The organism is Streptomyces sp. NPDC031379 (assembly GCF_055569615.1).
The window spans coordinates 215,423-270,815 of record NZ_JBVIIT010000001.1 but is presented as its reverse complement, the minus strand read 5'-3'; the positions used below and the strand labels follow the sequence as shown (position 1 = coordinate 270,815).

At 73.1% G+C, this 55,393-nt stretch carries 52 protein-coding genes and 1 pseudogene (2 of these 53 cut by a window edge); 19 read left to right on the top strand and 34 right to left on the bottom strand.

What is annotated here, in order from left to right; genetic code table 11:
• Positions 1-627, top strand: the 3' portion of a protein-coding gene (locus ACZ5CW_RS01325) for a pyridoxine/pyridoxamine 5'-phosphate oxidase (protein WP_468597284.1). Its footprint begins 42 nt before the window's first position; only the last 627 of its 669 coding nucleotides appear in the window; the start codon falls outside the window, past its left edge; the stop codon is at positions 625-627.
• Between the two features lie 94 nt (positions 628-721).
• Here the strand turns inward: ACZ5CW_RS01325 and ACZ5CW_RS01320 are convergent, their stop codons facing one another.
• Positions 722-1,117: a Zn-ribbon domain-containing OB-fold protein gene (locus ACZ5CW_RS01320; RefSeq protein WP_468597744.1), complete on the bottom strand. Its 396-nt coding sequence runs from the start codon at positions 1,115-1,117 to the stop codon at positions 722-724.
• Positions 1,117-1,566 carry a DoxX family membrane protein gene (locus tag ACZ5CW_RS01315; protein ID WP_468597282.1) on the bottom strand — a complete coding sequence of 150 codons (450 nt, stop codon included), beginning with the start codon at positions 1,564-1,566 and terminating at the stop codon, positions 1,117-1,119. Before ACZ5CW_RS01315 ends, ACZ5CW_RS01320 begins: the two co-directional genes overlap by 1 nt.
• 126 nt (positions 1,567-1,692) lie before the next feature.
• Here ACZ5CW_RS01315 and ACZ5CW_RS01310 point away from each other — a divergent pair.
• The 4 genes and pseudogenes from ACZ5CW_RS01310 to ACZ5CW_RS01295 form a co-directional block, all read left to right on the top strand.
• Positions 1,693-1,962: pseudogene (locus tag ACZ5CW_RS01310) on the top strand (subtype B tannase); the annotation flags it as partial.
• Between the two features lie 124 nt (positions 1,963-2,086).
• The gene (locus ACZ5CW_RS01305) at positions 2,087-3,265 is read left to right on the top strand and encodes a flavin-containing monooxygenase (protein WP_468597280.1); all 1,179 of its coding nucleotides are present in this window, start codon (positions 2,087-2,089) and stop codon (positions 3,263-3,265) included.
• A 107-nt stretch (positions 3,266-3,372) separates the two neighbouring features.
• On the top strand, positions 3,373-5,610 hold the full coding sequence (locus tag ACZ5CW_RS01300; RefSeq protein ID WP_468597278.1) for an acetate--CoA ligase family protein: 2,238 nt from the start codon (positions 3,373-3,375) through the stop codon (positions 5,608-5,610).
• On the top strand, positions 5,601-6,395 hold the full coding sequence (locus tag ACZ5CW_RS01295) for an enoyl-CoA hydratase/isomerase family protein (protein ID WP_468597276.1): 795 nt from the start codon (positions 5,601-5,603) through the stop codon (positions 6,393-6,395). Before ACZ5CW_RS01300 ends, ACZ5CW_RS01295 begins: the two co-directional genes overlap by 10 nt.
• A gap of 3 nt (positions 6,396-6,398) precedes the next feature.
• Here ACZ5CW_RS01295 and ACZ5CW_RS01290 read toward each other — a convergent pair whose 3' ends face one another.
• Positions 6,399-6,599 (bottom strand): hypothetical protein, encoded by a 201-nt coding sequence (locus ACZ5CW_RS01290; RefSeq protein WP_468597274.1) that lies wholly within the window; start codon positions 6,597-6,599, stop codon positions 6,399-6,401.
• A gap of 339 nt (positions 6,600-6,938) precedes the next feature.
• On the opposite strand from ACZ5CW_RS01290, the gene ACZ5CW_RS01285 reads away from it, so the two are divergent.
• Positions 6,939-7,343 carry a hypothetical protein gene (locus ACZ5CW_RS01285; RefSeq protein ID WP_468597273.1) on the top strand — a complete coding sequence of 135 codons (405 nt, stop codon included), beginning with the start codon at positions 6,939-6,941 and terminating at the stop codon, positions 7,341-7,343.
• A 69-nt stretch (positions 7,344-7,412) separates the two neighbouring features.
• Positions 7,413-8,009: a flavin reductase family protein gene (locus ACZ5CW_RS01280; protein WP_468597271.1), complete on the top strand. Its 597-nt coding sequence runs from the start codon at positions 7,413-7,415 to the stop codon at positions 8,007-8,009.
• A 34-nt stretch (positions 8,010-8,043) separates the two neighbouring features.
• Here ACZ5CW_RS01280 and ACZ5CW_RS01275 read toward each other — a convergent pair whose 3' ends face one another.
• On the bottom strand, positions 8,044-9,348 hold the full coding sequence (locus ACZ5CW_RS01275; protein WP_468597269.1) for an MFS transporter: 1,305 nt from the start codon (positions 9,346-9,348) through the stop codon (positions 8,044-8,046).
• 71 nt (positions 9,349-9,419) lie between these two features.
• Here ACZ5CW_RS01275 and ACZ5CW_RS01270 point away from each other — a divergent pair, with 71 nt between their 5' ends.
• Positions 9,420-10,418, top strand: coding sequence for a GlxA family transcriptional regulator (locus ACZ5CW_RS01270; RefSeq protein WP_468597267.1), 999 nt, complete (start codon positions 9,420-9,422; stop codon positions 10,416-10,418).
• On the opposite strand, the gene ACZ5CW_RS01265 is transcribed toward ACZ5CW_RS01270, so the two are convergent.
• The 3 genes from ACZ5CW_RS01265 to ACZ5CW_RS01255 form a co-directional block, all read right to left on the bottom strand.
• Positions 10,415-11,464 (bottom strand): Zn-dependent alcohol dehydrogenase, encoded by a 1,050-nt coding sequence (locus tag ACZ5CW_RS01265; protein WP_468597266.1) that lies wholly within the window; start codon positions 11,462-11,464, stop codon positions 10,415-10,417. The genes ACZ5CW_RS01270 and ACZ5CW_RS01265 overlap by 4 nt on opposite strands.
• On the bottom strand, positions 11,464-12,615 hold the full coding sequence (locus ACZ5CW_RS01260) for an acyl-CoA dehydrogenase family protein (RefSeq protein ID WP_468597264.1): 1,152 nt from the start codon (positions 12,613-12,615) through the stop codon (positions 11,464-11,466). Before ACZ5CW_RS01260 ends, ACZ5CW_RS01265 begins: the two co-directional genes overlap by 1 nt.
• Before the next feature lie 115 nt (positions 12,616-12,730).
• Positions 12,731-13,642, bottom strand: coding sequence for an SDR family NAD(P)-dependent oxidoreductase (locus tag ACZ5CW_RS01255; RefSeq protein ID WP_468597263.1), 912 nt, complete (start codon positions 13,640-13,642; stop codon positions 12,731-12,733).
• Between the two features lie 86 nt (positions 13,643-13,728).
• Between ACZ5CW_RS01255 and ACZ5CW_RS01250 the strand changes: the two genes are divergently transcribed.
• The gene (locus ACZ5CW_RS01250) at positions 13,729-14,655 is read left to right on the top strand and encodes a cyclase family protein (protein WP_468597262.1); all 927 of its coding nucleotides are present in this window, start codon (positions 13,729-13,731) and stop codon (positions 14,653-14,655) included.
• 290 nt (positions 14,656-14,945) lie between these two features.
• Here the strand turns inward: ACZ5CW_RS01250 and ACZ5CW_RS01245 are convergent, their stop codons facing one another.
• From ACZ5CW_RS01245 to ACZ5CW_RS01230, 4 genes are all read right to left on the bottom strand, one after another.
• Positions 14,946-15,419, bottom strand: coding sequence for an ATP-binding protein (locus ACZ5CW_RS01245; RefSeq protein ID WP_468597743.1), 474 nt, complete (start codon positions 15,417-15,419; stop codon positions 14,946-14,948).
• Between the two features lie 553 nt (positions 15,420-15,972).
• The gene (locus ACZ5CW_RS01240; RefSeq protein WP_468597260.1) at positions 15,973-16,860 is read right to left on the bottom strand and encodes an acyl-CoA dehydrogenase family protein; all 888 of its coding nucleotides are present in this window, start codon (positions 16,858-16,860) and stop codon (positions 15,973-15,975) included.
• 2 nt (positions 16,861-16,862) lie between these two features.
• Positions 16,863-17,996 carry an acyl-CoA dehydrogenase family protein gene (locus ACZ5CW_RS01235; protein ID WP_468597258.1) on the bottom strand — a complete coding sequence of 378 codons (1,134 nt, stop codon included), beginning with the start codon at positions 17,994-17,996 and terminating at the stop codon, positions 16,863-16,865.
• A complete protein-coding gene (locus tag ACZ5CW_RS01230; protein ID WP_468597257.1) occupies positions 17,996-19,201 on the bottom strand; it encodes an amidohydrolase family protein in 1,206 nt (401 codons plus the stop codon). Before ACZ5CW_RS01230 ends, ACZ5CW_RS01235 begins: the two co-directional genes overlap by 1 nt.
• A gap of 86 nt (positions 19,202-19,287) precedes the next feature.
• Between ACZ5CW_RS01230 and ACZ5CW_RS01225 the strand changes: the two genes are divergently transcribed.
• A complete protein-coding gene (locus ACZ5CW_RS01225; RefSeq protein WP_468597255.1) occupies positions 19,288-20,796 on the top strand; it encodes a class I adenylate-forming enzyme family protein in 1,509 nt (502 codons plus the stop codon).
• Here ACZ5CW_RS01225 and ACZ5CW_RS01220 read toward each other — a convergent pair.
• Together ACZ5CW_RS01220 and ACZ5CW_RS01215 are read right to left on the bottom strand one after the other, a co-directional pair.
• Positions 20,775-21,287: an EF-hand domain-containing protein gene (locus ACZ5CW_RS01220; protein ID WP_468597253.1), complete on the bottom strand. Its 513-nt coding sequence runs from the start codon at positions 21,285-21,287 to the stop codon at positions 20,775-20,777. The genes ACZ5CW_RS01225 and ACZ5CW_RS01220 overlap by 22 nt on opposite strands.
• A 153-nt stretch (positions 21,288-21,440) precedes the next feature.
• The gene (locus tag ACZ5CW_RS01215; RefSeq protein ID WP_468597251.1) at positions 21,441-21,821 is read right to left on the bottom strand and encodes an STAS domain-containing protein; all 381 of its coding nucleotides are present in this window, start codon (positions 21,819-21,821) and stop codon (positions 21,441-21,443) included.
• A gap of 334 nt (positions 21,822-22,155) precedes the next feature.
• Between ACZ5CW_RS01215 and ACZ5CW_RS01210 the strand changes: the two genes are divergently transcribed.
• Positions 22,156-22,728, top strand: coding sequence for an RNA polymerase sigma factor (locus ACZ5CW_RS01210; RefSeq protein ID WP_468597250.1), 573 nt, complete (start codon positions 22,156-22,158; stop codon positions 22,726-22,728).
• A 62-nt stretch (positions 22,729-22,790) separates the two neighbouring features.
• Entirely contained in the window at positions 22,791-23,993 is a 1,203-nt protein-coding gene (locus tag ACZ5CW_RS01205; RefSeq protein ID WP_468597741.1) for a zf-HC2 domain-containing protein, read from the top strand.
• Between the two features lie 11 nt (positions 23,994-24,004).
• Here the strand turns inward: ACZ5CW_RS01205 and purU are convergent, their stop codons facing one another.
• Both purU and ACZ5CW_RS01195 read right to left on the bottom strand, forming a co-directional pair.
• Positions 24,005-24,883, bottom strand: a complete 879-nt coding sequence (purU, locus tag ACZ5CW_RS01200) for a formyltetrahydrofolate deformylase (RefSeq protein ID WP_468597249.1) — start codon at positions 24,881-24,883, stop codon at positions 24,005-24,007.
• Between the two features lie 46 nt (positions 24,884-24,929).
• Complete coding sequence (locus tag ACZ5CW_RS01195; protein WP_468597247.1) at positions 24,930-25,430, bottom strand: SCO4402 family protein; 501 nt, start codon at positions 25,428-25,430, stop codon at positions 24,930-24,932.
• Between the two features lie 117 nt (positions 25,431-25,547).
• On the opposite strand from ACZ5CW_RS01195, the gene ACZ5CW_RS01190 reads away from it, so the two are divergent.
• A complete protein-coding gene (locus ACZ5CW_RS01190; RefSeq protein ID WP_468597245.1) occupies positions 25,548-26,873 on the top strand; it encodes an ABC transporter substrate-binding protein in 1,326 nt (441 codons plus the stop codon).
• 48 nt (positions 26,874-26,921) lie between these two features.
• On the opposite strand, the gene ACZ5CW_RS01185 is transcribed toward ACZ5CW_RS01190, so the two are convergent.
• Positions 26,922-28,598, bottom strand: a complete 1,677-nt coding sequence (locus tag ACZ5CW_RS01185; RefSeq protein WP_468597243.1) for a hypothetical protein — start codon at positions 28,596-28,598, stop codon at positions 26,922-26,924.
• 215 nt (positions 28,599-28,813) lie between these two features.
• Positions 28,814-30,199: a transcriptional regulator gene (locus ACZ5CW_RS01180; RefSeq protein WP_468597242.1), complete on the bottom strand. Its 1,386-nt coding sequence runs from the start codon at positions 30,197-30,199 to the stop codon at positions 28,814-28,816.
• Positions 30,200-30,457: 258 nt separating this feature from the next.
• On the opposite strand from ACZ5CW_RS01180, the gene ACZ5CW_RS01175 reads away from it, so the two are divergent.
• The 3 genes from ACZ5CW_RS01175 to ACZ5CW_RS01165 all read left to right on the top strand — a co-directional run bounded on the left by ACZ5CW_RS01175 (position 30,458) and on the right by ACZ5CW_RS01165 (position 33,566).
• On the top strand, positions 30,458-31,123 hold the full coding sequence (locus ACZ5CW_RS01175; RefSeq protein WP_468597240.1) for a bifunctional DNA primase/polymerase: 666 nt from the start codon (positions 30,458-30,460) through the stop codon (positions 31,121-31,123).
• 80 nt (positions 31,124-31,203) lie between these two features.
• Positions 31,204-31,980, top strand: coding sequence for an ABC transporter ATP-binding protein (locus tag ACZ5CW_RS01170; RefSeq protein WP_468597238.1), 777 nt, complete (start codon positions 31,204-31,206; stop codon positions 31,978-31,980).
• On the top strand, positions 31,977-33,566 hold the full coding sequence (locus ACZ5CW_RS01165) for a transporter (protein ID WP_468597237.1): 1,590 nt from the start codon (positions 31,977-31,979) through the stop codon (positions 33,564-33,566). The genes ACZ5CW_RS01170 and ACZ5CW_RS01165 overlap by 4 nt, the downstream gene beginning before the upstream one ends.
• 22 nt (positions 33,567-33,588) lie before the next feature.
• Here ACZ5CW_RS01165 and ACZ5CW_RS01160 read toward each other — a convergent pair whose 3' ends face one another.
• A complete protein-coding gene (locus ACZ5CW_RS01160) occupies positions 33,589-34,479 on the bottom strand; it encodes an alpha/beta fold hydrolase (RefSeq protein WP_468597235.1) in 891 nt (296 codons plus the stop codon).
• A 288-nt stretch (positions 34,480-34,767) separates the two neighbouring features.
• Positions 34,768-35,460: a metal-dependent transcriptional regulator gene (locus ACZ5CW_RS01155; RefSeq protein WP_067007250.1), complete on the bottom strand. Its 693-nt coding sequence runs from the start codon at positions 35,458-35,460 to the stop codon at positions 34,768-34,770.
• A gap of 266 nt (positions 35,461-35,726) precedes the next feature.
• Here ACZ5CW_RS01155 and ACZ5CW_RS01150 point away from each other — a divergent pair, with 266 nt between their 5' ends.
• The gene (locus ACZ5CW_RS01150) at positions 35,727-36,482 is read left to right on the top strand and encodes an SIS domain-containing protein (RefSeq protein WP_468597233.1); all 756 of its coding nucleotides are present in this window, start codon (positions 35,727-35,729) and stop codon (positions 36,480-36,482) included.
• Positions 36,483-36,542: 60 nt separating this feature from the next.
• On the opposite strand, the gene ACZ5CW_RS01145 is transcribed toward ACZ5CW_RS01150, so the two are convergent.
• The 5 genes from ACZ5CW_RS01145 to ACZ5CW_RS01125 all read right to left on the bottom strand — a co-directional run bounded on the left by ACZ5CW_RS01145 (position 36,543) and on the right by ACZ5CW_RS01125 (position 41,446).
• Complete coding sequence (locus tag ACZ5CW_RS01145) at positions 36,543-37,937, bottom strand: PAS domain-containing protein (RefSeq protein WP_468597739.1); 1,395 nt, start codon at positions 37,935-37,937, stop codon at positions 36,543-36,545.
• Positions 37,938-38,049: 112 nt separating this feature from the next.
• Positions 38,050-38,511 carry a GNAT family N-acetyltransferase gene (locus ACZ5CW_RS01140; protein ID WP_468597231.1) on the bottom strand — a complete coding sequence of 154 codons (462 nt, stop codon included), beginning with the start codon at positions 38,509-38,511 and terminating at the stop codon, positions 38,050-38,052.
• Between the two features lie 309 nt (positions 38,512-38,820).
• The gene (locus ACZ5CW_RS01135) at positions 38,821-39,651 is read right to left on the bottom strand and encodes an ABC transporter permease (RefSeq protein WP_468597229.1); all 831 of its coding nucleotides are present in this window, start codon (positions 39,649-39,651) and stop codon (positions 38,821-38,823) included.
• Positions 39,648-40,634 (bottom strand): ABC transporter ATP-binding protein, encoded by a 987-nt coding sequence (locus ACZ5CW_RS01130; protein ID WP_468597227.1) that lies wholly within the window; start codon positions 40,632-40,634, stop codon positions 39,648-39,650. The genes ACZ5CW_RS01135 and ACZ5CW_RS01130 overlap by 4 nt, the downstream gene beginning before the upstream one ends.
• A gap of 2 nt (positions 40,635-40,636) precedes the next feature.
• Positions 40,637-41,446 carry an ABC transporter permease gene (locus ACZ5CW_RS01125; RefSeq protein ID WP_468597225.1) on the bottom strand — a complete coding sequence of 270 codons (810 nt, stop codon included), beginning with the start codon at positions 41,444-41,446 and terminating at the stop codon, positions 40,637-40,639.
• Between the two features lie 146 nt (positions 41,447-41,592).
• Here ACZ5CW_RS01125 and ACZ5CW_RS01120 point away from each other — a divergent pair, with 146 nt between their 5' ends.
• Positions 41,593-42,465 carry a winged helix-turn-helix transcriptional regulator gene (locus ACZ5CW_RS01120; protein ID WP_468597224.1) on the top strand — a complete coding sequence of 291 codons (873 nt, stop codon included), beginning with the start codon at positions 41,593-41,595 and terminating at the stop codon, positions 42,463-42,465.
• 370 nt (positions 42,466-42,835) lie between these two features.
• Here the strand turns inward: ACZ5CW_RS01120 and pdxH are convergent, their stop codons facing one another.
• Entirely contained in the window at positions 42,836-43,522 is a 687-nt protein-coding gene (gene pdxH / locus ACZ5CW_RS01115) for a pyridoxamine 5'-phosphate oxidase (RefSeq protein WP_468597223.1), read from the bottom strand.
• 165 nt (positions 43,523-43,687) lie between these two features.
• Between pdxH and ACZ5CW_RS01110 the strand changes: the two genes are divergently transcribed.
• Entirely contained in the window at positions 43,688-44,788 is a 1,101-nt protein-coding gene (locus ACZ5CW_RS01110) for a citrate synthase 2 (protein ID WP_468597222.1), read from the top strand.
• Positions 44,789-44,866: 78 nt separating this feature from the next.
• Here ACZ5CW_RS01110 and ACZ5CW_RS01105 read toward each other — a convergent pair whose 3' ends face one another.
• From ACZ5CW_RS01105 to ACZ5CW_RS01065, 9 genes are all read right to left on the bottom strand, one after another.
• The gene (locus tag ACZ5CW_RS01105; RefSeq protein WP_468597220.1) at positions 44,867-45,898 is read right to left on the bottom strand and encodes an isopenicillin N synthase family dioxygenase; all 1,032 of its coding nucleotides are present in this window, start codon (positions 45,896-45,898) and stop codon (positions 44,867-44,869) included.
• 256 nt (positions 45,899-46,154) lie between these two features.
• Positions 46,155-46,736, bottom strand: a complete 582-nt coding sequence (locus ACZ5CW_RS01100; RefSeq protein WP_468597219.1) for a hypothetical protein — start codon at positions 46,734-46,736, stop codon at positions 46,155-46,157.
• Between the two features lie 34 nt (positions 46,737-46,770).
• Positions 46,771-47,376: a TetR/AcrR family transcriptional regulator gene (locus ACZ5CW_RS01095; RefSeq protein ID WP_468597217.1), complete on the bottom strand. Its 606-nt coding sequence runs from the start codon at positions 47,374-47,376 to the stop codon at positions 46,771-46,773.
• Entirely contained in the window at positions 47,364-48,080 is a 717-nt protein-coding gene (locus tag ACZ5CW_RS01090) for an enoyl-CoA hydratase family protein (protein WP_468597738.1), read from the bottom strand. The genes ACZ5CW_RS01095 and ACZ5CW_RS01090 overlap by 13 nt, the downstream gene beginning before the upstream one ends.
• Positions 48,081-48,097: 17 nt before the next feature.
• A complete protein-coding gene (locus ACZ5CW_RS01085) occupies positions 48,098-49,666 on the bottom strand; it encodes a 4-coumarate--CoA ligase family protein (protein WP_468597215.1) in 1,569 nt (522 codons plus the stop codon).
• 25 nt (positions 49,667-49,691) lie between these two features.
• Entirely contained in the window at positions 49,692-50,852 is a 1,161-nt protein-coding gene (locus ACZ5CW_RS01080) for an acyl-CoA dehydrogenase family protein (protein WP_468597214.1), read from the bottom strand.
• A gap of 54 nt (positions 50,853-50,906) precedes the next feature.
• Positions 50,907-52,760, bottom strand: a complete 1,854-nt coding sequence (locus ACZ5CW_RS01075; RefSeq protein WP_468597212.1) for an acetyl/propionyl/methylcrotonyl-CoA carboxylase subunit alpha — start codon at positions 52,758-52,760, stop codon at positions 50,907-50,909.
• A gap of 8 nt (positions 52,761-52,768) precedes the next feature.
• Positions 52,769-54,367, bottom strand: a complete 1,599-nt coding sequence (locus ACZ5CW_RS01070; RefSeq protein WP_468597210.1) for an acyl-CoA carboxylase subunit beta — start codon at positions 54,365-54,367, stop codon at positions 52,769-52,771.
• Positions 54,364-55,393: the 3' portion of an acyclic terpene utilization AtuA family protein gene (locus ACZ5CW_RS01065; protein ID WP_468597208.1), read on the bottom strand. 647 nt of this gene lie beyond the right edge of the window; the window shows 1,030 of its 1,677 coding nt (coding positions 648-1,677); its start codon lies off the right edge, out of view; it ends in the stop codon at positions 54,364-54,366. The genes ACZ5CW_RS01070 and ACZ5CW_RS01065 overlap by 4 nt, the downstream gene beginning before the upstream one ends.

The window sequence follows — 55,393 nt, the reverse complement described above, 5'->3', positions numbered from 1 at the left end:
GTCTGGGCCCCCGGGACGACGGAGCTGCGCCACTTCGACCCGGACACGGCCCCGCCCACGCCGTTGGCACTGTTCACGAGCTGGTTCGCGGACGCGGTGGCGGCGGGCCAGCCGGAGCCGCACACGATGTCGCTGGCGACGGTGGACGAAGCGGGCGAGCCGGACGTACGGATCGTCATGCTGCACGGCGCCGACGCGGACGGCTGGTCCTTCGCCACGCACGCCACGAGCCGCAAGGGCCGGGCGCTGAGCGCACACCCGTACGCCGCCCTGGCCTTCTACTGGCCGGCGCTCGGGCGCCAGATCCGGGTACGGGGGCCGGTCACGTCGGCGCCCTCCGAGGAGAGCCAGGCCGATCTGCACGCGCGGTCCACGGGGGCGCTGGCGGCGGCGCTGACCGGGCGGCAGAGCGAGGAACTGCCCTCGCTGGAGGAGTTGCGGCGGGCCTCGGAGGCGGCCTGGGAGAGGGCCCGCGAGCACCCCGCCGAGCCGTCCCCGACCTGGACCCTGTACCGCCTGCACCCGGAGACGGTGGAGTTCTTCCAGGGCGACCCGCACAGGCGGCACGTGCGCCTGGAGTACCGCAGCACGGAGTTCGGCTGGAGCAGGACGCTGCTGTGGCCGTGACGGGGTCCGGCCGGGCGGCTCCGGGACGGCGCCATGGGGCCGCCCGCGCCGCCCGCTCCTCGCGGCCGCCGGCGACCCGCACCCGCCCCGCGCGTCACGCCCCCGGGCCGAACACCGCTCTCCCCTCCCGGAACCGCACCCGCAGCGGCATCCCCGCCGCCAGGTGCTCCGCCGCGCAGTCCACCACCTCCGTCATCATCCTCGGCCCCTCCGCCAGGTCGACCACGGCCGGCGTGTACGGGGTGCGGGCACCGAAAGGCGGCAGGTCGTTGCGGTGGACCGTGGACCAGGTGTACAGGGTCGCGCGACCGCTCGCCCGCTCCCAGACCACCTCCTCGCTCCAGCAGTGTGGGCAGAACTCCCGGGGGTAGTGGTGAGCCCGGCCGCAGGCCCCGCAGCGGCGGATCAGCAGGCGGCCCCGCGCCGCCGCCTCCCAGTAGGGGCGGGTGAAGGCGTCGGGTTCCGGAAGGTCGTAGCGCGGGCCGCCCATCAGAACCACCCGATCCACGCGTCCACCGACCAGGTCTGCCACGCCATCCCGAAGAAGCCGACCAGCGAGATCAGCGCCATCATCGAGTTCTGGCCCTGTTCCGCCCAGTCATGGATCATGAGGACGAAGTAGAGCGCGTTCAGGAGCAGGCCGCCGAGCAGGGCGACCGGGGTCAGGAAGCCGAGGATCAGGCCGAGACCGAGGGACAGCTCGGCGTAGGCCACGACGTACGCCATGAGCCGGGGGTGCGGCCGGACCACCGTGTCGAAGCCCGCCCGGACCGGGGTCCACCGGTGTTTCGCGGCCACGTCGGCCGCCCAGGCGATGCCGCTCCCCCGCTCGAACCAGGCCTTCTTGTCCTTGTGCCGCCAGCTCTCCAGCCACCACAGACCGAGGCCCGTGCGCAGCACCGCCAGCCACTCCGCGCCGTCCAGCCATATCGCGTCCATGGATCTGACGGTACGTCAGATTGCGGCCCTTGCCGAGCCTTCCGCCCGGGGTTCGCTGTGCGCGCACCGTGAAACCGGTGAAGCACAGGGCAGTGAAGCGCAGGACGGTCGTCATGGGCATCGGCGCCGTCGCCGGTGCCTCTGATGAACCCGATGTACCACCTGGTCGAGAAGGCCAACCCGCACCGCTCCAGGCACTGGTGGATCCGGCTCGGCACCAAGGACTGCGACACCTCGCTGACGGTGTCGGCGAACCTGGCCGCCGCCGCCCACGGCCTCGGTGACGACGTCGACCACCTCTCCTACTGGGACCAGGGCCACGGCGCCAACACGGACCCGGGCGACTTCGTCACGTGGATCGCCGAGGTCACCGGCCACCGGGGCGGGAAGCGGTAAGCCCCCGCATTCATGAGGGCCGCGTCACGAGTCGCGGTCACTTCTTCACACACGTGATCAATCCGCAACCAATTCCGGTCTTGACCGAGACCCATCAAGCGGAGGTGTGATTACGCTCCCGCTCATGGCAGCCTCCCGTCCCGCCTCCGTGCTCCTCTCGTCGACCCCCGCCGACCGCCCGGTCTACGTCATCGGCGCCGGCCCGGGCGGCCTGGCCGCCGCGTACGCGCTCCGGGCACGGGGCGTGCGGGCCGTGGTGCTGGAGAAGGCCGACCAGGTGGGCGCCTCCTGGCGCGGGCACTACGACCGGCTCCACCTGCACACCACCCGGCGCCTGTCCGCGCTGCCGGGCCTCGCGATACCCCGGAGGTTCGGGCGCTGGGTGTCCCGCGACAACGTGGTGCGGTACCTGGAGAAGTACGCCGAGCACCACGAGCTGGAGATCGTCACCGGCGTGGAGGTCCACCGGGTCGAGCGGACCGGGGACGGCGCGGGCTGGCTGCTGCACGCCTCCGGCGGGCGCGAGCTGACCGGCAGCGCGGTGGTCGTCGCCACCGGCTTCAACCACACCCCGCGCATCCCCGGCTGGCCCGGCCGGGAGGCGTACGCCGGGGAGTTCCGGCACGCCGGTGAGTACCGCAACGCCGAGCCGTACGCCGGCCGGGACGTGCTCGTCGTCGGCATCGGCAACACCGGCGCGGAGATCGCCGTGGACCTGGCGGAGGGCGGGGCCGCGCGGGTCCGGCTGGCCGTGCGTACCGTTCCGCACATCCTGCGCCGCTCGACCTTCGGCTGGGCCGCCCAGTACACGGGCGTGCTGGTACGGCGGCTGCCGGTGCGGCTGGTGGACCGGCTCGCCGGCCCGGTGGGCCGCGTCAGCACCCCGGACCTGTCCGCGCAGGGACTGCCACGCCCGGACACCGGCCTGTACAGCAGGGTGCGGCAGGGTGCCATCCCGGTCCAGGACGTCGGCCTGATCGACGCCGTGCGCACGGGCGGGGTCGAGATCGTGGCCGCCGTCGAGGCGTTCGAGGACGGCAAGGTGGTCCTCGCCGACGGCAGCCGTCTGACGCCGGACGCGGTGATCGCGGCCACCGGGTACGTCCGGGCGCTGGAGGGGCTGGTCGGGCATCTCGGGGTGCTGGACGAGCGCGGCAGGCCGGTGGTGCACGGCGGCCGCACACCGGAGAGGGCACCGGGTCTGTACTTCACCGGATTCACCAATCCCATCAGTGGGATGTTCCGGGAGATGGCGCTCGACGCCGGGCGGATCGCCAAGGCGGTGGCCAGGCGGCTGGGTTAGCCCGCTCGGCAACTTTGCCGTTCCGAACCATTCCTGACACACCGTCAGTTCAGTAACCTGACAGAGCGTCAGGTTACTGGCTGTCTCTCACAGGAGCGGGCGGAACGATGCTTGGATCAACCCACGGCACCCTCACCACCGACTCCCGCCGGGCCCGGGTCATCGCCTGCGGCGAGCAGCGGCCCGGACCCGCCGTCCACGGCCGGACCGACGACCGGGAAGGGGGGACCGGTCTCGACGTCAGCGGGCGCCCGCTGTATGCCGACGTACCCGACCTCTCCCGCTTCTTCCGGCCCGAGTCCGTCGCCGTGATCGGCGCCTCCGACACCGAGGGGCGGCCCAACACGGGGATCACCCGGCAGCTGCTGGCGTGGGCCGAGCGGGTCGGCGCGCGGGTGCACCCGGTGCATCCGGTCCGGCCGTCGGTGTTCGGCGTCCCGTGCGCCGGCTCCGTCGCCGACCTGCCCGAACAGATCGACCTGGCGGTCCTGCTGGTCGCCGACCCGCTCCCGGTGATCGGGGAACTGGCCGAGGCGAAGGTGAAGTTCGCCGTCGCCTTCGCCTCCGGCTTCGCGGAGACCGGCGAGGCGGGCGCCGAGGCACAGCGGCGGCTCGCGGACGCCGTACGCGGCTCGGGGCTGAGGCTGCTCGGCCCGAACACCAACCTCAACGCCTTCGAACGCTTCCGGGAGGACCTCTCCGGCCCCGCCATCGCCCTGATCACCCAGTCCGGGCACCAGGGCCGGCCGGTCTTCGCCCTGCAGGAGCTGGGCATCCGGCTCTCGCACTGGGCACCCACCGGCAACGAGGCCGATCTGGAGACCGCAGACTTCCTCTCCTGGTTCGCGGAGCAGCCCGAGGTCGGCGCCATCGCCTGCTACCTGGAGGGACTGAAGGACGGCCGTGCCTTCCTGCTGGCCGCCGACCGCGCCGCCCGCCGCAAGGTGCCCGTGGTCGCCGTGAAGGTGGGCCGGACCGAGGCCGGGGCCCGTACGGCCGCCTCGCACACCGGCAAGCTCACCGGCGCCGACGACGTGGTGGACGCGGCCATGCGGCAGTACGGCGTGCTCCGCGTCGACGGCCTGGACGAACTCCAGGACACCGCCGCCCTGCTGGCACGGGCCCGGCCTCCCCGCGCGGACGGGGTGGCGGTCTACTCCATCTCCGGCGGCACCGGCGCCCATGTCGCCGACCTGGCCACGGCGGCCGGGCTGCGGCTCCCCCGCCTGTCCGAGGCCAGGCAGGCCGAGCTGCACCAGTGGATACCGGAGTACCTGAACGTGGCCAACCCGGTGGACAACGGCGGCCACCCGGTCGGCGACCGGCGCGGCCGGAAGATCATTGACGCCCTCCTCGCCGACCCGGCGGTCGGCGTGCTGGTCTGCCCGGTCACCGGCCCCTTCCCGCCGCTCAGCGACAAGCTCGTGAGCGACCTGGTCGAGGCGGCCGAGGAGACCGACAAGCTGGTGTGCGTGGTGTGGGGCTCGCCGGTCGGCACCGAGCCCGCGTACCGGGACGTCCTGCTGGGCTCCTCCCGCGTGGCCACGTTCCGCACCGTCGGCAACTGCCTGACCGCCGTCCGCGCCTGGCTGGACCACCACCGCTTCGTGAGCGACTACCGCTCCCCCTTCGACGAGGCCCCGCGCACCCCCTCGCTCTCCTTCCGCAAGGCCGAGGCCCTGATGCAGCCCGGCCGGCAGCTCAGCGAGCACGCGGCCAAGCAACTGCTGCGCGCCTACGGCATCCGGGTGCCGCGCGAGCAGTTGGTGACCAGCGCGGCGGCGGCCGTCCGGGCGGCCGGGCAGGTCGGCTACCCGGTGGTGATGAAGGCCTCCGGCGCCCAGATCGCCCACAAGAGCGAACTGGGCCTGGTGAAGATCGGCCTGACCTCGGCGAGCCAGGTCCGGGACGCCTACCGCGAACTGACCGACATCGCCCGTTACGAGGGCGTCTCGCTGGACGGCGTCCTGGTGTGCCAGATGGTCGAGCAGGGCGTGGAGATGGTCGTCGGTGTGACGCACGACGAGCTGTTCGGGCCGACGGTGACCGTGGGGCTCGGCGGGGTGCTGGTGGAGGTGCTGCGGGACACGGCGGTCCGCGTCCCGCCGTTCGGCGAGGACCAGGCCCGGGACATGCTCACCGACCTGCGCGGCCGGGCCCTGCTGGACGGGGTCCGGGGCCGGCCGCCGGCCGACCGGGACGCGCTGGTGGAGGTGGTCCTGCGGGTCCAGCGCATGGCCCTGGAACTCGGCGGGCAGATCGCCGAGCTGGACATCAACCCGCTGATGGTGCTGCCCCGCGGACAGGGCGCGGTGGCACTGGACGCGCTGGTGGTGTGCAGGTGAGCGACACGGTGCGGCACGAGGTCCGCGACCACGTCTCGTACGTCACCCTCGACCGGCCCGAGGCCCTCAACGCCCTCACCCCCGCCCAGCGGGAGCGGTTGATCGAGCTGCTGGCTCAGGCGTCGGCCGATCCGGCGGTACGGGCGGTGGTGCTCACGGGGACCGGGCGCGGGTTCTGCGCGGGCGCGGACCTGCGGGGCGGCGCGGGCGGCGGGGAGCGCGTCCCGGGCGACGTCGCCCGCACCCTGCGCCTCGGCGCGCAGCGGCTGATCGCCGCCGTGCTGGACTGCGAGAAGCCGGTGCTGGCGGCCGTGAACGGCACGGCGGCCGGGCTCGGCGCGCATCTCGCGCTCGCCTGCGACCTGGTGCTGGCCGCCGAGTCCGCCCGGTTCATCGAGGTGTTCGTGCGGCGCGGCCTCGTACCGGACGGCGGCGGCGCCTATCTGCTGCCCCGGCTGGTCGGGCCGCAACGGGCCAAGGAGCTGATGTTCTTCGGGGACGCGGTCCCGGCGGCGCAGGCGCTGCGGCTGGGCCTGGTCAACCAGGTCGTCCCCGACGGGGAGCTGGGCAAGACGGCACGGGAGTGGGCGGCCCGGCTGGCCGCGGGGCCGACCCGGGCCCTCGCCCTGACCAAGCAACTGGTGAACGCCTCCCTCGACGCGGACCGGGCCGCCGCCTTCGCCGCGGAGGCGGCCGCCCAGGAGATCAACCTGACGACCGAGGACGCCCAGGAGGGCCTGCGAGCGTTCACGGAGCGCAGGAGCCCGCTGTTCCGGGGACGTTGAGGGTCAGTCCGCGGCGCGGTCGAGGGTCCGCAGGCTGCCCCCGTCCGGGTCGCCGAAGCGCACGAACAGCTCGGGATCGGCCGCGGTGCCGCTGACCGACCAGTGGGTGTCGATCCCGCAGGCACCGTCCAGGCGCAGGCGGATGCCTCGCGCCCGGTGCCGTCCGGGTCGTCGTCGGGTTCCCAGGTGCCGGAGCCCGCGCACACCACGTAGTCCTGGTGGTCCTGGTCCGTCCCGTCGCGGTCCGTGGGCTCGGTCGGCAGCCTGCGGGCCTCCGCCCGGCCGTCGGGGCGCAGCCGCAGTTCGGCTCCTCCCGCGCCCCGCCAGACCCCCAGGAGCTGGGCGCTGGTCAGCTTCGGCGGCTGGTACTGCGTGATCAGCCCGGTCACGGAGGCCACGATCCCGCCGCCGAGGGCCAGCGCGAACAGACCGGTACCGGCGAGCGCCGAGCGCCACCACAGGCCCCATGGCGACCAGGAACGCGTGCGGACGTAGGTGACGCCGAGCGCGGGCAGTACGCCCAGGGCGGTCAGGACCGACGCCGTGGTGGCGAACGGCCAGTGCCAGAGCGCCGCCGTCACCCCGGCCCAGCAGACGGCCGTGGCCACCGCCCCGGCCGGCCGCCAGGCCAGGTCCGGCCCGCCGAACCGCCGGCCCGCCGGCCGGGCGAGCCCCACCGCGGGCAGCGTCAGCACGACGGAGACGAGCATGCCCGGCAACGGCAGCAGCAGCGGCGCGAACAGCAGCAGACACAGGAGCCCGAAGGCGCCCCCGCCGCCGGAGTCGTACTGGTCCCGGGTGACGGCCCCGATCCACCACAACAGCCCGGCCGCCGGCAGCTGCGCCGCGTTCACGGCGATCGCCGCGGCCATGTCACCGGACCGCCACGGCGACCGGACCCCCCGGACCCGCCCTCGCACCTGCTCCCACCCCAGGGCCGCAGCCTAGGCGGCGGTTTCACCGGTGCTTCCCCCGGGCTTTTCATCTGACGTGCCGTCAGCTTCAATGGAAGGCGTGATGGGACACGCAGGGGCGGCGGCTGCCGCCGTCCGGTATCTGGGGCCCAGGCCCGTGGAGGCGCTGCCGCGGCCGGAGTTGCGGTGCGTGCGGGAGGACGAGCGGGCACCGGTGGACCAGGGCGAGTTCCGGCGGGTGCTGGGGGCGTTCGCGACCGGCGTCACCGTGATCACGGCACCGCCGGCCGACCCCTCCGGCGCCCCCGCCGGCTTCGCCTGCCAGTCCTTCTCCTCCCTCTCCCTCGACCCGCCCCTCGTCTGTTTCATGGTGGGCCGTACGTCCACCACCTGGCCGCGCATCGCCCGCGCCGGCGCCTTCTGCGTCAACGTCCTCGGCTCCGGCCAGGGCGAGCTGTGCCGCGCCTTCGCGGTGAGCGGCGCCGACAAGTTCGCGGGGGTCGCGCACGATCCGGCGCCGGTCTCCGGCTCCCCGCGCCTCGCCGGTGCCGCCGCCTGGATCGACTGCACCGTCCACGCCGTGCACACCGGGGGCGACCACCTGATCGTCGTGGGCCGGGTGGACGCCCTCGGCGCGGAGGGTCCGGACGAACCGCTGCTCTTCCACCGGGGGCGGTTCGCCCGGCTCCGCGCCGACTGAGGCGGTCGCCGGCTCCCCCTGCGCGGTGGGGGGTTCAGGACACGGCGGGCAGCGGGGCCACCGGGGCGCGGCGGATCACCAGGGACATCAGGGCCGCCGCCGCGCACAGGGTGCCGGAGGCGTACCAGACCATGTCGTAGGAGCCGAAGACGTCGCGGGCGAGGCCGCCGAGGTAGGCGACGAGGGCCGCGCCGATCTGGTGGGAGGCGAGCACCCAGCCGAAGACGATGGCGCTGTCCTCCCCGAACTGCTCGCGGCACAGCGCCAGGGTCGGCGGGACGGTCGCCACCCAGTCGAGGCCGTAGAAGACGATGAAGAAGAGCATCGGCGGGTGGACGGAGGGGCCCAGCAGCATCGGCAGGAACAGCAGGGAGAGGCCGCGCAGGGCGTAGTAGACGGCGAGCAGGCGGCGCGGTTCGAAGCGGTCGGTGAACCAGCCGGAGGCTATCGTGCCGACCACGTCGAAGACGCCGATGACCGCGAGCAGCGAGGCCGCCGTCGTGACCGGCATGCCGTGGTCGTGCTCGGCCGGCACGAAGTGGGTCTGGACGAGGCCGTTGGTGGAGGCACCGCAGATCGCGAAGGTGCCGGCGAGCAGCCAGAAGGTGCCGGTGCGGAGGGAGGAGGAGAGGACCGTGAGCGTGCGGCGGGCGGCGCCGGTGACCGGGGGCGGCTTGGGCACGAACTCCTTCGCGCCGTAGGGCTTCTGGCCGACGTCGGCCGGGTGGTCGCGCAGCAGCATCCAGACGAAGGGGACCACGGCGAGCGCGGCCAGGGCGACCGTGACGGAGGCGGGGCGCCAGCCGTGCCGGTCGACGATCCAGGACAGCAGCGGCAGGAAGATCAGCTGGCCGGAGGCGGAGGCGGCGGTGAGGATGCCGCTGACCAGGCCACGCCGCTCGGTGAACCAGCGGTTGGTGACGGTCGCCGCGAAGGCGAGGGCCATCGCGCCGCTGCCGAGGCCCACCAGCAGGCCCCAGCACAGCCACAGCTGCCAGGCCGCCGTCATCCACACGGTCAGGCCCGAGCCGGCCGCGATCACGGTGAGCGCGACGGCGACCACCCGGCGGATGCCGAAGCGGTCCATCAGCGCGGCCGCGAAGGGGGCGGTGAGGCCGTACAGCGCGAGGTTGATGGAGACGGCCGCGCCGATCGTGCCGCGCGACCAGCCGAACTGCTCGTTCAGCGGGTCGATGAGCAGGCTGGGCAGGGAGCGGAAGGCGGCCGCGCCGATGATCGTGACGAAGGTGACGGCGGCGACCAACCAGGCGCGGTGCACGCGGGGGTTCCGGGCGGGCGGAGCCTGGACGGAGGCTGCGGCTGGGCTTGTCTGAGTCACGTCGTCAAGCCTCCGGCCGGGCGGCCTTTCCATCGAGTGGCCCAAAGGACAGCATTCGCTAGGATCGGGCCATGGCTGTCGCTGAGGGGTTCCGTCCGCACCGGGTCGTCGTCCTCGCCCTCGACGGGCTGCTGCCCTTCGAGCTGGGCATCCCGCACCGCATCTTCGGCCGCCCGAAGGACGCGGAAGGACGGCTGCTGTACGAGGTGGTGACCTGTTCGGTACGGCCGCCCGGACCGGTCGAGACGGACGCCGACTTCGCCGTGCACGTGCCGTACGGCCCGGAGGCGCTGGCCACCGCCGACACGGTGATCGTCCCGGCGTCGTACGAACTCGGCCCGCTCTACGAGGAGGGCCGGCTGACCGGCGAACTGGCCGACGCCCTGGCCCGCATCCGCCCCGGCACCCGGCTCGCCTCCATCTGCACCGGCGTGTACGTCCTCGCCGCCGCCGGCTACCTGGACGGCCGCCCGGCGACCACGCACTGGGCCGACGCCGAGCGCTTCCAGCGGTTGTTCCCGCGGATCAGGGTGGACGCGGACGTGCTGTTCGTCGACGACGGGGACGTCCTGACCTCGGCGGGGGTGGCCGCCGGCATCGACCTGTGCCTGCACATGGTCCGCCGCGACTTCGGTACGGCGGTCGCCAACGACGTCGCCCGCCGCACGGTCGTACCGCCCCACCGCGACGGGGGCCAGGCCCAGTACATCCACCGCCCGGTCCCCGATCCGCAGCTCGCCACGACGACCGCCGCGCGGGCCTGGGCGCTGGGCCGCCTGCACGAGCCGATCCAGCTGCGGGACATGGCCGAGCAGGAGGCCATGTCGGTGCGCACCTTCACCCGCCGGTTCCGCGAGGAGGTCGGCGTCAGCCCCGGCCAGTGGCTCACCCAGCAGCGCGTGGAACGCGCCCGCCACCTCCTGGAGTCCACCGCCCTGTCCATGGACCAGGTGGCCCGGGAGGCGGGCTTCGGCACGGCCCAGTCGATGCGGCAGCATCTTCAGCAGGCGCTCGGGGTGACGCCGACGGCGTACCGCCGCACGTTCCGGGCGGCGGTGAACGGCGTCTAGAACGTGAGCACCGCCCGCGCCACGCGGCCCGCCTCCGCGTCCGCGCGGGCCTTCTCGAAGTCCTCCACGGGGTAGGTCGCCGTCACCAGCTCGTCGAGCAGCAGGCGGCGTTCGCGGTACAGCTCGGCGTACAGGGCGATGTCCCGCTGGGGGCGGGAGGAGCCGTAGCGGCAGCCGAGGACGGACTTGTCCAGGTAGAGCGAGGAGACGAGGAAGGACGCCTCGGCCGTGGCCGGGGGCACACCGAGGAGGATCGCCTGGCCGTGCCGGTCCAGGAGGTCGATGGCGGCGCGGATCAGTTCCACGCGCCCGACGCACTCGAAGGCGTGGTCGGCGCCCGTGGGCAGGAGGTCCCGCACGCCGTCCGCCGACGTCAGGAAGTCGGTCGCGCCGAACCGCCGGGCCAGCGTCTCCTTGGCCGGGTCGGCGTCCACGGCGACGATCCGCAGGGCCCCCGCGAGCCGGGCGCCCTGCAGGACGTTCAGCCCGATCCCGCCCGTGCCGATGACGACGACGCTGTCCCCCCGGTCCACCCGGGCCCGGTTCAGCACCGCCCCCACCCCGGTGAGCACCCCGCAGCCGATCAGCGCGGCGGACGCCGGCGGGATGTCCTCGGGGATCCGCACCGCCTGTACGGCCTTGACGACCGTGCGTTCCGCGAAGGCCGAGTTGGCGGCGAACTGGTACACCGCTTCCGCGCCCCGGGTGAACGGCTTGCCCGGGCGCCCGATCGCCTGCCGGCACATCGTCGGCCGGCCGCGGTCGCACTCCGCGCACGTGCCGCAGTTGGCGAGCGTGGACAGCGCCACGTGGTCGCCGGGCGCGACATGGGTGACACCGGCGCCGACCGCCTCGACCACCCCGGCGCCCTCGTGGCCCAGCACCACCGGCACCGGGAAGGGGATGGTGCCGTCCACCACGGACAGGTCGCTGTGGCACAGCCCGGCCGCCGTGATCGCCACCAGCACCTCGCCCGGGCCCGGCTCCCGCACCGCCAGGTCGTCCACCACCCGGACCTGCCTGCCGTCGAACACCACACCACGCATCACACGGCCCCCTTGGGCTCTCTGGGCAGGCCGAGCACACGCTCGGCGATGATCGTGCGCTGTATCTGGTCCGAGCCGCCGTAGACGGTGTCGGCCCGGGAGAAGAGGAACAGGTGCTGCGAGGCGTCGAGTTCGTACGGTGCCGAGGGCGTCCAGTCCGCCGGACCGACACCCGCCGCCGTCCCGCGCACCTGCATCGCCAGTTCGCCGAGGCGCTGGTGCCAGCCCGCCCACAGCAGTTTGGCCACGCTGGGCGCGCCCGCGTCCTCCGGACGCCCCAGGGTCCGCAGGGCGTTCCACCGCATGGTGCGCAGCTCGGCCCACTGGCGCACCAGCCGGTCGCGGACGACGGGATCGGCCGCCGCCCCCGTCTCCACGGCCGTCCGCACGACCCGCGCCAGCTCCTGGGCGAACCCGATCTGCTGGGCGAGCGTGGAGACCCCGCGCTCGAAGCCGAGCAGGCTCATCGCGACCCGCCAGCCGCCGCCCGCTCCTCCGACGACGTGCTCCGCGCGTGCGTGCGCCCCGTCGAAGAAGACCTCGTTGAAGTCGCTCGTGCCGGTCATCTGCCGGATGGGGCGGACCTCGATGCGCCCCGGCTGGTCCATGGGGACGAGGAGGAAGGTCAGCCCGTGGTGGCGCCGCGATCCGGGCTCGGTGCGTGCCAGCACGAAGCACCAGTCGGCCTCGCGGGCGAGCGACGTCCAGATCTTCTGGCCGGTGATCCGGTACGACCCGTCCGCGGCCCGCTCGGCCCTCGTGCTCACCCCGGCGAGGTCCGACCCGGCGCCGGGCTCGCTGTACCCCTGGCACCACAACTCGTCGCCGGCGGCGACGGGCGGCAGGAACCGGGCCTTCTGCTCCCGCGTCCCGTGGGCGAGCAGGGTGGGCGCGAGCAGGTTCTCGCCGATGTGCCCGGAGCGCGGCGGCGCCCCGGACCGCGCGTACTCCTCGGCCCAGGCGACCTGTTGGGTGAGGGAGGCACTGCGGTTGCCGTACCCGGACTCGGACCAGCCGAGCCCGATCCAGCCGTCCTTCCCGAGAGTGCGCTCCCAGGCCCGCCGGTCCCGCCCGTGACCGGCGTGCTCCATGAGCCAGGCCTTCGCGTCGGCCCGGAAGGCCTCGTCCTCGGGGTCGAATCCAAACTCCACGGGACTCTCCTCTCCCCACCGGTCGGCTCCGGTGGCCTCTGGGGCGCGGGGAACCGTGCGGCCGGCCACACCGCACCCGCACCCGCACCCGCCACACGGCACGCACCCCACCCCGCTAGGCGTTCGGCCGGTCCCCCGCGCGGGCGGCCCGTTCCATCTCCTGCACCCGCGAGAGCATCGGCATCGGATCCACTCCCACCGTCCCCGGCAGGAACTCCGCGATCCGCTCCGGCGTCCAGGAACCCTCCGCATACGCGGCCCGCAACTCCCGCGGCTGGGCCCACACCGCGAGCTTCGGCCCGGCGATCGTGTAGACCTGCCCGGTCACCCCCTGCTCCCGTGCGGCGTCCGACAGCAGGTACACGACGAGCGCGGCCACGTCCTCCGGCTCCCCGATCTCCGCCAGCTCCATGGGCACGTCGGCCGACATCCGCGTACGGGCCACGGGCGCCACCGCGTTCGCCGTGACCCCGTACTTGTTCAGCCCCAGGGCCGCGCTGCGGACCAGGGAGATGATCCCGCCCTTCGCCGCGCTGTAGTTGGCCTGCGCCACCGATCCCTGATGGTTGCCGCTGGTGAACCCGATCAGCGTCCCCGCCCGCTGCTTGCGCATCACCGCGGAGGCCGCCCGGAACACCGTGAACGTGCCCTTGAGGTGGGTCGCCACGACCGGGTCCCACTCCTCCTCGGACATGTTGAACAGCATCCGCTCGCGCAGGATCCCGGCGACGCACACCACACCGTCGAGCCGCCCGTACGAGGCCAGCGCGACGTCCACGATCCGCCGGCCACCGGCCATCGTGGACACGTCGTCGGCCACCGCGACCGCGTCCCCGCCCGCCGCCCCGATCTCCTTGACGACGGCCTCGGCGACCTCGCCGGCGGGGGACGCGCCGTCGACCGAGACGCCGTAGTCGTTGACGACGACCTTCGCCCCCTCGGCCGCCGCGGCCAGTGCGACCGCCCGCCCGATGCCGCGTCCGGCGCCGGTCACGGCGACCACCTTGCCTGCCAAGAAGTTCCCCACGCCCGGCCCCTTCCCGCGGTTTCTGACGGTCCGTTAGATTCTATGGCGCGCCGGACGCGCGGACACAAGCCCCGGGGAGGCACCGGATGGCACTGCCGGAGGAGTTCCACGAGATCGCCGAGCGCGTGAACAACTGGGGGCGCTGGGGCGCCGACGACGAGATCGGCACGCTCAACCTCATCACCGGCGAGGTGGTGCGCGCGGCGGCCGCCGAGATCCGGTCGGGCCGCCGCGTCCCGCTCGCGCTGCCGCTCCGGCAGGACGGGGTGCAGACCGGGATGATCCCCGGCCGGGTCAATCCGCTGCACGCGATGGTGCAGGTCAACCAGGAGCTGTTCGGTCCGGGCACGGTGGCCTGCAGCGACGACGTGGTGACCATGGGGCTGCAGGCGGGCACCCACTGGGACGCGCTCACGCATGTGTCGCACTCGGGGCGGCTCTACAACGGCCGGCCGGCGCACACGGTCACCGCGCACGACGGTGCCGCGTTCGGCGGGATCGACAAGGCCCGGCACATCGTCTCGCGCGGGGTGCTGCTGGACGTGGCCCGCGCGCGGGGCGTGGACCGGCTGGCGGGCGCTCACGCGGTCACGCCGGAGGACCTCCGGGCGGCGGAGGAGTTCGGCGGTGTCCGCGTCCGGCCCGGTGACATCGTGCTCGTCCGCACCGGGCAGGTGGGGGTGTACCTGGCCGGGGACAAGCACGGGTACGGCTACCCGTCGCCGGGGCTTTCGGTGCGCTGCCCGGAGTGGTTCCACGCCCGCGATGTGGCGGCGGTCGCGAACGACACGCTCACGTTTGAGATATTTCCGCCCGAGATCGAGAATCTGTGGCTGCCCGTGCACGCCCTGGACCTGGTGGAGATGGGGATGCTCCAGGGCCAGAACTGGAATCTCGAAGAGTTGTCCACAGCCTGTGGAGAAGAGCGGCGGTACGCCTTCCTGCTGTCGGCGATGCCCGAGCCGTTCGTCGGCGCGACGGGGACCCCGGTGGCGCCGGTGGCGATCCTCTGAGACCCGGCGCGTCGCCGCCGTGGAACCGGCGGCCGCTGCACCCCTGACGTAACCGGCCGGTGGCGCGCCTCCCCCCACCGCGGTGCGCACGCGCCGCCGACCGGTGCGACCCACACTCGACGAGGACCGCCGTCACCCCGGGCCCTCGCCGTCCCCTCGCGGCGAATCGACGCCCACCAGCGTGATCAGACGGACGCGGGTCGTCAACGCCGGAACGGGGATTTGTCACGTACGCCCTGTTCACGGGGCCCGCGCACGGATGCACCCCCGGCGCACCCGCGCACCGGGGGCTACACCGCCTCGAAGGCGAGGCCCCCGTACGCGGACAGTCCGCCCCCGTACGCCATCGCCGCGCTCTCCCGCGGCTTCGAACAGCGGTCCAGTTCACACCAGATGCTCTTGCCGGCACCCTCGGGGCTCCAGCCCCAGCGGTCGGCCAGGCAGTCCACGAGGGCCAGACCCCGGCCACCGGTGGCGTCGCTGCCGGCGCACCGCGGCACGGGAGCGCGGGAACTGGTGTCGGTCACCTCCACCCGCACCGTGGCCGGCGGGGCGGCCGGGGCCGGCGGACCCGGCAGGGAGAGCCGCAGCACGGCCGGTCGGCCGGTGTGCACCACGGCGTTGGTCACCAGCTCGGAGACGAGCAGGATCAGGGTCTCGGCCAACGGCTCGTCGGCCTCTATCCCGGACCCGGCGAGCCGCGAGCGGGTCCATCTCCTCGCCCGCCCCACCTCCGCGGGGTCGGGCCGGATCTCCAGCTGCACTTGAAGCACCTGCACCGCTCACACCATCCGAACCGGCGGACACATGACCCGACGCCACCCGGACGCCACGGGGCGAGCCGCGGCGATCAGCACGACGAGGGCCACGATCGTAGCCATTTTCTGCATGGCCAGAACAACGGCCAGAGCAAGGGTCACGGAACGTGATTCCCTTACGAGACAGCATGGTTGACGTACAGTCACCCCAACAAGCGCTTCGGGCATATTCCAGCGCGAAGGAGTACGCGTAAGGCATACTGTGCGACGCTCGTGCCGGGGAGTCGAACAGGCGGAGGCAGAGGCCCTGACCGCCCCGCGAACAGCGGCGCGCACCGCGCGGACCGGCACCACCCCAGGGGCGCCACCGGCACGGCTCGTGCTCGCAGCCACTCGCATCCCACACAAGGTACCGGAGCGGGCACCCGACTCCAGGCCGTGACGAGTCACACGAAGGACACAACCCGGTATCGACGCTCCGTGACACCACGAAGCCACGATCCGCGACATCTTGGGCCATGGCTTTTGCGGTGGCGCAGCCCAGGGCCCGGCCGGCCGGTCAGACCGCCAGTCGCGCGGCGAGAAGTTCCTCACTCTGCGTGCTCCCACCGCCACGCCGGGCCCGCACCCAGGCCCGTTTCAGGTGCAGGTGCACGTCCGCGTCCCAGGTGAAGCCCATGCCGCCGTGCACCTGGAGGCAGTCGCGGGCTCCCCGTACGGCGGCCTCGTCGGCGAGCAGCCGGGCGGCGGCGATGTCGGCGGGGTCGGCGGTCACGGCGGCGGCGTAGACGGCGGCGCGTGCGGTCTCGGCCCGTACCAGCAGGTCGGCGCACAGGTGTTTGACGGCCTGGAAGGCGCCGACCGGCCGACCGAACTGCTCGCGCGTCCGGGCGTGTTGCACGGCCAGCTCGCACACCCGTACGGCCGTGCCCAGCTGCTCGGCGGCGGTGAGGAGACCGGCCACGTGATCCGTGGGCCCGGCGCCGGACTCGCCGCCGCCTGCGCCGGGCACGCGGTGCAGGGGCGTGAGCGGATCCACCGACCGCAGCGGCACGGCACCGGCGGCGTTCCCGCGGACGACGTCCGCCGCGTCCAGCCACTCCACCAGCGCGCCGTCCACGCCCGCCACGACCGTCTCCCCGGCGGCCGCACCGGGCACGGAGCCGGCCGCCAGATGGGTGGCCACGAGCGGCCCCGGCAGCAGGGCCCGTCCCGCCTCCTCGAAGGCCAGCACGGCCTCGGGCAGGCCCAGTCCGACCCCGCCGTCCGCCTCCGGCAGCCGCAGGGCGAAGAACCCCGCCTCCCCGAGCGTCCGCCACAGCGCCCGGTCGATCCGGCCCGGGGCGTCCACGGCCGCCCGCAGCGCCTCCCGCCCGAAGCACCGCCCCAGCAGCTCCCGCACGCCGGTCCGCAAGTGCCCCTGTTCCTCGGTGAGTCGGAAGCGCATGCTCATCTCCCCTTCGGCAGGCCCAGAATCCGCTCGGCCACGATGTTGCGCTGGATCTGCGAGGTGCCGGCGGCGATGGTGTACGACAGGGCGGACAGCCGGTCGAGGACCCAGGGGCGGTCCAGGTCGAGGCAGTCCGGGCCGAGGACCTCGGCGGCGGTGTCGTACAGCTCCTGGCGGGCGTGCGAGTAGCGCAGTTTGAAGACCGAACCCCCTACGCCGGGCACCCCGCCGCTCGCCTCCGCCTCGCTCACGTTCCACTGGGTCAGCCGCCACAGCGCCCGGAACTCCGCGTCGAGCCGCCCGAGCCGCCGGCGCAGCACCGCGTCGTCCCAGCGGCCGTTCTCCCGTGCGGTGCGGGCCAGTTCGCCCAGCACCCGGCGGCAGGCGACGACCTCCCCGACGAAGGCCGTGCCGCGTTCGAAGGAGAGCGTCACCATGGTCACGCGCCAGCCGTCGTTCTCCGCCCCGACCCGGTTCGCGACCGGCACCCGCACCTCGTCGAGGAACACCTCGGCGAACTCGGCCGACCCGGCGAGCGTGCGCAGCGGCCGTACGGTGACGCCGTCGGCGTCCATGGGCATGGCCAGCCAGGTGATGCCCTGGTGCCTGGGCGCGTCCGGGGCGGTGCGGACCAGCAGTTCGCACCAGTCGGCGACCTCGGCGTGCGAGGTCCAGATCTTGGAGCCGGTCACCACGTAGTGGTCGCCGTCGCGCCACGCGCGCGTGCGCAGCGCGGCGAGGTCGGAGCCGGCGCCGGGTTCGCTGAACCCCTGGCACCAGACCTCCTCGCCGCGCAGGATCGGCGGCAGCCAGCGCGCCCGCTGCCCGGGGGTGCCCTCGGCGGCGATGGTCGGCCCCGCGTGCAGCAGCCCGACGAAGTTGGCCCCCACGTAGGGCGCGCCCGCCTTCTCGGTCTCCTCCAGGAAGATCAGCCGTGTGGTCGGGGAGGCGTCCCAGTGGACGTCGGCGTACCCGGCGTCGTACAGCATGCGCTGCCAGCCGAGGTCGTGGGCGCGGCGGCCGGGCCAGTCGCCGGGCGGGGGCTTGGCCGGCAGGGTGGGCAGCACCTTGGCCAGCCACTCCCGCAGCCGGGCCCGGAACTCCTCCTCCGCGGGTGTGTGGGAGAGGTCCATCACGGGGTCTGCTTGTCGAGGTCCAGGTCCAGCATGCGGATGGCGTTGCCCCGCATCAGCTTGTAGACCGTCTCCTCGTCCAGGCCCTTCACATGGTCGAGGGCGACCTCCTTGGTGTGCGGGAAGGTCGAGTCGACGTGCGGGTAGTCGGTCTCGAAGGTGGCGTTGTCCCGGCCGACGACGTCGATCGAGGCGACGCCGTGCTTGTCCCGGAAGAAGCAGCAGAAGATCTGCCGGTAGTAGTACGTCGACGGCGGCTCGGGGATCAGATCGCGCACCCCGCCCCAGGCACGGTGCTCCTCCCACACGTCGTCGGCGCGTTCGAGGGCGTAGGGGACCCAGCCCATCTGCCCCTCGGAGTAGGCGAGTTTGAGCCGCGGGAACTTCACCAGGACCCCGCTGAAGAGGTAGTCCATCATCGAGGCCATCGCGTTGTTGAAGCTGAGCGAGGCCTGCACGGCGGGCGGTGCGTCCGGGGAGGCGGCCGGCATCTGGGAGCTGCTGCCGATGTGCATGTTGACGACCGTGCCGGTCTCCTGGCAGGCGGCGAAGAAGGGGTCCCAGTACCCGGAGTGGATGGACGGCAGCCCCAGATGGGTGGGGATCTCGGAGAAGGTGACGGCCCGCACCCCGCGCGCGGCGTTGCGCCGGATCTCCGCGACGGCCAGCTCCACGTCCCACAGCGGGATCAGGCACAGCGGGATCAGCCGCCCCCCGCTGTCCCCGCACCACTCCTCCACCATCCAGTCGTTGTAGGCGCGCACGCAGGCGAGGGCGACCTCCTTGTCGTGCGCCTCGGCGAAGGTCTGCCCGCAGAAGCGCGGGAAGGTCGGGAAGCAGAGGCTGGCCTCGACATGGTTGAGGTCCATGTCCTCCAGCCGCGCCCCTGGGTCCCAGCACCCGCGCCGCATCTGCTCCCGGGTGATGCCCTCCAGGGTCATCTCGTCCCGGTCGAAGCCGACGGCGGCGATGTTCCGCTTGTACGGGAACTTCAGGTCCTCGTAGATCCACCAGTCCGTCGGCTGGCCCTGAGGGTCCATGGTGATCTGGTATTTGCCGCCGACATAGGCCAGCTCCCCGATCCCCGCGGTCAGCGGCTGGGGCCCCCGGTCCCGGTACCTGGCCGGCAGCCAGGTCTCGAAGAGGTGGGCGGGCTCGATCACGTGGTCGTCGACGCTGATGATGCGGGGCAGTTCGGTGGCCATGGGTCCCCTCCGCCGGACGGTACTTATCTGATGGTCCGTCAGATAGCATGTCACCTGACGAGTCGTCAGCCAAGGAGGGGGCATACGTGAACGGGACCCCGCACTCCCTGAGTTCCTCCCGCACCCTGTGGGAACTGGCCGACCGGCGCGCCCGGCTCACCCCCGGGCTCCCGGTGCTGCTCCAGGAGGACCGGGTGCTCACCTTCGGCGCCCTGCGCGACCGCGCCGAACGGGTCGCCGCCGGGCTGTACGGCATGGGCGTGCGCCCCGGCACGGTGGTCGCCTGGCAGCTGCCCACCCGCATCGAGACGGCCCTGCTGTCCTTCGCCCTGGCCCGCCTGGGCGCCGTGCAGTCCCCGGTCATCCCCTTCTACCGGGACCGGGAGGTCGGCTTCGCGCTCCGGGAGTCGAGGGCGGAGTTCTTCGCGGTCCCGGGCGTGTGGCGGGGTTACGACCACACGGAGATGGCCCGGCGGCTGGGTGCCAAGGGCGTCTTCGAGGCGTACGACACGCTTCCCGACGGCGACCCGTCCGTGCTGCCCGCCCCGCCCGCCGACGGCACCTCGGTCCGCTGGATCTACTGGACCTCGGGCACCACCTCCGATCCCAAGGGCGTGCTGCACACCGACCGCTCCCTGATCGCGGGCGGCTCCTGCCTCGCCCACGCCCTGCGCCTGACGCCGGCCGACGTCGGCTCCATGGCCTTCCCGTACGCCCACATAGCCGGCCCCGACTACACGGTGATGCTCCTGCTCCTCGGCTTCCCGGCGGTGATGTCCGAGCACTTCGCGCTGCCGGACGCGCTGGCGGAGTACCGGCGGCACGGGGTGACGGTGGCCGGCGGCTCCACGGCCTTCTACTCCCTGTTCCTGGCCGAGCAGCGCAAGCGGCCGGACGAGAGGCTGATCCCCTCCCTGCGGATCCTCGCGGGGGGCGGCGCCCCCAAGCCTCCCGAGCTGTACCACCGCGTGGTCGGCGAGATGGGCGTCCAGCTCACCCACGGGTACGGCATGACCGAGGTCCCGATGATCACCATGGGCGACCCGGAGGACACCGCCGACAACCTCGCCACGACCGAGGGGCGCCCGCCGGAGGGCATGGAGATCCGGATCGTCGACGGCGAGGTACGGCTGCGCGGCGAGGCCGTCTGCCAGGGCTACCTGGACCCCGCGCAGACGGCGGCGGCCTTCGACGCCGACGGCTTCCTGCGCACCGGCGACCTGGGCCATGTCACCGGCTCCGGGCACCTGGTGCTCACCGGCCGCCTGAAGGACGTGATCATCCGCAAGGGCGAGAACATCTCGGCCAAGGAGATCGAGGACCTGCTCGCCTCGCATCCGGCGATCGCGGACGCGGCGGTCGTCGGTCTGCCGGACGCGGAACGCGGGGAACTGGTCTGCGCGGTGGTGGAGCAGCCGGCGGGCGCACCCGGGCTGACCCTGCGGGACGTCGTCGCGCACCTGCGGGCCCAGGGCCTGTCCGTGCACAAACTCCCGGAGCGGCTGGAGGTGGTTCAGGCGCTGCCGCGCAACGACACCCTGCGCAAGGTGCTGAAGTACAAGCTGCGGGAGCGCTACTCGGGAACGGTGAAGTAGCGGGCGAAGGCCGGGACGATCTCCGGTTCGCCGATCCTGCCGTCCCCGTCGGTGTCGAGGGCCGCCGCGGTCGCCTCGGCCACGGACTGCGGTACGTGCAGGACCCGCAGCACGCGTGCGGCGTCGGCGACCGTGAGGTGGCCGTCCCCGTCCGTGTCCGCCACCGCCAGGGCCGCGTGCAGGAAGGGGCGGGCGATCTCGGCGAAGCGGTCGGGGTTGTCGCGCAGCCGCTTGACCGCGCCGGTGACGAACTCCTCGCGGGTGATGCGCTGGTCGCCGTCCCGGTCCGCGATGCCGGCCATGCCCTGCCAGAAGGCCTCCGCGCCCGCGTACAGCGCCTGCCCCTTGTCGGAGCGGGCGGTCACGGTGAACTCGGCGAGCAGCGCCTTGGCCGCCGCGCTGAAGTCCTCGCGTTCGATCGTGCCGTTGCCGTCCTGGTCGAAGGTGGCGAACCGGGCGGCGATCCTGCGTTCGTACTCGGTGCTGACCATGTCTGTTCGGGCCGCCTTACCTGTGCGTGGGTCGTTCTGGCAGGGAGCGTACGACGCGGACGGCCGCCGGACGGCGAAAAACCGGCGGTTGTGCCGAGACCGGGGGAATTCCGCGACACGGGCGTGTCTTTGTCGCGAAGGCGCCCGCACCCCTCAGGCCGAGAGCGGACCGGCCTCGTCCGTGGTCGCGGAGTCGAGGTCGGGGCGGACGTCGAAGAGGCGGCGGACACCGAGCGCGCCGAGCACCCGGTTGACGTGCGAGCCGTCGTCGGCGCCCCGGTCGGGCAGGATCAGCCGCAGCCGGCCCTGACAGGAGCGGATCAGCCGGCGGGCGGCGACCAGGACGCCGACCCCGCTGGAGTCGCAGAAGAACACGTCGGAGAGGTCCACGACGAGGCTGTGGTGGCCCTCGGCGACGACGTCGTGCACCCGTTGCCGCAGCACCGGCGAGGTCATCAGGTCCAGTTCCCCGGACACCCGGAGCACGGCCCACTCGCCCTGTTCGACGCCGGTCACCTTGAATGCCACGGCCATGCCCCTCCGCTCGCCGGAACCCGGAACCGCCCGGAAACGGAAGCAGTTCCTACGCTTCTTTCCGCGCGGCTGCCCAGCGGCCGTTCCCTGAAACGTGGCGCAACAAACCGCGGGCGATCGACAAGGGGCTTGTTTCGGTCACTATCGATCCTGTTCGATCAGAGATGCACGCGCCTTGCGTGAAGGTTGTGTGAAGAGGGCACTATCACCTGCGGCGCTTCGGGGGGCGCACATTGACACGAAGGGGCGTGCACTGTCGGACGTGCCGACTACATTCGTGGGGACAGCACCGACAGGCTGGACGGGCCGGACACGGGTGAGGGGAGGGGACCGCATGGCCAAGAAGGACGTACCGCCCCGCTGGGACCGCAAGATGCAGCAACGGCTGGCCCGAGGGGAGGCGGCCGCCCTCGGTGAGCTGTACGACCGGTTCGCCTCGCTCGTGCACAGCCTCGCCCACCGCGTCCTCGGTGACGAGAAGGCCGCCGACGCCGTCACCCGCGAGGTCTTCGCCCACGTCTGGGAGCACCCCGAGACCTACGACCCCAGACAGGGCCCCCTGCGCTCCTGGGTCGCCGCGGTGACCCACCGGCTCGCCGTGCAGCGGCTGCGCGACAGCGAGAGAGCCGCGCTCCCCCGAGGGGACGGCGACTCCGCGGAGGAGCTGGAGCGCAAGGTGCGCCGCGCCTCGGTCGCCGCCCGCGCCGACTACATCGTCCACTCCATGCCCGCCCCGCTGCGCGCCGCCCTGGAACTGGCCTACTTCCAGCGCCGCGACTACCGCCAGACCGCCACCGACCTCGGCGTCACCGAGGACGAGGCCCGCCGCCGGCTCCGCCTCGGACTGCAACTGCTGTCCACCGCCCACGACGCCGGGACCCCTCCGGGATACGGGGGTGCGGTGTGAGCGGGGAGGGACGGTTCGAGGAACACGACGAGCACGATCCGGTCAGGCCCCCGCGCATACCGATGCCCCGCGCCTCCGTCGAGGACAGCGGGCTTCCGCTGCCCCGCCTCGCCGACCTGGGGGATCTCCCGCCCGTGCCGCTCGACCTGTCGCACGACGTCCTGAAGTCGCTCCTCGGGGCCTGGGCGCTGGCCGCCTGCTCCGCGGCGGAGACGGCCGCCGTGGAGGAGCACCTGGGCGCCTGCGGAAGCTGCGCCGACGAGGCCCGCCGGCTGCGTGAGGCGGTCGGGCTGCTGCACCAGCCGGAGAGCCTCGATCTGGACCCGGCCCTGCGCACCCGCGTCCTGGACAGCTGCCTGGACCGCCGGCCGCCGCGCATCCCGGTACCCGGCTGGGCGGCACCGTACGACGCCGAGGCCGCGCGCCTGGACGCGCTGCTGCAGGACTTCGGGGACGCGGAGTGGCATGCGCCGGTGCGGCTGCGGTGGTTCGAGGCCGACACGGCGACGAGCCGCCGTACGACCGTCGCCGGCGTGATCGCGCACCTGCTGTCGGTGGACGGGCTGATCGCGACCGCGCTCGGCCTGGAGGACCCGCTGGCCGAGGCCGCCGACGCGGCGGAGAAGACCATGGCGGGCCCGGCCGGACGCACCGAGGCGTTCTGGCGGGCCTCCCACTTCCCGCCGACCCGCTCGGTGCGCGGGCCCTGGCGGGAGCAGAGCCACAGCCTGGTGCGGACGGCGTCGTTCACGGGCGGCCGGGCGGACGGACTCGCGGTGTCGTACGGCGACTTCGAACTGCCGCTGCACGACGCGATGCTGGACCGCGCCTTCGAGTGCTGGGTGCACGCCGAGGACATCGCGGAGGCGGTGGACTACCCCTACGAGCCGCCCGCGCCGCGTCATCTGAACCGGATGATCGACCTCGCGGCCCGCATGCTGCCGGCCGTGCTCGCCGAGCGGCGCCGGGCGGGGCTCTCCGCACCGGGGCCGACCGCGCACCTGGTCCCCGCGGGGACGCCGGGGCGCACGCTGCGGCTGGAGATCGAGGGCACGGCGGGCGGCGAGTGGCTGATCCCCCTGGACTCACCGGCGGCCGTGGGCTCCACGGACCACGAGGTGGCCCATGTCGCCCTGGACGGCGTGGAGTTCTGCAAGCTGGCAGCGGGCCATCTGTCACCGGAGGACGCGGCGGCAGGTCAGGACGGCGACCGCCAGGCGATCAGGGACGTCCTGTTCGCGGCAGCGTCACTGAGCCGCATGTAGGCCCGCGGCTCTCAGGCGAACACCACGGTCCGGCGCCCGTTGCGCAGGATCCTGCGCTCCGCGTGCCACTTCACCGCCCGCGCCAGCGCCTGGCACTCCACGTCCCGCCCGATGGCGACCAGCTGGTCCGGCGTCACGTCGTGGCCCACCCGCTCGACCTCCTGCTCGATGATCGGCCCCTCGTCGAGATCCGCGGTGACGTAGTGCGCCGTCGCGCCGATCAGCTTCACACCCCGCGCGTGCGCCTGGTGATACGGCTTCGCGCCCTTGAAGCTCGGCAGGAACGAGTGGTGGATGTTGATGATCCGGCCGCTGAGCTGCTTGCACAGGTCGTCCGAGAGGACCTGCATGTAACGGGCGAGGACGACCAGTTCGACCTTCTCCTCGCGCACGATCTCCAGCAGCCGCGCCTCACCCTCCGGCTTGGTGTCCTTCGTCACCGGAATGTGGTGGAACGGAATGTTGTAGGAGCCGACCAGCTCCTCGAAGTCGGTGTGGTTCGAGACCACGCCCACGATCTCCACGGGCAGCGCGCCGATCCGGGCCCGGAACAGCAGGTCGTTCAGGCAGTGCCCGAACTTGCTGACCATCAGCAGGATGCGCATCCTCGCGTCGGCCCGGTTGATCTGCCAGTCCATGTGGAAGGAGTCACCGATCGCGGCGAAGCTCGCCCGCAGCTTGTCCACCGTCACCGGCGCCTCGGCCGAGAAGTGGACACGCATGAAGAACAGACCCGTGTCGTGGTCGCCGAACTGCTGGCTGTCCTCGATGTTGCAGCCGGTCATGAACAGATAGCTGGACACGGCGTGCACGATGCCCTGCTTGTCCGGGCAGGAGAGCGTGAGGACGTACTGGTCGGCCGGGGCGGCGGTCGCGGACTGCTCGTTCATGCACTACAGGGTCCCATACCGGCCCCGCGCCCCGGGCCGCCGTCCGCTACGCGGACCTCGTCATGATCCGCAGCACTTCCAGACTCCGCGGCGGGACCTCCGGGTCGTCGCCGTCGCTCGCCGCGAGGCGCAGATGCGCGTCCCGCGCCGCCCGCACCGCCTCCGGCCACCCGTGGTGGTCGAGGTACGCGGAGACCGGCGCGTCCGGGCCGACCTGGTGCATGATCCGCAGCACCCGCAGCACGGCGGTGTCGACGAGCGCGGCCTCCTGCGAGTCCCGGAATATCGTTCCGACGTACTTCTCCGCCGACCAGTTGTCCAGCCAGGTGTCCTCCACCAGCCGGTACACGGCGTCGGTGACGTCACCGAACCCGTCCACGCCGGCCAGCCAGACGTCCCGCTGGAACACCGGGTCGGAGAGCATGTGCAGCGCCGAGCGCACATTGCTGCGCCAGCGCCACCACGGCATGTCGTTCAGGGGCATGCCGCCCATGGTGGAGGAGCGGCGGCCGCGACGGGAAGAGTTCTCCGAACCTTGCACGGTCATCGATCGTACGTTCTTCGCCACACGCGTCTCACCGGCCCCCGCAATTCACCCGGATGTCACCTTTCGTTGAACGAGGGTCACTCTCGGGTTAGTGATGTGAGGGAATCGTGCGTGTGCATGACCGGCAGGCGACGCATCCGCAGCACCTTCCCTCCCGCACTCTCCCGGCCCGTCAGAGGCACCGCGCTGGCCGCGGGCGCCCTGGCGCTGTGTGCGTCGTTCACCGCCGGATGCGGGGTCATCCCCGGTGCCACGGGGGGCTCCGGGGATGATCCGGTCCGGGTGATGACCTGGGCGCCGCAGGACAGCGACGCCACCAACAAGCCCGGCATGCCCGCGATGGCCCGCGCCTACGCGAAGTGGATCAACTCCCACGGCGGCCTCAACGGCCGCCGGCTCGAGGTCCTGACCTGCAACGACCACAACGACAGCGTGGGTGCCGCGAAGTGCGCCCGGCGCGCGGCGGCCGAGGGCGTGGTCGCGGTCGTCGGCTCCTACAGCCAGTTCGCCGACTCCTACCTCGCCCCGCTGGAAGGGGCCGGCATCCCCTACATCGGCGGCTACGGCGTCACCAACGACGAGTTCACCGGCTCCATGTCGTACCCGGTCAACGGCGGCCAGCCCGCCCTGCTGGCCGGTCTGGGCAAGGCCCTCGCGGACACCTGCGGCGACGTCGTCCTGGTGCGCCCCGACAGCATCGCGGGGGACGAGCTGCCCGCCATGCTCGACTCGGGGCTCGAGGCGGACGGGCACCCGGTCGCCGGCGACCAGCTGGCGGCCGAGGACGCCACCGAGTACGGCAGCCAGGCCGAGCAGGCGCTGCGCAACGCGACCAGGAACGTGACGAGGAAGGGCTGCGTGGTGCCCGCCCTCGGGGACCGCACCGACACCTTCATGGACTCCTTCCGGCGGGCCCGGGAGGACTACCCCGCGGTGCGCACCGCGACCGTGCTCGGCAGCGTCGACCAGACGGTGATCAACGCGACGGGCGGGGCGTCCAGCCCGTACGAGGGGTCGTACATCACCGGCTGGTACCCGCCGGCCTCCGACACGCGCTGGAGCGCGATGAAGAAGGTGATCAACGAGGAGGCCTTCGGCGACAACCGCATCGACCCCGCGGACGCCGGGGTGCAGACCACCTGGATCGCCTACACCGTGCTCCGGGCCGTGCTGGAGAGGATCGGCGCCGGCGAGGTGAGCGCCGACACCGTGCGCCGCACCCTCAACGACGGCCTGCGGATCTCCACCGGCGGCCTCACCCCGACCCTGCACTGGCCCTACGAGAGCAAGCTCGCCGCCGTCGGCTTCCCGCGGATGGTCAACGCGAACGTGACCCTCCAGGTGGTCCAGGACGGCAGGCTGGTCGCGGCCCGCAAGGGCATCGGCGGCAGCAACAAGATCGCCGACATGACCCGGACGCTGGAGACCGCGGACGTGCAGTGAGCCGCACGCCCGCGGCCCCGGGCCGTCCGTCCCGGGGCCGTCAGCCCGTCACAGCTGGGTGGGCTGGCGCTGGGTCAGGCCGTACGTCTTCGCGATCGCGTTCCACAGCGCCGCCGCCTTCACCTTCTGCGTGCTGGCGGTGCCGCTCTCCCGGTTGCCGGCCTGGGTCTCGCCGGTGGTGCGGGCGTGGCCCTTCTTGCAGCTCTTGCGGCCGCCCTTGACCTGGTCGGCCCAGGCCGCGTAGTGGTTGTCGGCCGCGGCGGACGCCTGCCAGGCCTTGGTCAGGGCGGCGGTGAGGTCGGCGTTGGCCGGCAGCTTGTCCACGGTCAGCTTGCCGAGCCGGGTGACCAGCTGGCCGCGCTGCTTGGCCGCGTCGCGCAGGCTGGAGGCGGCCTGGTCGAGGTTGTCGCACTGCCGGACGTCGGCCACCGCCTGGATCACCGAGGCGCGGCTGCTGCCGCTGTCGGCGAGCAGCTTGTCCAGCGCCACCGCCTGCTGCCGGGCGGGGTCGGCGGTGGGCGAGGCGGAGTCCTGGGTGGCCGGGGACGCGGCGGCGACCGTCTTGCCGTCGTCCTTCGGGTCCTCGCCGCCCCCGCTGCTGAGCAGTGCGCCGGCGCCCACGCCGAGGACCACGATGCCGATCCCGATGGCCGCGATCAGCGGCACCCGCGACCGGCCCCCGCGCCGCCCGCCGTCGTCCTGCGCCGAACCGTACGAGGGCTGCGCCGGGCTGTACGACGACGGCGGCCGGCCGTACGACGGCTGCGGCCGGCCGGCATAGGCGTCCGGCTGGTCGACGAGCGGGAGCTGCTGGGTGGCCCCGGCCGGTCCGTCGCCGCCCGCGGGACCGCTGCGGAAGAGGTTGTCGAACTCGGCCGGCGGCTGCCGGTCGGCGCCCTGTGCCTGGGCGGCGTAGGGCGGGATGTACTGCGTGGCCTCCGCGTCGGAGTGCGCGGGCGCCGCCTGCTGGGGCGCGTGACCGAGGTACCGCGTCTCCTCGCCGGCGGACTCCGGCGGCAGCGCGCCGGGCGTCACCGGCGGGATGTACTGGGTGGCACCGTCGGCGGACGCGGCCGGCACGGGCGGGATGTACTGGGTGGCACCGTCGGCGGGTGCCGCCTGCACGGGCGGTATGTACTGGGTCGCGCCCTCGTCCGCGGCGGCGGGCACCGGCGGTATGTACTGGGTGGCTCCGTCGGCCGTCGGGGGCAGCGGGGCGCCCGGGTAGCCGTCCGGCACGGCGGGCGGCAGCGGCGCGGCCGGCGCCGGGTACTGCTGCTGGTACGGGGCCGGCGCGCCGTACGCGGGCTGCGGGCCGCCGCCGTACTGCGGTTCCTGGCCGCCGGGGCCGTAGCCGGGCGCCTGACCGCCGTACTGCGCTTCCTGGCCGGCGGCGCCGTAGCCGGGCGCCTGACCGCCGTACGAGGCCGCCGGGGCGCCCTCGGGGGGCAGCGGACCGGGGTTCGCGGCGGACGCGGGCTGCTGCCCGGGGCCGCCCGGGGCGCCCCACTGCGGGGCCCCTGCCGGGGGCCAGCCCTGGCCGGGCTGGGGGTTCTGCTGCTCGGGGCCCCAGGAACCGCCCCAGGCCTGACCGCCGGCCGGGGCGGCGGGGGCGGGCGCTCCGGCCGTGCCCGGCAGCAGGGGCTCGCCTCCGTCGGAGGGCAGCACGATGCCTTCGCGCGCGGGCCGCGCCGAGGGCTCCTCGCCCTGTCCACTCTGCGTCACCGGGACTCCTACTAATGGGGGACCTTGTGAATCGTCGGCTCACGCTACCGGGTCCCCCGAGCCGGGTGCCACGCAGCTCAGGGCGCGATCTTCTTCCCTGTGACGGCAGTAACAGAACCGCCCCGCGATCCGTCGTTCCACGGCACCGGCGCACGCCCGGAAGCCGTTCCCTCACGTTCACGCGATCGCGGGGCGAAGTTCGGACAGCGGGCCGGTCAGGCGGCCTGCTGGAGATCCAGGCGTGCCCCGAACTCCCTTACCACCGCCTCGTCCCGGAAGGGCGCCAGCCGCTGCTGGAGATCCTCCAGGTACTCGGCGCCCCGGTTGGAACGGAGCGTCTCCAGCAGCTCCACCGCCTTCAGGCCGGTGCTGCAGGCCTGTTCGATCTCGCGCTGCTGCACCTGGGCCGTGGCGAGCAGCACATAGCCGATGGCGCGCCGGCGGGCCCGGGACCCGGGATGTCCGGCCAGCGACTGCTCCGCGTACCGGGCCGCCGCCTCCGCCTGTCCGAGATCGCGGTGGCAGTGTGCCAACTCGTCGGCCAGATAGGCCTCGTCGAAGTGCGCGATCCACACCGGGTCGTCCCCCGAGGAGGCGTCGGCCTCCTCCATCGCCGTCACCGCCCGGCCGCCTGCCGCCTGTGCCGCGCGCACGTCGCCCAGCAGGGCGTGCCCGCGCGCCTCGGCCGCATGGAACATCGCCTCCACACGCGGAGTCGCGTGCCCGCGCGCCCCCTCCTGCGCCGCCCGGGCCAACTGGGCGATCTCCCGCGGGTTGCCGAGCTGCGCGGCGAGGTGGCTCATGGACGCGGCCAGGACGTAACCGCCGTAACCGCGGTCCCCGGCGGCCTGCGCGAGGCGCAGCGACTGGATGTAGTACCGCTGGGCCAGGCCCGGTTGACCGGTGTCGACGGCCATGTACCCGGCCAGCTCGGTCAACCGGGCGACGGCGGAGAAGAGTTCCCGGCCGACCGCCTCCCGGTACGAGCCCGCCAGCAGCCCGGAGACGACACTGTTGAGGTAGTGCACGACGACCGGGCGCACGTGCCCGCTGCCGTACTGGTGGTCGAGGTCGGTCAGCGCCTGGGTCATGGACCGCACGGCCGCCACGTCGGACTGGCCCACCCGCGGGCCCGCCTGCCGGGCCACCTGGGCGTCCGGCGCCGAGATCAGCCAGTCGCGGCTGGGCTCGACCAGCGCGGAGGCGGCGACGGAGGAGCCGGACAGGAAGTCCCGGCGCCCCACGTCGCTGCGCCACAGCTCGCAGACCTGCTCGATGGCCCCCAGTACCGTCGGCGAGAACTGGAGACCGACCCCCGAGGCGAGGTTCTTGCCGTTGGCCATGCCGATCTCGTCGATCGTGACCGTACGGCCGAGCTTGCGCCCGAGCGCCTCGGCGATGATCGCCGGGGCCCGGCCCCGCGGCTGCTGGCCACGCAGCCAGCGGGCCACGGACGTCTTGTCGTAGCGCAGGTCGAGGCCGTGCTCGGCGCCGCACATGTTGACCCGCCGGGCCAGCCCGGCGTTCGAGCACCCCGCTTCCTGGATGAGTGCCTGCAGCCGTTCGTTCGGCTGCCTCGCCACGAGAGGCCTTGCGGCCATGTGCTACCCCCTGCGAACCCCTGGAGCGTGACCGTTTCGGAAAGATCACTGCCCAGCTGACATACCGTCAATGCGTGACATGTGCGGTTTGCCGGGGTAACGGCTGATGCCACCCCACCCCTGGTTACCCCGCCCCCGCCCGGCTTCCTCCCGCGCGCCCCCACCCGTGCACCCATGCGCCCCGACTGCGGAATCGATGCTCCTCCCCCGCGCGCGCTATGGCCGTAACTCGAGGTGAGCCCGGGAGTTGAGTGGAGCGTGGAAGAGACGATCGCGGGCGCCCAGAACACTCAGATTGCCGGTCAGATCCCGCAGCAGCGCGGGGAATCACTGCTGGAGACCGCCGTACGCTACGCCGAGGAGCGGCACTGGGACGTGTTCCCGGGCACCTGGCTGGAAGCGGTCGACGGGGCGCAGCGCTGTTCGTGCGGCGAGGCCACCTGCTCTGCGCCGGGTGCGCACCCCGCGCGCCCCGACTGGGCGAACCAGGCGACCGGCAGCGCGACCGCCGCCCGCCGGATGTGGCAGAAGCAGCCGACGGCGTCGATCCTGCTGCCGACGGGGCGGACCTTCGACGCGCTGTCCGTCCCGGAGAGCGCCGGTTTCCTGGCGCTGGCCCGGATGGAGCGGATGGAGCTGACCCTGGGGCCGGTCACGCTGACGCCCGACCGGCGCATGCAGTTCTTCGTATTGCCGGGAGCGTCCGCGAAGGTGCCGGAGCTGGTGCGCAAGCTCGGGTGGTCGCCGGCCTCGCTGGATCTGGCCGCTCTGGGCGAGGGGGCGTACGTGGCCGCTCCCCCGACCCGGTTCGGCTCTCGTGGCGCCGTGCAGTGGGCCTGCCGGCCGACCCCGGCGAATCGCTGGCTGCCGGACGCCGAGGAGCTGATCTCGCCGCTCGCCTACGCGTGCGGCCGGGACCGCTGACGTGTGCCCATGTGACGGAGCCGCATATCAGGCGTAGTTCCGCGCTCCCGGCGAAACCGCCCTCCCCGTACTGTGCCTGCATGACCGAAGCTGCAGTACTGGTGCGGGGCCTCTGGAAGCGGTTCGGGCAGCACGTGGCTGTCGGGGGGATCGATCTGGAGCTGCCCGCGGGGAAGTTCGTCGGACTGGTCGGGCCCAACGGCGCCGGGAAGACCACCACCCTCTCCATGGTCACCGGGCTGCTGCGGCCCGACGAGGGGACCGTCGAGGTCGTCGGGCACGACGTGTGGCGGGATCCGGTGGCCGTCAAGGCACGGATCGGGGTGCTGCCCGAGGGGCTGCGGCTGTTCGAGCGGCTCTCCGGGCGGGAACTGCTCGCGTACTCGGGGCGGCTGCGCGGACTGCCGGGGGCCGAGGTCGACAGACGGGCCGCACAACTGCTGGACGTGCTCGACCTGGCCGGTGCCCAGCACAAGCTCGTCGTCGACTACTCGACCGGCATGCGCAAGAAGATCGGGCTCGCCGCGGCCCTCCTCCACAACCCCGAGGTGCTCTTCCTGGACGAGCCGTTCGAGGGCGTCGATCCGGTGTCCGCGCAGACCATTCGGGGCGTGCTCGAGCGGTACACGGCCTCCGGGGCCACCGTCGTCTTCTCCTCCCACGTCATGGAGCTGGTCGAGTCGCTGTGCGACTGGGTCGCGGTGCTGGCGGCGGGCCGCATCCGCGCGACGGGGACGCTCGCCGAGGTGCGCGGCACGCACCCCACCCTGCACGGGGCGTTCCTCGAGCTGGTCGGTGCCGGCGACCGGCACACCGGCTCCGATCTCGACTGGCTGGGCGGCGGGGCGGCCCGATGACGAGCCCCGCCTCCCACCTCGTACGGCTGAAGCTGTCGCTGCTGAGGAACGGGCTGCGGCAGTCGGGCGGCCGGCGGGCCGCGTTCGCCGCCTCCGCCGTCCTCGCTCTCCTGTTCGCCCTGGCGCAGCTGCTGGGGCTGCTCCTGCTGCGCGGGCAGGCGGACGCCGACGTGGTGGGCGTCACCGGCACGGCCGTACTGGCGCTGGGCTGGGCGGTGCTGCCGCTGTTCTTCCCGGCCGGCGACGAGACCCTGGACCCGACCCGGCTGGTGCTGCTGCCGCTGCACCCCGGGCCGCTGGTACGGGCGCTGCTCGCGGCCTCCCTGGTCGGCGTCGGCCCCCTGTTCACGCTGCTGGTCCTCGCGGGCTGCGCGCTGTCCCTGGCGCACGGCCCGGCGGGGTACGTCGTCGCGGTCGTCGCCGTCGTCCTCGCCCTGCTGGTCTGCGTGGCACTGGCGCGGGCCGTCGCCACCGCCAACGTACGGCTGCTGACCAGCAGGAAGGGCCGCGATCTGGCCGTGCTGAGCGGGCTGGTGATCGCGATCGGGGGGCAACTGGTCAACCTCGGCGCGCAGTGGCTGGGATCGTCCGGGCCGGGCCGGTTGCGGCCGGTCGCCGACGTGCTGTCCTGGGTGCCGCCGGCGTCGGCGGTGGGGGCGGTGCGGGCGGCGAGCGAGGGGTCCTACGGCACCGCGCTCGCCCGACTCGCCCTCTGCGGGGCCGCGGCGGGGCTGTTGCTGGCGGTCTGGGCACGGAGCCTGACCCGGCTGATGACCGCGCCCGACGGGTCCACGCTGCAGGCTCCGGGTGCCGCGCCACGGGACCGCGCCTCCTCGGCCGGGCTCGGGCGGCTGCTGCCGGGCGGGCGCACGGGGACGGTCATGGAACGCAGCCTGCGCTATATCTGGCGCGACCCCAAGACCAAGGCCGCGTGGGTGACCTCGCTGGCCATCGGGCTGATCGTGCCGGTGTTCAACGCGGTGCAGGGCACCGGATCGGTCTACTTCGCGTGCTTCGCCGCCGGGATGCTCGGCATCCAGATGTACAACCAGTTCGGGCAGGACACCTCCGCCTTCTGGATGGTGGCCATGACCATCTCCTCGGCGCGCGACGCCCGCACCGAGCTGCGCGGCCGGGCCCTGGCCCTGCTGCTGGTCGCCCTCCCGTACGCCGTCCTCGTGACCGTGCTGACGACGGCGCTGCTGGGCGCCTGGACGCGGCTGCCGGAGGTGCTGGGGCTGTCCCTCGCGCTGCTCGGGGCGATGCTGGCGACCGGTGCGTGGACCTCGGCCCGCTTCCCGTACTCCATCCCGCAGGAGGGCCACAAGAACGTCGCCCCCGGGCAGGCGGGCCTCGCCTGGATCTCGGTCTTCGGCGGCATGGTCGCGGCGGCGCTGCTGTGCGCCCCCGTCATCGCCCTGGCCGTCTGGGCCGGTGTCAGCGCCGGCGGCGAGGAGTGGAGCCCGCTGCTGCTGCCGGCGGGGGCGGGGTACGGGGCCGGGCTGACGGTGCTGGGCCTCAGGCTGGCGGCCCCGCGGACGGCGGCCCGGCTCCCGGAGATCCTCGCGGCGGTGAGCAAGGGGTAGGCACCGGCCGGCGGACGGGCGTTCAGTCCCCGAGGACCGCGTCGAGGAACGGCTCCACGGCCCCCCGCCAGGCCTCCGGCTGGTCATAGTGCGCGAGGTGACCGGCGTCGGGCAGCTCGGCGTACGCACCCCGCGGCAGCACCCGCACCATCTCCTGCGCCTCGGCGCGGCCCAGCTCGCCGTCCAGGCCGCGCATGACCAGCGCCGGGCAGCGGACCTGGGCCAGCTCCTCCCAGTGGGCGTCGTACACCCATGTCTCGCGGGAGGCGAGCATCTGCTCCGGGTCGAACACCGGGCGCCAGCCGTCGTCGCACTCGTGCATCACCTCGGCGTAGAACGCGCCGCGGGAGGGGTTCGGCCGCTCCACCCAGGGGTCGTCCTCGCCGAACCACCTGCGGACGTCGGCGAGCGTGGCGAAGGGCACGGGCCAGGACCGGAACCAGTCGGCCCACTCGCGCTGCGAGGCCGCGCCGAGCGCGGAGGCCCGCATGTCGCAGACGACCAGGCCGCGCACCAGGTCGGGGCGCTTGGCGGCGAGCTGCCAGGCGGTCAGCGCGCCCATGGCGTGGCCGATCAGGACGGCGGGGGCGAGGCCGAGCTGCTCGATGGCGGCCTCGGCGTCCTCGACGTAGGCCTCACGGGTGTAGGCGGCCTGTGGGGGCTTGTCGCTCTGGCCGTGGCCGCGCTGGTCGAGTGCGACGGCGCGGTGGCGTTCGGCGAGCCGGCGGGCCGTCGCGGCCCAGTGGGAGGCGCGGCCCATCAGACCGTGGAGTAACAGCACACCGGGGGTGCCCGCCCCTGGGTCCGCGGGGCCCGGATCCCTGCGGTCCGGGTCCCTCTTGGGAGGGTCGGCGAACTCCCAGGCGGCCAGTCGCACGCCGCCCGCTCCCGTCACGTCGATACGCCGTGCCATGGCCCTGGCACCCCCCAGCTCCGCCTGACTCGTACCGGTGTTCTGCCGTCGTACTGCCGCCGCACACTATCGAATGCCTATTCGAAAATACGGTCCCTGCGGACAACACCCCTCATTCGAGTGACACCCCCCAAGGAATGATCGCCGCCACCGAGGGGATCTTTCTGGCGGGAGGCGGACCGCTCGGGGAAAAACGGTCCGCGGGGGTGACCCTGAGAGCTCGGGGCTCCGGGTCAGCACAGGGGAGGACAGGCCCCGGCGCCACACGGCGCCGGGGCCCTCACCCGCTCAGCGCTTGGCCACGAACACATGCGAGGCGACGTCCGCCTCCAGCTCGGCCGCCTCACCGCCGCTGCCCACCAGCACCCCACCGGCCGACTCCGTCACGCTCACCACGGAACCGGGCTGCACGCCCGCCCGCCGCAGCGTGTACATCAGCTGCGCGTCCGTCTGGATCGGCTCACCGATACGGCGGACGACGACCGTCTTCCCGTCCGCGCCCGGGTCCAGGTCGGCCAGCGAGACCATGCTCTCGTCCAGGAACGGATCGGCGCCGTCCTTCTCGCCCAGCTCCTCCAGGCCCGGGATCGGGTTGCCGTACGGCGACTCGGTCGGATGCCGCAGCAGCTCCAGCACACGCCGCTCGACGGCCTCGCTCATCACGTGCTCCCAGCGACACGCCTCCGCGTGCACCTGCTCCCACTCCAGGCCGATCACATCGACGAGGAGACACTCCGCGAGGCGGTGCTTGCGCATCACGCGCGTCGCCAGCCGACGGCCCTCGTCGGTCAGCTCCAGATGGCGGTCACTGGCCACGGAGACCAGCCCGTCGCGCTCCATCCGCGCCACCGTCTGGCTCACCGTCGGCCCGCTCTGGTCGAGCCGCTCCGCGATGCGGGCGCGCATGGGGACGACGCCTTCCTCTTCAAGCTCGAGGATGGTGCGGAGATACATCTCCGTGGTGTCGATCAGTCCGGACATACGTGCCCCTCGATTACCTCTGCCGGAAGCCCGGCCGCGTGCGCTGGCCCTGGCACCAATTCTGCCGGATCCCACTGACAAGCGGGCGGTACCGGGAAAACGGGGGCCCGGTTCGCGCGGTTCCCCCTCCCCCCGGGAACTCTCGGCCGCGGGCGATCGTGCCGCTGACCGGGGACACCGGCCCCCGGGGACCCCGGCCGTATTGACACCGCACTGGTCCAGACCTCACGGTGATCCACGACACAGACGCTGCGAAGGGGCACCGCATGAGCGACGGCACGCCTGCCGACCTGTTCTTCGACGCCGCCATCGGCCTGCTGCAACGGGTCCGCGAGGAGGAGGCCGAGGCGATCACCGCGGCCGGCACCCTGCTCGCCGACACCGTCACCGCCGGCGGCCGCCTGTTCGCCTTCGGCGCCGGGCACTCCTCCCTGGCCGCCCAGGACGTCGTCTACCGCGCGGGCGGCCTCGCCCTGATGAACCTGCTCGCCGTACCCGGCGTCGTCGGCGTCGACGTCACCCCCGCCACCCTCGGCTCCGCCCTCGAACGTGTCGACGGCCTCGCGAGCGCCGTCCTCGACACCTCACCCGTCAGCGCCGGCGACGCCCTCGTGATCATCTCCCTCTCCGGCCGCAACGCCCTGCCCGTGGAAATGGCCCTCAACGCCCGCGCCCTCGGCGTGAAGGTCATCGGCGTGACCTCGGTCGCCTACGCCGCGCAGACCAAGTCCCGGCACTCCTCCGGCACCTTCCTGAAGGACCACTGCGACCTCGTCCTCGACTCCAAGATCGCGGTCGGCGACGCGGAACTCACCCTCGACACCATCCCGGCGCCCTTCGCCCCCGCCTCCACCGTCGTCACCGCAGCCCTCATGCAGGCCGTCATGGCCACCACCGCGGCCACCCTGGCCGACCGCGGCATCGAGCCCCCGCTCCTGCGCTCCGGCAACGTCGACGGCGGCCACGAGTGGAACGGCCGCGTGATGCGGGAGTACGGCGACCGGATCTTCTACCGCCACTGACGCCACCGCGGGCCGCCGCCGTCCCCCGACCGCCCCCGGCCCGCCCCCGCTCCCCCTCCGCTACTCCCCCTCCACGACCCCCGCCAGATCCAGTGCCCCCGCGATCCGCGCCGCCACATCCTCCGCGTACATCAGGTCCGCCCGCTCGAACCGGCTGCGCCCCGCCCCGCGCAGAAACGTCACGATCCCCAGCGTCCGCCCCCGGCTGCGCAGCACCGCGCACAACGCGTGCACCGCGTCCTCGGGCCACCGCCGCTCCAGCGCCCACTCCCGCGCCCGCTCCGCCGCCACCGAACCCGCGTCCGCGCGCACCGTCCCGGCCCGCTCCGCGCACTGCAGCGCCGGATGCCCCTCCTCGTACCGCACCGGCAACCCGGCCGCCCCGGTGAGCAGACTCGGCCCCGGCGCCCCGGCAGGCGTGGCCGCGAGCCGCACCAACCGCACCGGGACCGGCGCCGCCTCGCCCTCCGTACGCGACACCCCCGCCACCCGGTCGACGAGCGCGTGATCGGCGAAACCGGCGAGGGCGAAGTCCAGATGGACGGTGACCGCCTCCAGCGGGTCCTCGCACTCCGCGGCGGCACGGGCAGCACGATGCGACTGGTTCGTACGGAACCGCAGCAGCGCCGCCTCCTGCTCACCCTGCTTGGCCTCGGTGACGTCCTGGAACAGCCAGCCCACCCCGAGCGGCACCGGCTCCTCCGCGAGCGGCGAGGCCAGCCGCACGAACCCGCTCCGCCAGCAGCGCCGCGTCTCCCCCTCCGGAGTACGCACCGACACCCACATCTCCGCGGGCGCGGGCGGCGCACCCTCGGCCAGCACATGCGTCAGCGCGGCCTCCAGCTCCTCCGCACCCCGCGCGAGCAGCTCACCGAGCGGCCGCCCCAGCACCGACGTACGACGGACACCGAGCGCGCGAGCGGCATGCGCGTTCACCACGGCGGGCCGCAGATCCGCGTCGACGAGCACGACACCCCACGAGGCGTCCTCGAACAGCGCCTCGCTCAGCGCGATGGACCGCTCCAGATCGATCTGCGCATGGACCTCGCTGAACGCGCAGTACACCCCGGCCGGCTTCCCGTCGGGCCCGCGCACGGCGGCGGACTGCGTCCGCACGAGCACCCGCCCGCCGTCCTTGGTGACCAGCGCGAACTCATGCACCTGCCGCCCCGGCGCGGTCATCGCCGACATCAGCCGGGCCTGCACCTCCTCGGCGTCGGCACTGCGCACCGCCCATCCGGCGAACCCGTGCCGCCCGACGGCCTCGGCGGCGGTCCACCCGAGAATCCGCTCGGCCTCCCGGTTCCAGTGGGTCACGACCCCCTCGGCATCGAAGGCACACAGAGCCGCGTCCATGCCGTCCAGCAGCGCGGCGAGCAGATCGGATCCACCGGGCTCACCGGGCTCGTCCGGCCCCAGCTCGTCCGTGGTCCCACTCCGCCGGGAAGCACTCACCTCGACCCCCTGGAGGCTGCGTCCGCGCACGTAGGCGCTCGATTCGCTCACTGGCCTTCATTCAACTGGAACGTGACACAGCCCACATCCTGTTCCCGCAAGATTGCAGGATTCAATGCCGGGCGCCGCCCTCCGCCTCCAGCCGCAGATCCACCCACTCGTGCGGCTCCCCGTCGAGCACATACCGGTCGACCTCGACGAACCCGCGCCGCCGGGCGAACCGCAACCCGTCCTCGTTCACCGCCAGCACACACGTCTCGATCACCCGGGCCCCCATCCCGCGCGCCTGCGCCAGCCCCTGCTCGTACAACGCCGTCCCGAACCCGCGCCCCCGGAACCCGGGCAGCACCCGCGCGATGACGGTGGCGACCCGCTCCTCCCCGGCCGGTGGCCGCACCGTGGAACACCCGACGAGTACGTCCCCGAGATAGGCGTTGTCCAGCCGGTACCGCCCCCGCCGCCCCCGAGCGTCCTCCAGAGACATCGCCGCAGGCGGCACGACCACGTTGTGCACGTGCCGCCACTGTTCGAGCGTGTCTTCGCCGTCGACGGTGGCGAACCGCAGTTCGGTCATGCGCGAGAAGGTACCGAAAAACAGTTGAGCCCCTCCCCCGGGTTTCTTAGGGTGTGGCTTACACGAGAAGGGAGGTGGTTCGGCAGATGTATGTGAACCGGACGCGTGAGGTGGCTGCGGGCTAGCGGTCCGCCACCACATCCAGTGCGGTGCCGGACCCGCACGTGACAGACGCGTGCAGCCGGCCCAATCCCAAGCAGTCACCCGACCCGCGAGTTCGCCGGTACGTCCGGCCGGCTCTTCGCCGAAGGCGAAGAACCCGAACTCGCGGGTCGTCTGCGTTCACGGCCCCTTCTCGGTCGCCTTTTCTCAGATCAGCGTCAGTCTCCCGGTGCGCTGGGATCGGGCCTCTCCCGCGCGCAGGATCACCGCCGCTGCCGCCAGGAGCAGGGCGCTCAACGCTGTCAGCCAGGTCAGGGTGGGGGCCAGTTCGGACAGGGGCTCGGCGTTCAGGAGGGCGCCGCGGATCGCTGTCAGGCTGCCGGTCAGGGGGAAGGCCGCGCCGATGACGCGGACGGCCGTCGGCAGGGCGAAGGCGGGGAGGCGGACCGCGCTGACGAACCAGAGGGGTTCGTCGAGGAGCGTGTAGAGGAACGCCGAGTCGCGGGAGAAGACCAGGAGGCTGTTGAGGAAGGCGCCCCAGGCGATCGCCGGGACGAGGAGGGCCAGGATCACGACTCCGTACATCCACCAGGCCGCCACGGACAGGGTGCCGAAGCCGAGCAGGGCCGCCGCGGTGAAGCAGGTCAGGAGCCAGGCGTTCTGGACGAGGGCGCCGGCGCCGTTGGCGAGCATCAGGGTGAGGCGGCCCGCCGGGGAGAGGAAGAGCAGTTCCAGAGTGCCGGTGGTGCGCTCGAAGGACAGGTGCCAGGCCGACTGGACCAGGGAGAAGAAGAAGGCGTAGGCCAGGGTGCCGGTGGCGAGGAAGGCCAGGAGGCGGTGGGGGTCGGCGGCGAGGGGCCAGTGGGCCGCCGCCGGGGACGCGGTGGCCACCGGGCGGAGGGTGTAGTAGGTCGTCGCCAGTTGGAGCAGGGGCCAGATCAGCATGGAGAAGACCACGAGGGGCTGGCCGAAGAGGCGGCGGTGCTGTTTCAGGGTCTCGGCGGCGAAGATCCGCAGGGCGGGGCGCAGGGTGCTCATGCCGGTACCGCCTCGGTCGGTGCCGTGCGGTCCGTGAGGGTGAGGATGGCGTCCTCCAGGCTCGCCTCGGTGATGTCGAGTGCGGTGATGGAGCCGCCTGCCTCGACGACGGCCGCGGCCAGGGGGCCGGCGATGTCGTCGGGGTGGCGGAGGGTCAGGATCTCGCCGCCGTCCTCGGTGGGGGTGCGGGTGGCGCCGAAGCGGGCCGCCACGTCGGCGACGGCCGGCGACGGGTGGGGGACCGTGATCCGGACGGTCGCGTGGCTGCCGGTGGCGGCCTTGAGGTCGGCCGGGCTGCCCGCGGCGAGGTGGCGGCCGTCGGCGATGACGTGGACGTGGGAGCAGAGTTCCTCGACCTCGGCCAGGTAGTGGGAGGTGAGGAGGACTCCGGTGCCTTCGGCGGCCAGGCGGGCGACCACGCGGCGCAGGTCGCGGGCGATGGGGGCGTCGAGGCCGAGGGTGGGTTCGTCGAGGAGCAGGTAGGCGGGGTCGTTGATGAGGCCGCGGGCGATGGCGAGGCGCTGGGTCATGCCGCGGGAGTAGCGCTCGACCGTGGTGTCGGCGGCGTGGGTGAGGCCGACGAGGGCGAGGAGGTCGTCGATGCGGGTCTTCACCTGTCGTTTGGGCACGTCGTAGAGCTGGGCGAAGTACCAGAGGTTCTCGCGGCCGGTCATGCGGGTGTAGACCATGCGTTCGCCGCCGGCGATGAGGTTGATGCGGCGGCGAACGCCACGGGCGTCGGTGACGGTGTCGAGGCCGTCGACGCGGACGGTGCCGGAGGTGGGCCGGAGCAGGGTGGCGAGGATCTTGATGGTGGTGGTCTTGCCGGCGCCGTTGAGGCCGAGGAGGCCGGTGATGCGGCCGGCGGGGATGTCGAGGTCGAGGCCGTCGACGGCGGTCTTGGTGGTGCGGGGGCCGAAGAGGCCGTGGTCGCGGACGGGGAAGTCCTTGCGCAGGTCGCGGACGTGGATGCCGGTGGTCATGGTCAGTAGGTCCTTTCCACGGCGCGGGCTTCGGCGTGCGGGAGGGCGCGCAGGCCGAGGAGGAGGAGGGCGAGGCTGAGCAGGAGGCTGAGGGTGAGGCGGGGGGCGAGGTCGGTGAGGGTGTGGCCGCCGGTGAGGGAGCCGTGCAGGACGTCCATGGCGGCGGTGGTGGGGAAGGCCTCGGCGAGCCACTGGGCGGGGGCGGGCAGGTAGGTGCGCGGGAAGGTGTAGCCGCAGAGCAGGCCGAGGACGCAGAAGACGGTGTTCTGGGAGATGTGTGCCTCGCCGGCGGCGATCATCAGGCCGCCGAGGCCGACGGAGATCGCGAAGGTGGCGGTGATCAGGGCGAGGGTGCCGGCGAGGGCGCCGAGGGGTGAGGCGACGGGGATGGTGATGCCGAGGGCGGTGATGACGACGGCGAGGGTGAGGAATTCGGCGATGCTGCTGAGCACGGCGAAGGCGGTGAAGCCGAGGAGGTAGGGCAGGCGGCCGGCGGGGGCGATGAGCAGGGCGCCGAGGGTGCCTTGGCGTTGTTCGGTGATGAGGGCTTTGGCGGACCAGAGGACGAGCCGGACGGTGAACTGGTAGGCGGTGACACCGGTCGCCAGGTAGGCGAGGTAGGGGCCTTCGTGGAAGTCGGTGCCGGTCTCGCCGGCGCCGATGGCGTGGAAGGCGAGGTGTCCGAGGGCGATGGCGAGCGCGGCGGGCAGCACGGTGCCGACGGCGTAGGTCCATGGATAGGCGCGTCTGGTCATCTGCCAGGTGCGCCAGGCGGTGGCTGTGCCGGTGCGCCAGGTGGTGGCGGTCGCCACGTGTTTCCTCCCCCGTGTGGATGAACGGCCTTCGATCGAGTGAGTTCCCATTGGAGACTCACTCGCCACCTGCGTTTCTATCGGGAACTGAGCTGGTGGCGCAAGATGGTGTACGGCAATGAGGCCGGGCAGGACGGAGGGCAGCCGTGGCGCGAGAGGTACCCGAGCGGGACGCGGCGTGTGCGGTCGCGCAGGCCGCTGCGGTGATCGGTGACTGGTGGAGCCTGCTGCTGGTGCGGGAGGCGGCGCGCGGTCACCACCGGTTCGACGCGCTCCAGGCGGAGCTGGGCATCTCCCGCAAGGTGCTCACGGAGCGGCTGGGGCACCTGGTGGACAGCGGGGTGCTGGAGAGGGTGCCGTACCAGGAGGGGCCGGTCCGCTACGAGTACCGGCTCAGCGCGGCCGGGCGGGCCCTGCTGCCGGTGCTGGTGTCGATGCAGGACTGGGCCGACCGCTGGCTGCTGGGCGACGGTTCGCTGTCGGCGTCGGCCGGGGCGGACAGCGCGGAGGCGCGCAGGGTGGCCGCCCTGCCGGGCACCCCGGTGCCGGCGCTGACCCTGCCCGCGCACACCGGCGGAGAGTTGGATCCGGTGGCCGACGGCCCGGTCGTGCTCTTCTGCTACCCGGCGACCGGCCGGCCGAGCCCGCTGCCGGAGGGCTGGTCGGACATCCCCGGGACGGTCGGCTGCACGCTGGAGAACCGGCTGTTCCGGGACGCCTACGACGAGTTCCGGGCCGCCGGGGTCGCGGTGCGCGGGGTGAGCACGCAGCGGCCGGACGAGCAGCGGGTGTTCGCGGCGGAGGAGGAGATCCCGTTCCCGCTGCTGTCGGACATGGACCTCAGGCTGTCGGCGGCGCTGCGGCTGCCGACGTTCCGGGCCGGGCAGTCGCTGCGGCTGAAGCGGGCGGTGCTGGTGGTGGACGCGGAGCGTGTCGTGCGGCACGCGCAGTTCCCGGTGACGGACATCCCGGGCGCGGTCGCGGCCGCACTGGCGCAGGCCTCCGCCCTCGGGCACTGACGGGTCCCGCCTCGACTGCCGTCCGGCGTCATCGCCACAGACCCCGTCCGGCGCCACAGACCCACCGTCCGGCAACGGGGACCGCCTCTCGGCGTCAGAGACCGTCAGCGCCAGACCACCGCTCGGCTCAGAGACCACCGTCCGGCAACAGGGACCGCCACTCGGCGTCAGAGACCGGCTGCGCCACAGACCCGTCCGCCGTCACAGACCACCGTCCGCCGCCGTAGACCATCGCTCGGCGTCTCAGACCACCGGACCACCGCTCGGCATCACGGACCCCCGACCGCCGCCACAGACCACCGCTCGGCGTCACAGACCACCGTCCGCCGTCCACAGACCACCGCTCGGCGCCGCAGGCCGCCGTCCGGTGTCAGGGGCAGAGGCGTTCCACCCTCCAGGTGCCGTCCGGCCGGGCGACGTAGCGCAGGCGGTCGTGGAGGCGGTTCTGGCGGCCCTGCCAGAACTCGATCGTCTCGGGGGCGATGCGGAAGCCGCCCCAGTGCGGCGGGACCGGGACCTGGTCGTCCTCGGGGTATCGGGCCTCGAGGTCGGCGTAGGCGGCTTCCAGTTCGGCGCGGGAGGCGATCACCGTCGACTGGGCGCTGGCCCAGGCACCCAGCTGGGAGCCGTGCGGGCGGGTGCGGAAGTAGGCGGCGCTTTCCTCACGGCCGGTGCGGCGGGCGGTTCCGGTGACGATGACCTGGCGGGCGAGCGGGTGCCAGGGGAAGAGCAGCGAGACGTGCGGGTTGTCCGCCAGTTCGCGGGCCTTGCGGGAGTCGTAGTTGGTGTAGAAGACGAAGCCGTCGGTGTCGAACTGCTTCATCAGGACCGTGCGCGAGCTGGGGCGGCCCGCGGCGTCCGCCGTGGAGACGACCATCGCGTTGGGTTCGTAGACCGTGCCGTGGAGGGCCGCGCGGGCGACGTCCTCGAACCAGCGGGCGAACTGGTCCATCGGGTGCGTGGCGAGGTCCTGTTCGGCGAGGCCCTCGGCCCGGTACTGCTTGCGCATGGCGGCCGGGTCGAGGAGGGGGTCCAGGAGGGGTTCGCGGTCGGTCACGCGGTCATCCTGCCGTATCGAACGCCACTGGCACTCAGTGTCGCGTGGTCTCCCCAACTGTGGCACCGGGGGTTATCGTGCTGGTTCCTGCGGTTTGGGTCACCACCGGCCGATCGGGGCATCACCGGGGTGACCGCCGCCGACACTTTCACGAGGAGCCGCCTGATGTCCGATTTCGTACCCGGGCTCGAAGGGGTCGTCGCGTTCGAGACGGAGATCGCCGAACCCGACAAGGAGGGCGGTGCCCTGCGCTACCGGGGCGTCGACATCGAGGACCTGGTCGGGCACGTCTCCTTCGGGAACGTGTGGGGTCTGCTGGTCGACGGCGCCTTCAACCCCGGTCTGCCGCCCGCCGAGCCGTTCCCGATCCCGGTGCACTCCGGTGACATCCGGGTGGACGTGCAGTCGGCGCTGGCCATGCTCGCCCCGGTGTGGGGTCTGAAACCGCTGCTCGACATCGACGCGGAGCAGGCCCGCGAGGACCTCGCCCGGGCCGCCGTCATGGCGCTGTCCTACGTCGCCCAGTCGGCGCGCGGGCAGGGGCTGCCGATGGTGCCGCAGCGGGAGATCGACAAGGCGAACTCGGTCGTGGAGCGGTTCATGATCCGCTGGCGGGGTGAGCCGGACCCGAAGCACGTCGCCGCCGTGGACGCGTACTGGACGTCCGCCGCCGAGCACGGCATGAACGCGTCGACGTTCACCGCGCGGGTCATCGCCTCCACCGGCGCGGATGTCGCCGCGGCGCTGTCGGGTGCGGTCGGGGCGATGTCCGGGCCGTTGCACGGGGGTGCGCCGTCCCGGGTGCTCGGGATGATCGAGGAGATCGAGCGCACGGGGGACGCGGAGGCCTACGTCAAGGGGGCCCTGGACCGGGGTGAGCGGCTGATGGGCTTCGGGCACCGGGTGTACCGGGCCGAGGACCCGCGGGCGCGGGTGCTGCGGCGTACGGCGCGGGAGCTGGGTGCTCCTCGCTTCGAGATCGCGGAGGCGTTGGAGAAGGCCGCGCTGGAGGAGCTGCACAACCGGCGGCCGGACCGGGTGCTGGCGACCAACGTGGAGTTCTGGGCCGCGATCATGCTGGACTTCGCGGAGGTGCCGGCGCACATGTTCACGTCGATGTTCACGTGTGCGCGGACCGCCGGGTGGTCGGCGCACATTCTCGAGCAGAAGCGGACGGGTCGCCTCGTGCGGCCGTCCGCTCAGTACGTCGGGCCCGGTCCCCGGCGGCCCGAGGACATCTCCGGGTACGCGGACATCGCCCGCTGAAGGGGGCGGTCCCGAGCGCGGGCGACTGCGGGCCCGGCGTGGCCGGCCGCGCAGTTCCCCGCGCCCCTCACGGGTTGATCACGCCGGCGTCAGCAAGTTGCCGTGGTGCCGTTCCGCCACCAGCGGGTGTGCCCTCAGCTTGCCCTTGAGTTCGTTGTAGCCGTACTCGGCGTACAGCGGGTTGGACGGATCCGTCGTGATGCCACGGGCCGTGGACGCGTGCGGGAACGGCAGGGGCTGGATCCGTGCGTCCAGGCGGGGGTTGTAGAAGAACGGGACCGAGAAGCGCTCCGTCGCTCCGGGCGGGCTGACCACGCGGTGGTTGGTGGCGAGGAGGTAGCCGTTCGTCGCCACCTCCAGCAGTTCGCCGAGGTTGACCACGAAGGCGCCCTGGACGGGCGGTACGTCGTGGAAGAGGCCGTCCTCGCGCTGGACCTGGAGGCCGCCGACGGTGTCCTGGAGCAGGAGGGTCAGGAAGCCGTAGTCCTTGTGCGCGCCCACGCCCTGGTCGGTGCCGTCGCCCGCGCTGCCCGGGTAGCGGACGAGCTTGAGGTGCGGGTGGGCGTGGGCGCCGAAGACCGGGTCGTAGAAGCCGGCCGGGGCGCCGATGGCGGTGAGGAGTTCGTGCAGGAGGCGGTCGGCCACCGCGCTCAGCCTATCGATCCAGGCCAGGGCCGCCGTGCGCAGTTCGGGGAGGGCGTCCGGCCACTGGTTGGGGCCCTGCAGCCACCAGTACGGGGGCTCGCCGGGGCCCGGGACGCGGGCGGGGCGCTCGGCGCCGATGTCGAGCTGGTCGCGCCAGTCGCGGGCGCCGCCGGTGCGCTCGTCGCCGGTGCGGGTGTAGCCGCGGAAGTGCGGGGAGCCCACGTTGTCGAGGGCGAGCCGGTCGGCCGCGGGAAGGGCGAAGAAGGCGCGCATGGCGGTGAGCAGCGCGTCGGTCTCGGCCTGGGTCACGCCGTGTCCGATGAGCTGGAAGAAGCCGACGTCGTGGGCGGCGCTGTGCAGCTGCGCGTGGAGCAGGGCGCGGGCCTGGGGGCCGCGGTCGGCGGCCGACAGGTCGATGATCGGGAGCTGGTCGTACGACGGGGTCGTCGCGCTGTGCGTGGTCATGGGTGCGTCCGCAGGGTGTACGGGGCAGGGGTGGCCGCCGAGGGGTAGGGCGGCCCCCGGGTGCCGGAAAAGGAAGAGAAAAAGGGAGAAACAGGGGGCTCGTCAGGCGGAGAAGCGCCGACAGCCCATGCTCGTGACGCGCACGTAGTCCACGTGGCGGCGGCGGACGAGCATCGGAAGCATGGGCCAAGGGTACTGCGCGACGCGGGAAACGCCTGTGGCCCGGTTCACTGCCCCGCAGGGGGGCGCGCGGAGGTCAGAACTTGCCCCAGACACAGGTCGTGCGGTGGCCGCCCAGCGCCTCGGCGATCAGCGCGCGGAACTCGTGGGTGAACTCGGGCCAGTTCCAGAACTCGAGGCCCAGGTGGCCGAAGGCCCAGTAGTCGGCGTCCCAGGTCCACTCCGGCAGGGGGATCCGGGCGGCGCAGGCGGGACAGCCGACGTCGGCGGCGCCTGTCGCGGACCAGCGGTCCATGGCCTGTTCGAAGGGTTTCCAGGCGGCGTCGATGGGGTCCCAGGCGTCGGTGAGCAGGCGGGTGGTGGCCGTGCAGCGCGGGCAGCGGGCCCACGCGGCCTCGCCCTGGCCGCCGTGGAAGACGGTGCGCCCGGTGTGCACGGCCAGGCCGTCGTACGGCTTTTGGTCCGCGTCCCGCGGGTCCACCGCCCGGGCCCAGTGCGGGCCGGGCGGATGACCGAGCGGCCGCCCCAGGACGCAGTCGGTGCGCTCGGCCAGCACGATGCCCTCCGCCACGAGCCGGTCGAGCACGCGCTCGGCGAGCCGCGGCGCGTCCGCCGCGCCGGCATCGAGATCGACGATCGTCTGAAAGGTGTCCCCCATGCCCGTCACCGTAGCCGCGGCCGCTGACAGCGGCTCAGCCGAGGGCGTCCTCCAGCAGCGCGGCCCACTGGGCGACGACCCGGTCGCGGCGGGCGGTGTCGTCGGTGAGGAGGTTGGCGAGGCCGAGCCCGCGGGCCATGTCCAGGAGGCCCTGGACGGTCTCGCGGACGCCGGGGCGGGACTCGTCGGCGCCGAGGAGGTCGACGGCGATGCGGTGGGTCTCGCGGCCGACCCGGGCCTCCAGTTCGGTCACCCGGCCGCGCAGCTGTTCCTCGTCGGAGGCGGCGACCCACAGGTGCAGGGCGGCCCGGAAGAGGGGACCGGTGAAGAGGCCGACGAGGGCGGCGACGACGGCGCGGCGGTCGGCGGCGCCGTCCGGGAACAGGGCCCTGAGCGCGGTGGAGCGTTCCTCGGCGACGTACTCGACGGCCGCGGTGAACAGGTCCTCGCGGGTGGGGAAGTGGTGCTGGGCCGCGCCCCGGGAGACGCCGGCGCGTTCGGCGACGACGGAGACCGTGGAGCCCGCCCAGCCGTGCTCGGCGAGGCAGGCCACGGCGGCCTCCAGGAGCCGCTGCCGGGTGGCCCGGCTGCGGTCCTGCTTGGGTACGCGGTCGCGTTCCGCCGTACTCACACCACCCATGCCGCATCCCGTCTTTCGAGAAAGGCCGTCATCCCCTCCCGGGCGTGGTCGGAGGAGAACAGCCGGGCCGAGAGGGCGGTCAGCTCCGCCGCGTCCCGGTCGAACGTCTCCAGCACCCTAGCCGTGAGCAGCGCTTTCGTCTCGGCCAGGGCCTGGGGTGAGGAGCGGCGCAGACCGTCCAGGACGGGGGCGAGGGCTTCGTCGACGTCGTCGGCGGTGGTCGTGACCAGGCCCAGGCGCACGGCCTCGCTGGGGTCGAAGCGCTCGCCGGTGAGGTAGTAGCGGGCCAGGAGGCGGGGGTCGGCGCGCGGGAGCACCGGGAGGGAGATCACCGCCGGGGCCACTCCGATGCGGACCTCGGTGAAGGCGAAGGTGGCCTCGGTGGAGGCGGCGGCGATGTCGCAGGCGGCGAGCAGGCCGAGGCCGCCCGCGCGGACGTGTCCGGTGATCCGGGCGACGACGGGTCGGGGCAGTTCGACGATCTGCCGCAGCAGGGCCACCAGGGCGTCGGGGTGGGGCGGGTCGCGCAGGTCGGCGCCGGCGCAGAAGGTGGTGCCGGTGTGGGTGAGGACGACGGCGCGTACGTCCGGGTCCTTCGCGCAATCGGTCAGGGCCCCGGCGAGTTCGCCGACGAGCGCCGCGGAGAGGGCGTTGCGGGTGCCGGGGGAGTCGAGGCTGAGGGTCTCGACGGCACGCTCGCGCATGCGTCCGATGAGTGCGCTCACGTGTGCTCCCTGAGCTGTCGGCGCAGGATCTTGCCGGAGGCGGCGCGGGGGACGGTGCCGATGAAGGTGATCCGGCGGACGCGTTTGTAAGGGGCGACGTGTTCGGCGACGTAGAGCATGATCTCGTTCTCGGTCAGGTCGCCGGCGGTGGGCCGGCGGACGACGAAGGCGTGGGGGATCTCGTTGCCGTCCTCGTTGTAGGCGCCGATGACGGCGGCGTCGTCGATGCCGGGGTGGGTGAGCAGCAGGGCCTCCAGTTCGGCCGGGGCCACCTGGAAGCCTTTGTACTTGATGAGTTCCTTCACCCGGTCGACGACGAAGAGCCAGCCGTCGGCGTCGACCCGGCCGATGTCGCCGGTGTGCAGCCAGCCGTCGGCGTCGATCAGGCCGGCGGTGGCGTCGGGGCGGCCGAGGTAGCCCTTCATCACCTGGGGGCCGCGGATCAGGATCTCGCCGGACTCGCCGGCGCCGAGGTCCTTGTCGGGGTCGTCCAGGGAGACGATCCGCATCTCGGTGCCGGCGATGAGCCTGCCGACCGTGCCGGCCGGGGCCTGGTGCAGGCGGTCCAGGGGGACGACGTGGGTGCCGGGTGACAGCTCGGTCATGCCGTAGGCCTGGCCGATCGGGGGCAGCCCGAGGCGTTCGGCGCAGGCGAGGGCGAGGTGTGCGTCCAGCGGGGCGGCGGCGCTGATGACGTACTTCAGCGAGGACAGGTCGTAGCGGGTGACGGCCGGGTGCTTGGCGAGGGCGAGGACGATCGGCGGGGCGACGTACAGGCCGGTGATGCGGTGGTTCTCGATGGCGGCGAGGAACGTCTCCAGGTCGAAACGGGGCAGCACGACCACCGTGGCGCCCGTGCGCAGGGGCGCGTTCATGAGGGCGGTCAGGCCGTAGATGTGGAAGAACGGCAGCACGGCGAGGATGCGGTCGCCGGGGCCGGCCGGGACGGCGGGCTCCAGCTGGGCGAGGTTGGTGGCGATCTGCCGGTGGGTGAGCATCACGCCCTTGGGGATGCCGGTGGTGCCGGAGGAGTACGGCAGCACGGCGATGTCCTCGGCCGGGTCGACGTCGACACGCGGTTCGGGGGCGGTGGTGGCGAGCAGGTCGATCAGGGAGCGGTGTCCGGGTGCGCTGTCGCACACGAAGATCTCCCGTATTCCGCCCGCCGTTTCGGCGGCCCGGCGGGCGGTCTCCAGCAGCGGGGAGACGGTGACGATCCAGCGGGCCGCGCTGTCGCCGAGCTGCTTGGCGAACTCCTCGGGCGTGGCGAGCGGGTGCACCGTGGTGACGGTGGCACCCGCGCGGGTGGCCGCGTAGAAGGCCGTCGGGAAGGCGATCGTGTTGGGGCTGTGCAGGGCGAGGACGTCGCCCTTGCGGACGCCCGCGTCGGCGAACGCGGCGGCGACGCGCCGGTGGAACCGGTCCACCTGCTCGTACGTGAGGGTGGTGCCGTCCGTGCCGTCGATCAGCGCGGGCAGCTCACCGAACTCGGCGGCCCGGCCCAGGACGGCCTCGTGGATGGGGAGTTCTACGGGCGGGACGTCTGCGTACTCGCTGCGGAACACGGTTCCTCCAAGCGGCTACGGCGGCCTAGTAGGACTTGGGCAGGCCCAGGGTCTGGTGGGAGACGTAGTTGAGAATCATCTCCCGGCTCACCGGAGCAATACGAGCCACGCGCGCCGCCGTTATCAACGAGGCGAGCCCGAATTCCCGGGTGAGCCCGTTGCCGCCGAGGGTGTGCACGGCCTGGTCGACGGCCCTCACGCAGGCCTCACCTGCGGCGTACTTGGCCATGTTGGCGGCCTCGCCCGCGCCGATGTCGTCGCCGGCGTCGTAGAGACGGGCCGCCTTCTGCATCATCAGCCGGGCCAGCTCCAGGTCGATGTGCGCCTGCGCGAGGGGGTGGGCGATGGCCTGGTGGGCGCCTATGGGGGCCTTCCAGACGGTGCGGTCGCGGGCGTACTCGATGGCCTTGGAGAGCGCGTAGCGGCCCATGCCGATCGCGAACGCGGCCGTCATGATCCGCTCGGGGTTGAGTCCGGCGAACAGTTGCAGCAGGCCCGCGTCCTCGTCGCCGACGAGCGCGCCCGCGGGCAGCCGTACGTCGTCCAGGACCAGCTCGAACTGCTTCTCGGCGGCGCTGAGTTCCATGTCGATGGGACGCTTCTGGAAGCCCTCGGCGTCCGTCGGGACGATGAACAGGCAGGGCTTGAGCCGTCCGGTGCGGGCGTCCTCGGTGCGGCCGACGATCAGGACGGCGTCGGCCATGTCGACACCGGAGATGAAGACCTTGCGGCCGGTGAGGAGCCAGTCGGCGCCGTCCCGGCGGGCCGTGGTGGTGATGCGGTGGCTGTTGGAGCCGGCGTCGGGTTCGGTGATGCCGAAGGCCATGAGACGGGTGCCGTCGGAGATTCCGGGCAGCCACTGCCGTTTCTGGGCCTCGGTGCCGAAGCGGGAGATCACGGTGCCGCAGATGGCGGGCGACACCACGAGCATGAGCAGCGGGGAGCCCGCGGCGCCCAGCTCTTCGAGGACGATCGAGAGTTCGGTGATGCCACCGCCTCCCCCACCGTGTTCCTCGGGGAGACTGACGCCCAGGTAGCCGAGCTTGCCCGCCTCGGACCAGAGTTCGGTGAGGGGTTTTCCCTCGGCGACGCTGCGGGCGAGGTAGTCGCGGCCGTAGCGCTTGCCGAGGGCGGCGACCGCGGCTCGTAGTGCCGTGTGCTCCTCGGACTCGATGAGGGTGGTCATGCGATTCCTCCGGGTGCGGCTCGAATGTGGTTGCTCGCGCAGTTCCCCGCGCCCCTACGGTCGGCTGCTCTCGACCACCGCCAGGAGCGTGCCCATCTCCACTTGCTGTCCGGGAGCCACCGGGAGCGCTGCCAGCGTGCCGGTGGCCGGTGCCGAGATCTGGTGCTGCATCTTCATCGCCTCCAGCCAGATCAGGGGCCGGCCCGCCTGCACGGTCGCGCCCTCCGACAGCCCCTCGGCGATGCGTACGACCGTGCCCGGCATCGGGGCGAGCAGGGAGCCCGGGGCGAGCTGGGCGGTCGGGGCGGGGAAGCGGGGCAGGGCGGTGAGGCGGGTGGCGTTGACGTGGACCTCGTCGCCGTAGCGCGCGACCTCGAACCGGCGCCGGACACCGTCGAGTTCGAGTACGACCAGTCGGGCGTCGGCGTGCACGACACGCACTCCGTCGGCCGCGAGGCCCTCTCGCGTGTGCCGGTAGGGGACCTCGTACTCCTCGCCCGCCATTTCGTACCGCTTGGCCTGTGGCTGGGACGGAACGTTGCGCCAGCCGCCGAAGCGGGAGCGGCCGTGGGCGTCGGCCAGGGCCGCGACCAGGGGGGCGTACGGGTCGGGTGCCGGCTCGGTCAGGTCGGCGAGGTGGCGGTCGTAGAAGCCGGTGTCCATGCGGGCGCCGGCGAATTCGGCGTGGCGCAGGGAGCGCACCAGCAGGTCCCTGTTGGTGACCGGGCCGTGGATCGCGGCCGTCTCGAGGGCGCCGGCGAGTCTGCGGATCGCCTCCGCGCGGGTGGGGGCGTGGGCGACGACCTTGGCGAGCATCGGGTCGTAGTGGACGCCGATGGGGTCGCCGTCGGTGTAGCCGGTGTCCAGGCGGACGCCGGCCGGTACGGCGATGCGGTGCAGGGTGCCGGTCTGCGGGGCCCAGTCACGGGCGGGGTCCTCGGCGTACAGGCGGGCCTCGATCGCATGGCCGCGCGCGCGGGGCGGCTCGGTCTGCAGCGGCCGGCCTTCCGCGACGCGGATCTGTTCGGCGACCAGGTCGATGCCGAACACGGCCTCGGTGACGGGGTGTTCGACCTGGAGGCGGGTGTTCATCTCCAGGAAGTGGGCGCGCCCGCCGGCGACCAGGAACTCGACGGTGCCGGCGCCGACGTAGGAGACGGCGCGGGCGGCGCGTACGGCCAGGGCGTACAGCTCCTCGGTGAGCGTGGCCGGCAGGCCCGGTGCGGGGGCCTCCTCGACGACCTTCTGGTGGCGGCGCTGCAGGGAGCAGTCGCGGGTGCCGAGCGGCCAGACGGTGCCGTGGGTGTCGGCGAGGATCTGCACCTCGACGTGGCGGCCGTGCTCGATGTACGGCTCCACGAAGACCTCGCCGTCACCGAAGGCGCTCGCGGCCTCGGCGCGCGCGCCCTCCAGGGCGGCGGGCAGCTCGTCCAGGCGGCGCACGATCCGCATCCCGCGCCCTCCGCCGCCCGCGGCCGCCTTCACCAGGACCGGCAGGTCGGCCTCGGTGACCTCGCGCTCGTCGAGGGGCGCGAGGCCCATCAGCTCCTTGGCGCGGGTCTTGGACGCCATGGCCGCGATGGCCTGCGGGGGCGGGCCGATCCAGGTCAGCCCGGCGTCGAGCACGGCGCGGGCGAAGTCGGGGTTCTCGGAGAGGAAGCCGTAGCCGGGGTGCACGGCGTCGGCGCCCGCGGACAGGGCGGCCTTCACGATCAGGTCGCCGCGCAGGTACGTCTCCGCGGGCGCCGCGCCCGGCAGCCGTACCGCGGCGTCGGCCACGCGCGCGTGGAGCGCGTTCTCGTCGGCGTCCGAGTGCACGGCGACGGTCCTGATTCCCAACTCACCGCAGGTGCGGAAGATCCGGCAGGCGATCTCGCCCCGGTTGGCGACGAGCACAGTCGAAATCACGTGGTCCCTCACATCCGGAAGACGCCGAAGCCGCCGCGCGCACCCTCGTAGGGCGCGGTGTGCAGGGCGGACAGGCACAGGCCGAGGACGGTGCGGGTGTCGCGCGGGTCGATGACGCCGTCGTCGTACAGCCGCCCGGACAGGAACATCGGCAGCGACTCGGACTCGATCTGCTGCTCGACCATGGCGCGCAGGGCCGCGTCCGCCTCGTCGTCGTACGGCCGGCCCTTCGCCGCCGCCGACTGCCGGGCGACGATGGACAGCACACCGGCGAGCTGCTGCGGGCCCATGACGGCGGACTTGGCGCTGGGCCAGGCGAACAGGAAGCGGGGGTCGTAGGCGCGGCCGCACATGCCGTAGTGCCCGGCGCCGTAGGAGGCGCCCATGAGGACCGACAGGTGCGGGACCCGGCTGTTGCTGACCGCGTTGATCATCATCGCGCCGTGTTTGATGATCCCGCCCTGCTCGTACTCCTTGCCGACCATGTAGCCGGTGGTGTTGTGCAGGAAGAGCAGCGGGATGTCGCGCTGGTTGGCGAGCTGGATGAACTGGGCGGCCTTCTGGGACTCCGCGCTGAACAGCACGCCCTGCGCGTTGGCGAGGATGCCGACCGGATAGCCGTGCAGGGACGCCCAGCCGGTGACCAGGCTCGTCCCGTACAGCGGCTTGAACTCGTCGAAGTCGGAGGCGTCGACGATCCGGGCGATGACCTCGCGCGGGTCGAAGGGGATCTTCAGGTCGCCGGGGACGATGCCGAGGAGTTCGTCCGGGTCGTACTCGGGCGGTGCCGCCGGGCCCGGGTCCTCGTACGCCTTGCGGTGGTTGAGGCGGGCCACGACCCGGCGGGCCTGCCGCAGCGCGTCCCGCTCGTCCACCGCGAAGTAGTCGGCGAGGCCCGACACGCGCGCGTGCATCTCCGCGCCGCCCAGGGACTCGTCGTCGCTCTCCTCGCCGGTGGCCATCTTCACCAGCGGCGGTCCGCCGAGGAACACCTTCGCGCGTTCCTTGACCATGATCACGTGGTCGGACATGCCGGGGACGTACGCGCCGCCGGCCGTGGAGTTGCCGAAGACGACGGCGACGGTCGGGATGCCGGCGGCGGACAGCCGGGTGAGGTCGCGGAAGATGGCGCCGCCCGGGATGAAGATCTCCTTCTGCGAGGGCAGGTCGGCGCCGCCGGACTCCACCAGGCTGATGCAGGGCAGCCGGTTGGCGAGGGCGATGTCGTTGGCACGCAGGGCCTTCTTCAGGCTCCACGGGTTGCTGGCGCCGCCGCGCACGGTCGGGTCGTTGGCCGTGATCAGGCACTCCACGCCCTCGACGACGCCGATGCCGGTGACCAGGGAGGCGCCCACGGTGTAGTCGCTGCCCCAGGCGGCGAGCGGGGACAGCTCGAGGAACGGGGTGTCCGGGTCGAGGAGCAGCTCGATGCGTTCGCGGGCGAGCAGCTTGCCGCGCCCCCGGTGCCGGCCGACGTACTTCTCGCCGCCGCCCGCGAGCGCCTTGGCGTGCTCGGCCTCCAGCTCGGCGAGCTTGGCGAGCATGGCCTCACGGTGGGCCCGGTAGTCGGGGTGGTGGGTGTCCAGGGCCGTCTCGAGAACGGTCACAGCAGGGCCTCCGGGATGTCCAGGTGGCGGGAGCGCAGCCATTCGCCGAGGGCCTTGGCCTGCGGGTCGAAGCGGTGCCGGGAGGCGACGCCCGCGCCGAGGATCCCCTCCACGACGAAGTTGAGGGCGCGCAGGTTCGGGAGCGCGTGCCGGGTGACGGGCAGCTCCCGGCTCTCCGGGATCAGCTCCCGGAACCGGTCGGCGGTCAGCTCGTGGGCGAGCCACCGCCAGGCCTCGTCCGACCGCGCCCACACGCCCACGTTGGCGTTCCCGCCCTTGTCCCCGCTGCGGGCCCCGGCGACCAGCCCGAGCGGGGCGCGCCGCGCCGGTCCGGGCGGAAGGGGGTCGGGCAGGGGCGGCTGCGGTACGTCGTCCAGGGTGCGCGTCTGCTGGGGTGGGGGCACGGGGACACGGCGTCCGTCGTGGAGGACGGCCACATGGTCGGCGTCACCATGGGGCACGTACACCTCCTCGAAGACGCCATAGGGGGCGCCCTTTCCAGGGGGGGACAGCACATGGAAGCCCGGGTAGCCGGCCAGTGCCAGCTCCACGGCGGCCCCCGTGAGCGCCCGCCCGACGACCTGCTCGTCCGGGTCCCGTACGACGAGCCGCAGCAGGGCGCTCGCGGTCTCCTCGGTGTCGGCGTCGGCCCGGTCGGTCCGCACCAGGTCCCACCGGACCTCCGCGGGCGGGGACTTGGCCAGCGCGTCGGACAGCTGGTCGCGGACCAGGTCCGCCTTGGCCTCGATGTCGAGTCCGGTGAGGACGAAGACGACCTCGTTGCGGAAGCCGCCCAGCCGGTTGAGACCGACCTTGAGCGTCGGCGGCGGAGCCTCCCCGCGCACGCCCTCGATCCGCACCCGGTCCGTTCCGTCCTGGCTCAGCCGGGCGGTGTCCAGCCGGGCGGTGGCATCGGGCCCGGCGTACCGGCCGCCGCCGGTCTCGTAGAGCAGCTGGGCGGTCACCGTGCCGACGTCCACGAAACCGCCGGTGCCGGGGTGCTTGGTGATCACGCTGCTGCCGTCG

Excerpts from the sequence above, each read along its gene's own strand:
- ACZ5CW_RS01320 (WP_468597744.1), bottom strand. The coding sequence starts at position 1,117 with ATGGGCGGCCCGCGCTACGACCTTCCGGAACCCGACGCCTTCACCCGC.
- ACZ5CW_RS01315 (WP_468597282.1), bottom strand. The coding sequence starts at position 1,566 with ATGGACGCGATATGGCTGGACGGCGCGGAGTGGCTGGCGGTGCTGCGC.
- ACZ5CW_RS01305 (WP_468597280.1), top strand. The coding sequence starts at position 2,087 with ATGGCAGCCTCCCGTCCCGCCTCCGTGCTCCTCTCGTCGACCCCCGCC.
- ACZ5CW_RS01300 (WP_468597278.1), top strand. The coding sequence starts at position 3,373 with ATGCTTGGATCAACCCACGGCACCCTCACCACCGACTCCCGCCGGGCC.
- ACZ5CW_RS01280 (WP_468597271.1), top strand. The coding sequence starts at position 7,413 with ATGGGACACGCAGGGGCGGCGGCTGCCGCCGTCCGGTATCTGGGGCCC.
- ACZ5CW_RS01270 (WP_468597267.1), top strand. The coding sequence starts at position 9,420 with ATGGCTGTCGCTGAGGGGTTCCGTCCGCACCGGGTCGTCGTCCTCGCC.
- ACZ5CW_RS01265 (WP_468597266.1), bottom strand. The coding sequence starts at position 11,464 with ATGCGTGGTGTGGTGTTCGACGGCAGGCAGGTCCGGGTGGTGGACGAC.
- ACZ5CW_RS01250 (WP_468597262.1), top strand. The coding sequence starts at position 13,729 with ATGGCACTGCCGGAGGAGTTCCACGAGATCGCCGAGCGCGTGAACAAC.
- ACZ5CW_RS01240 (WP_468597260.1), bottom strand. The coding sequence starts at position 16,860 with ATGCGCTTCCGACTCACCGAGGAACAGGGGCACTTGCGGACCGGCGTG.
- ACZ5CW_RS01235 (WP_468597258.1), bottom strand. The coding sequence starts at position 17,996 with ATGGACCTCTCCCACACACCCGCGGAGGAGGAGTTCCGGGCCCGGCTG.
- ACZ5CW_RS01230 (WP_468597257.1), bottom strand. The coding sequence starts at position 19,201 with ATGGCCACCGAACTGCCCCGCATCATCAGCGTCGACGACCACGTGATC.
- ACZ5CW_RS01220 (WP_468597253.1), bottom strand. The coding sequence starts at position 21,287 with ATGGTCAGCACCGAGTACGAACGCAGGATCGCCGCCCGGTTCGCCACC.
- ACZ5CW_RS01215 (WP_468597251.1), bottom strand. The coding sequence starts at position 21,821 with ATGGCCGTGGCATTCAAGGTGACCGGCGTCGAACAGGGCGAGTGGGCC.
- ACZ5CW_RS01210 (WP_468597250.1), top strand. The coding sequence starts at position 22,156 with ATGGCCAAGAAGGACGTACCGCCCCGCTGGGACCGCAAGATGCAGCAA.
- ACZ5CW_RS01205 (WP_468597741.1), top strand. The coding sequence starts at position 22,791 with ATGCCCCGCGCCTCCGTCGAGGACAGCGGGCTTCCGCTGCCCCGCCTC.
- purU (WP_468597249.1), bottom strand. The coding sequence starts at position 24,883 with ATGAACGAGCAGTCCGCGACCGCCGCCCCGGCCGACCAGTACGTCCTC.
- ACZ5CW_RS01195 (WP_468597247.1), bottom strand. The coding sequence starts at position 25,430 with ATGACCGTGCAAGGTTCGGAGAACTCTTCCCGTCGCGGCCGCCGCTCC.
- ACZ5CW_RS01190 (WP_468597245.1), top strand. The coding sequence starts at position 25,548 with ATGACCGGCAGGCGACGCATCCGCAGCACCTTCCCTCCCGCACTCTCC.
- ACZ5CW_RS01180 (WP_468597242.1), bottom strand. The coding sequence starts at position 30,199 with ATGGCCGCAAGGCCTCTCGTGGCGAGGCAGCCGAACGAACGGCTGCAG.
- ACZ5CW_RS01170 (WP_468597238.1), top strand. The coding sequence starts at position 31,204 with ATGACCGAAGCTGCAGTACTGGTGCGGGGCCTCTGGAAGCGGTTCGGG.
- ACZ5CW_RS01165 (WP_468597237.1), top strand. The coding sequence starts at position 31,977 with ATGACGAGCCCCGCCTCCCACCTCGTACGGCTGAAGCTGTCGCTGCTG.
- ACZ5CW_RS01160 (WP_468597235.1), bottom strand. The coding sequence starts at position 34,479 with ATGGCACGGCGTATCGACGTGACGGGAGCGGGCGGCGTGCGACTGGCC.
- ACZ5CW_RS01155 (WP_067007250.1), bottom strand. The coding sequence starts at position 35,460 with ATGTCCGGACTGATCGACACCACGGAGATGTATCTCCGCACCATCCTC.
- ACZ5CW_RS01150 (WP_468597233.1), top strand. The coding sequence starts at position 35,727 with ATGAGCGACGGCACGCCTGCCGACCTGTTCTTCGACGCCGCCATCGGC.
- ACZ5CW_RS01140 (WP_468597231.1), bottom strand. The coding sequence starts at position 38,511 with ATGACCGAACTGCGGTTCGCCACCGTCGACGGCGAAGACACGCTCGAA.
- ACZ5CW_RS01135 (WP_468597229.1), bottom strand. The coding sequence starts at position 39,651 with ATGAGCACCCTGCGCCCCGCCCTGCGGATCTTCGCCGCCGAGACCCTG.
- ACZ5CW_RS01130 (WP_468597227.1), bottom strand. The coding sequence starts at position 40,634 with ATGACCACCGGCATCCACGTCCGCGACCTGCGCAAGGACTTCCCCGTC.
- ACZ5CW_RS01110 (WP_468597222.1), top strand. The coding sequence starts at position 43,688 with ATGTCCGATTTCGTACCCGGGCTCGAAGGGGTCGTCGCGTTCGAGACG.
- ACZ5CW_RS01105 (WP_468597220.1), bottom strand. The coding sequence starts at position 45,898 with ATGACCACGCACAGCGCGACGACCCCGTCGTACGACCAGCTCCCGATC.
- ACZ5CW_RS01100 (WP_468597219.1), bottom strand. The coding sequence starts at position 46,736 with ATGGGGGACACCTTTCAGACGATCGTCGATCTCGATGCCGGCGCGGCG.
- ACZ5CW_RS01095 (WP_468597217.1), bottom strand. The coding sequence starts at position 47,376 with ATGGGTGGTGTGAGTACGGCGGAACGCGACCGCGTACCCAAGCAGGAC.
- ACZ5CW_RS01090 (WP_468597738.1), bottom strand. The coding sequence starts at position 48,080 with ATGCGCGAGCGTGCCGTCGAGACCCTCAGCCTCGACTCCCCCGGCACC.
- ACZ5CW_RS01080 (WP_468597214.1), bottom strand. The coding sequence starts at position 50,852 with ATGACCACCCTCATCGAGTCCGAGGAGCACACGGCACTACGAGCCGCG.